At 71.6% G+C, this 57671-nt stretch carries 54 protein-coding genes (1 of these 54 running past the window's edge); 43 read left to right on the forward strand and 11 right to left on the reverse strand.

The window, feature by feature from the left end; translation table 11 throughout:
* Positions 1 to 1557: transcription termination factor Rho (rho, locus tag N798_RS15855; RefSeq protein WP_035950463.1), on the forward strand; the 1557-nt coding region annotated here is incomplete at its 5' end.
* A 115-nt stretch (positions 1558 to 1672) separates the two neighbouring features.
* On the opposite strand, the gene N798_RS15860 is transcribed toward rho, so the two are convergent.
* Positions 1673 to 3208 carry an APC family permease gene (locus N798_RS15860; protein ID WP_052117455.1) on the reverse strand — a complete coding sequence of 512 codons (1536 nt, stop codon included), beginning with the start codon at positions 3206 to 3208 and terminating at the stop codon, positions 1673 to 1675.
* 354 nt (positions 3209 to 3562) lie between these two features.
* Between N798_RS15860 and rpmE the strand changes: the two genes are divergently transcribed.
* The 5 genes from rpmE to N798_RS15885 all read left to right on the forward strand — a co-directional run bounded on the left by rpmE (position 3563) and on the right by N798_RS15885 (position 8175).
* Positions 3563 to 3778 carry a 50S ribosomal protein L31 gene (gene rpmE, locus N798_RS15865; RefSeq protein ID WP_035950466.1) on the forward strand — a complete coding sequence of 72 codons (216 nt, stop codon included), beginning with the start codon at positions 3563 to 3565 and terminating at the stop codon, positions 3776 to 3778.
* A gap of 95 nt (positions 3779 to 3873) precedes the next feature.
* On the forward strand, positions 3874 to 4956 hold the full coding sequence (gene prfA / locus N798_RS15870; protein ID WP_035950469.1) for a peptide chain release factor 1: 1083 nt from the start codon (positions 3874 to 3876) through the stop codon (positions 4954 to 4956).
* Positions 4953 to 5810 (forward strand): peptide chain release factor N(5)-glutamine methyltransferase, encoded by an 858-nt coding sequence (prmC, locus tag N798_RS15875; protein ID WP_035950472.1) that lies wholly within the window; start codon positions 4953 to 4955, stop codon positions 5808 to 5810. Before prfA ends, prmC begins: the two co-directional genes overlap by 4 nt.
* A 324-nt stretch (positions 5811 to 6134) precedes the next feature.
* Positions 6135 to 6908, forward strand: coding sequence for an L-threonylcarbamoyladenylate synthase (locus tag N798_RS15880; protein WP_035950475.1), 774 nt, complete (start codon positions 6135 to 6137; stop codon positions 6906 to 6908).
* The gene (locus N798_RS15885) at positions 6901 to 8175 is read left to right on the forward strand and encodes a serine hydroxymethyltransferase (RefSeq protein WP_035950478.1); all 1275 of its coding nucleotides are present in this window, start codon (positions 6901 to 6903) and stop codon (positions 8173 to 8175) included. The genes N798_RS15880 and N798_RS15885 overlap by 8 nt, the downstream gene beginning before the upstream one ends.
* 89 nt (positions 8176 to 8264) lie before the next feature.
* On the opposite strand, the gene N798_RS17605 is transcribed toward N798_RS15885, so the two are convergent.
* Positions 8265 to 9677, reverse strand: coding sequence for a sugar transferase (locus N798_RS17605; RefSeq protein WP_084100879.1), 1413 nt, complete (start codon positions 9675 to 9677; stop codon positions 8265 to 8267).
* Positions 9678 to 9803: 126 nt separating this feature from the next.
* Here N798_RS17605 and N798_RS15895 point away from each other — a divergent pair, with 126 nt between their 5' ends.
* The 11 genes from N798_RS15895 (at position 9804) to N798_RS15945 (ending at position 18392) form a co-directional block, all read left to right on the forward strand.
* Complete coding sequence (locus N798_RS15895; protein ID WP_156971776.1) at positions 9804 to 10238, forward strand: hypothetical protein; 435 nt, start codon at positions 9804 to 9806, stop codon at positions 10236 to 10238.
* Positions 10235 to 10531 carry an AtpZ/AtpI family protein gene (locus N798_RS18810; RefSeq protein WP_035950483.1) on the forward strand — a complete coding sequence of 99 codons (297 nt, stop codon included), beginning with the start codon at positions 10235 to 10237 and terminating at the stop codon, positions 10529 to 10531. Before N798_RS15895 ends, N798_RS18810 begins: the two co-directional genes overlap by 4 nt.
* An 85-nt stretch (positions 10532 to 10616) precedes the next feature.
* Complete coding sequence (gene atpB, locus N798_RS15905; protein ID WP_035950486.1) at positions 10617 to 11435, forward strand: F0F1 ATP synthase subunit A; 819 nt, start codon at positions 10617 to 10619, stop codon at positions 11433 to 11435.
* An 86-nt stretch (positions 11436 to 11521) separates the two neighbouring features.
* Positions 11522 to 11764: a F0F1 ATP synthase subunit C gene (locus N798_RS15910; protein WP_371870442.1), complete on the forward strand. Its 243-nt coding sequence runs from the start codon at positions 11522 to 11524 to the stop codon at positions 11762 to 11764.
* Between the two features lie 57 nt (positions 11765 to 11821).
* Positions 11822 to 12487 carry a F0F1 ATP synthase subunit B gene (locus N798_RS15915; protein ID WP_156971778.1) on the forward strand — a complete coding sequence of 222 codons (666 nt, stop codon included), beginning with the start codon at positions 11822 to 11824 and terminating at the stop codon, positions 12485 to 12487.
* The gene (locus tag N798_RS15920) at positions 12487 to 13296 is read left to right on the forward strand and encodes a F0F1 ATP synthase subunit delta (protein ID WP_035950495.1); all 810 of its coding nucleotides are present in this window, start codon (positions 12487 to 12489) and stop codon (positions 13294 to 13296) included. Before N798_RS15915 ends, N798_RS15920 begins: the two co-directional genes overlap by 1 nt.
* Positions 13297 to 13405: 109 nt before the next feature.
* Positions 13406 to 15043 carry a F0F1 ATP synthase subunit alpha gene (atpA, locus tag N798_RS15925; RefSeq protein ID WP_035950497.1) on the forward strand — a complete coding sequence of 546 codons (1638 nt, stop codon included), beginning with the start codon at positions 13406 to 13408 and terminating at the stop codon, positions 15041 to 15043.
* Positions 15044 to 15168: 125 nt separating this feature from the next.
* Positions 15169 to 16071: a F0F1 ATP synthase subunit gamma gene (locus N798_RS15930; RefSeq protein ID WP_035950500.1), complete on the forward strand. Its 903-nt coding sequence runs from the start codon at positions 15169 to 15171 to the stop codon at positions 16069 to 16071.
* Between the two features lie 11 nt (positions 16072 to 16082).
* A complete protein-coding gene (atpD, locus tag N798_RS15935) occupies positions 16083 to 17546 on the forward strand; it encodes a F0F1 ATP synthase subunit beta (RefSeq protein ID WP_035950505.1) in 1464 nt (487 codons plus the stop codon).
* Between the two features lie 125 nt (positions 17547 to 17671).
* The gene (locus tag N798_RS15940; RefSeq protein ID WP_035950507.1) at positions 17672 to 17941 is read left to right on the forward strand and encodes a F0F1 ATP synthase subunit epsilon; all 270 of its coding nucleotides are present in this window, start codon (positions 17672 to 17674) and stop codon (positions 17939 to 17941) included.
* 19 nt (positions 17942 to 17960) lie between these two features.
* Positions 17961 to 18392, forward strand: coding sequence for a DUF2550 domain-containing protein (locus tag N798_RS15945; RefSeq protein WP_035950509.1), 432 nt, complete (start codon positions 17961 to 17963; stop codon positions 18390 to 18392).
* A gap of 36 nt (positions 18393 to 18428) precedes the next feature.
* Here the strand turns inward: N798_RS15945 and N798_RS15950 are convergent, their stop codons facing one another.
* Positions 18429 to 19094: a cob(I)yrinic acid a,c-diamide adenosyltransferase gene (locus tag N798_RS15950; RefSeq protein ID WP_035950512.1), complete on the reverse strand. Its 666-nt coding sequence runs from the start codon at positions 19092 to 19094 to the stop codon at positions 18429 to 18431.
* Between the two features lie 101 nt (positions 19095 to 19195).
* Here N798_RS15950 and N798_RS15955 point away from each other — a divergent pair, with 101 nt between their 5' ends.
* The 3 genes from N798_RS15955 (at position 19196) to N798_RS15965 (ending at position 22784) form a co-directional block, all read left to right on the forward strand.
* Positions 19196 to 19558, forward strand: a complete 363-nt coding sequence (locus N798_RS15955) for an STAS domain-containing protein (protein ID WP_229708322.1) — start codon at positions 19196 to 19198, stop codon at positions 19556 to 19558.
* Positions 19559 to 19579: 21 nt separating this feature from the next.
* The gene (locus N798_RS15960) at positions 19580 to 20623 is read left to right on the forward strand and encodes an acyltransferase family protein (protein WP_035950514.1); all 1044 of its coding nucleotides are present in this window, start codon (positions 19580 to 19582) and stop codon (positions 20621 to 20623) included.
* A 142-nt stretch (positions 20624 to 20765) separates the two neighbouring features.
* Positions 20766 to 22784, forward strand: a complete 2019-nt coding sequence (locus tag N798_RS15965) for a protein meaA (RefSeq protein ID WP_035950689.1) — start codon at positions 20766 to 20768, stop codon at positions 22782 to 22784.
* 14 nt (positions 22785 to 22798) lie between these two features.
* On the opposite strand, the gene N798_RS15970 is transcribed toward N798_RS15965, so the two are convergent.
* On the reverse strand, positions 22799 to 24097 hold the full coding sequence (locus N798_RS15970; RefSeq protein WP_052117457.1) for a GNAT family N-acetyltransferase: 1299 nt from the start codon (positions 24095 to 24097) through the stop codon (positions 22799 to 22801).
* A gap of 97 nt (positions 24098 to 24194) precedes the next feature.
* On the opposite strand from N798_RS15970, the gene N798_RS17610 reads away from it, so the two are divergent.
* Positions 24195 to 24818: a histidine phosphatase family protein gene (locus N798_RS17610; RefSeq protein WP_188450357.1), complete on the forward strand. Its 624-nt coding sequence runs from the start codon at positions 24195 to 24197 to the stop codon at positions 24816 to 24818.
* A gap of 12 nt (positions 24819 to 24830) precedes the next feature.
* Here the strand turns inward: N798_RS17610 and nucS are convergent, their stop codons facing one another.
* Positions 24831 to 25526, reverse strand: coding sequence for an endonuclease NucS (gene nucS / locus N798_RS15980; protein WP_035950516.1), 696 nt, complete (start codon positions 25524 to 25526; stop codon positions 24831 to 24833).
* A gap of 74 nt (positions 25527 to 25600) precedes the next feature.
* Here nucS and N798_RS15985 point away from each other — a divergent pair, with 74 nt between their 5' ends.
* Both N798_RS15985 and N798_RS15990 read left to right on the forward strand, forming a co-directional pair.
* Positions 25601 to 26017 (forward strand): hypothetical protein, encoded by a 417-nt coding sequence (locus tag N798_RS15985; protein WP_035950518.1) that lies wholly within the window; start codon positions 25601 to 25603, stop codon positions 26015 to 26017.
* Positions 26018 to 26098: 81 nt separating this feature from the next.
* Positions 26099 to 27877, forward strand: coding sequence for a 3-hydroxyacyl-CoA dehydrogenase family protein (locus N798_RS15990; RefSeq protein ID WP_035950521.1), 1779 nt, complete (start codon positions 26099 to 26101; stop codon positions 27875 to 27877).
* Positions 27878 to 27916: 39 nt separating this feature from the next.
* On the opposite strand, the gene N798_RS17615 is transcribed toward N798_RS15990, so the two are convergent.
* Positions 27917 to 28873, reverse strand: coding sequence for a cyclic nucleotide-binding domain-containing protein (locus tag N798_RS17615; RefSeq protein WP_198030767.1), 957 nt, complete (start codon positions 28871 to 28873; stop codon positions 27917 to 27919).
* A gap of 170 nt (positions 28874 to 29043) precedes the next feature.
* Between N798_RS17615 and N798_RS16000 the strand changes: the two genes are divergently transcribed.
* The 6 genes from N798_RS16000 (at position 29044) to N798_RS16025 (ending at position 37008) form a co-directional block, all read left to right on the forward strand.
* Positions 29044 to 31764, forward strand: a complete 2721-nt coding sequence (locus N798_RS16000; protein ID WP_035950523.1) for an ATP-binding protein — start codon at positions 29044 to 29046, stop codon at positions 31762 to 31764.
* Positions 31761 to 31976, forward strand: a complete 216-nt coding sequence (locus tag N798_RS16005; protein WP_035950526.1) for a hypothetical protein — start codon at positions 31761 to 31763, stop codon at positions 31974 to 31976. Before N798_RS16000 ends, N798_RS16005 begins: the two co-directional genes overlap by 4 nt.
* 68 nt (positions 31977 to 32044) lie before the next feature.
* Positions 32045 to 34504 (forward strand): GcvT family protein, encoded by a 2460-nt coding sequence (locus tag N798_RS16010; RefSeq protein ID WP_035950529.1) that lies wholly within the window; start codon positions 32045 to 32047, stop codon positions 34502 to 34504.
* 165 nt (positions 34505 to 34669) lie between these two features.
* Positions 34670 to 35257 (forward strand): hypothetical protein, encoded by a 588-nt coding sequence (locus N798_RS16015; RefSeq protein WP_035950530.1) that lies wholly within the window; start codon positions 34670 to 34672, stop codon positions 35255 to 35257.
* Between the two features lie 88 nt (positions 35258 to 35345).
* A complete protein-coding gene (locus N798_RS16020) occupies positions 35346 to 35645 on the forward strand; it encodes a hypothetical protein (protein ID WP_035950533.1) in 300 nt (99 codons plus the stop codon).
* Positions 35646 to 35688: 43 nt separating this feature from the next.
* Positions 35689 to 37008, forward strand: a complete 1320-nt coding sequence (locus N798_RS16025) for an AI-2E family transporter (protein WP_035950536.1) — start codon at positions 35689 to 35691, stop codon at positions 37006 to 37008.
* A 93-nt stretch (positions 37009 to 37101) separates the two neighbouring features.
* Here the strand turns inward: N798_RS16025 and ccrA are convergent, their stop codons facing one another.
* Both ccrA and mce read right to left on the reverse strand, forming a co-directional pair.
* Positions 37102 to 38442 carry a crotonyl-CoA carboxylase/reductase gene (gene ccrA / locus N798_RS16030; protein ID WP_035950537.1) on the reverse strand — a complete coding sequence of 447 codons (1341 nt, stop codon included), beginning with the start codon at positions 38440 to 38442 and terminating at the stop codon, positions 37102 to 37104.
* Between the two features lie 72 nt (positions 38443 to 38514).
* The gene (gene mce / locus N798_RS16035; protein ID WP_035950540.1) at positions 38515 to 38970 is read right to left on the reverse strand and encodes a methylmalonyl-CoA epimerase; all 456 of its coding nucleotides are present in this window, start codon (positions 38968 to 38970) and stop codon (positions 38515 to 38517) included.
* Positions 38971 to 39136: 166 nt separating this feature from the next.
* Between mce and N798_RS16040 the strand changes: the two genes are divergently transcribed.
* From N798_RS16040 to N798_RS16070, 7 genes are all read left to right on the forward strand, one after another.
* Positions 39137 to 40351 (forward strand): acetyl-CoA C-acetyltransferase, encoded by a 1215-nt coding sequence (locus N798_RS16040; protein ID WP_035950541.1) that lies wholly within the window; start codon positions 39137 to 39139, stop codon positions 40349 to 40351.
* A 71-nt stretch (positions 40352 to 40422) separates the two neighbouring features.
* Positions 40423 to 41367, forward strand: a complete 945-nt coding sequence (gene meaB, locus N798_RS16045) for a methylmalonyl Co-A mutase-associated GTPase MeaB (protein WP_229708320.1) — start codon at positions 40423 to 40425, stop codon at positions 41365 to 41367.
* 10 nt (positions 41368 to 41377) lie between these two features.
* Positions 41378 to 43066 carry an NAD(P)/FAD-dependent oxidoreductase gene (locus N798_RS16050; protein ID WP_052117472.1) on the forward strand — a complete coding sequence of 563 codons (1689 nt, stop codon included), beginning with the start codon at positions 41378 to 41380 and terminating at the stop codon, positions 43064 to 43066.
* A gap of 23 nt (positions 43067 to 43089) precedes the next feature.
* Positions 43090 to 43401, forward strand: coding sequence for a thiamine-binding protein (locus tag N798_RS16055; RefSeq protein WP_035950548.1), 312 nt, complete (start codon positions 43090 to 43092; stop codon positions 43399 to 43401).
* Between the two features lie 141 nt (positions 43402 to 43542).
* Positions 43543 to 46695, forward strand: a complete 3153-nt coding sequence (locus N798_RS16060; protein WP_035950551.1) for an FtsX-like permease family protein — start codon at positions 43543 to 43545, stop codon at positions 46693 to 46695.
* Positions 46692 to 47564, forward strand: a complete 873-nt coding sequence (locus N798_RS16065) for an ABC transporter ATP-binding protein (protein ID WP_229708319.1) — start codon at positions 46692 to 46694, stop codon at positions 47562 to 47564. Before N798_RS16060 ends, N798_RS16065 begins: the two co-directional genes overlap by 4 nt.
* A complete protein-coding gene (locus N798_RS16070; protein WP_084100901.1) occupies positions 47548 to 48261 on the forward strand; it encodes an ABC transporter ATP-binding protein in 714 nt (237 codons plus the stop codon). The genes N798_RS16065 and N798_RS16070 overlap by 17 nt, the downstream gene beginning before the upstream one ends.
* A 51-nt stretch (positions 48262 to 48312) precedes the next feature.
* Here the strand turns inward: N798_RS16070 and N798_RS16075 are convergent, their stop codons facing one another.
* From N798_RS16075 to N798_RS16085, 3 genes are all read right to left on the reverse strand, one after another.
* Positions 48313 to 49398 (reverse strand): ScyD/ScyE family protein, encoded by a 1086-nt coding sequence (locus tag N798_RS16075; RefSeq protein ID WP_035950557.1) that lies wholly within the window; start codon positions 49396 to 49398, stop codon positions 48313 to 48315.
* A 105-nt stretch (positions 49399 to 49503) separates the two neighbouring features.
* Positions 49504 to 50847, reverse strand: a complete 1344-nt coding sequence (locus N798_RS16080) for a 6-phospho-beta-glucosidase (protein WP_035950560.1) — start codon at positions 50845 to 50847, stop codon at positions 49504 to 49506.
* Positions 50844 to 51602 (reverse strand): DeoR/GlpR family DNA-binding transcription regulator, encoded by a 759-nt coding sequence (locus N798_RS16085; protein WP_035950562.1) that lies wholly within the window; start codon positions 51600 to 51602, stop codon positions 50844 to 50846. The genes N798_RS16080 and N798_RS16085 overlap by 4 nt, the downstream gene beginning before the upstream one ends.
* A gap of 141 nt (positions 51603 to 51743) precedes the next feature.
* Between N798_RS16085 and N798_RS16090 the strand changes: the two genes are divergently transcribed.
* The 7 genes from N798_RS16090 to N798_RS16120 form a co-directional block, all read left to right on the forward strand.
* Positions 51744 to 53024, forward strand: a complete 1281-nt coding sequence (locus tag N798_RS16090; protein ID WP_229708317.1) for a PfkB family carbohydrate kinase — start codon at positions 51744 to 51746, stop codon at positions 53022 to 53024.
* A gap of 124 nt (positions 53025 to 53148) precedes the next feature.
* Entirely contained in the window at positions 53149 to 53685 is a 537-nt protein-coding gene (locus N798_RS16095; protein WP_035950566.1) for a MarR family winged helix-turn-helix transcriptional regulator, read from the forward strand.
* A gap of 162 nt (positions 53686 to 53847) precedes the next feature.
* The gene (locus N798_RS16100) at positions 53848 to 54501 is read left to right on the forward strand and encodes a hypothetical protein (protein WP_035950568.1); all 654 of its coding nucleotides are present in this window, start codon (positions 53848 to 53850) and stop codon (positions 54499 to 54501) included.
* A complete protein-coding gene (locus tag N798_RS16105; RefSeq protein ID WP_156971779.1) occupies positions 54498 to 55505 on the forward strand; it encodes a hypothetical protein in 1008 nt (335 codons plus the stop codon). Before N798_RS16100 ends, N798_RS16105 begins: the two co-directional genes overlap by 4 nt.
* 73 nt (positions 55506 to 55578) lie before the next feature.
* Entirely contained in the window at positions 55579 to 56580 is a 1002-nt protein-coding gene (locus N798_RS16110) for a tetratricopeptide repeat protein (RefSeq protein WP_035950573.1), read from the forward strand.
* A 1-nt stretch (position 56581) separates the two neighbouring features.
* Positions 56582 to 57634 (forward strand): alpha/beta hydrolase, encoded by a 1053-nt coding sequence (locus tag N798_RS16115; protein WP_052117461.1) that lies wholly within the window; start codon positions 56582 to 56584, stop codon positions 57632 to 57634.
* Between the two features lie 5 nt (positions 57635 to 57639).
* Positions 57640 to 57671 carry the beginning of an alpha/beta hydrolase-fold protein gene (locus tag N798_RS16120; RefSeq protein WP_035950575.1) on the forward strand. The gene runs 715 nt beyond the window's last position, so only the first 32 of its 747 coding nucleotides appear in the window; its start codon is at positions 57640 to 57642; the stop codon falls past the right edge of the window.

Below are 57671 nucleotides of genomic sequence, written 5' to 3' on the forward strand. Positions count from 1 at the left end.
CGCGCCGACCGCAACGACCGCGCCGACCGCAACGACCGCGCGGACCGCGGCGACCGCGAGGGTCGCGACGGCGGCCGCCCGGAGCAGGAGTCCCGCGACTCCCAGCGCGGGCAGCGTGAGCAGCGCGACTCCGACCGTCCCGCTCGCGAGCGTGACGACGAGCGCGGCGACCAGCGTGACCGTTCCGACCGCACGGATCGCACCGACCGCGGCACCGCCTCGCAGAACGACGGCGGCGCCCAGGACGACGACGACGAGGGTGGCCGCAGCGGTCGCCGCCGTCGCAACCGCAACCGCAACCGCGACAAGCGCCGCGGACCGGTCCAGGGCGGCAGCGAGCCGAGCACCGAGAACGAGCCGCAGATCACCGAGGACGACGTCCTCGTGCCCGTGGCCGGCATCCTCGACATCCTCGACAACTACGCGTTCGTCCGGACCTCGGGCTACCTCCCCGGCACCAACGACGTCTACGTGCCGCTCGGCATGGTCAAGCGCAACGGCCTGCGCAAGGGCGACGCCGTCGTCGGCGCGACCAAGGCCCCGCGCGAGGGCGAGGAGGCGCAGCAGCAGAGCGTCGGCTCGCGCAACAACCGCCAGAAGTACACCCCGCTGGCGCGCCTCGACACGATCAACGGCATGAGCTCGGACGACGCCCGCAAGCGCGCCGAGTTCGGCAAGCTCACGCCGCTCTACCCGCAGGACCGCCTGCGGCTCGAGACCGACCCGACCAACCTCACGACGCGGATCATCGACCTCGTCGCGCCGATCGGCAAGGGCCAGCGTGGCCTCATCGTCGCCCCGGCCAAGGCGGGCAAGACGATGGTCATGCAGGCCATCGCCAACGCAATCACGACGAACAACCCCGAGGTCCACCTCATGGTCGTGCTCGTCGACGAGCGCCCGGAGGAGGTCACCGACATGCAGCGCGCGGTCAAGGGTGAGGTCATCGCCTCTACCTTCGACCGTCCGGCCGAGGATCACACGACGGTCGCCGAGCTCTCGATCGAGCGCGCCAAGCGCCTCGTCGAGATGGGTCACGACGTCGTCGTGCTCCTCGACTCGATCACCAAGCTCGGTCGCGCCTACAACCTCGCCGCCCCGGCGAGCGGTCGCATCCTCTCCGGCGGTGTCGACTCGGCCGCGCTCTACCCGCCGAAGAAGTTCTTCGGCGCCGCGCGCAACATCGAGAACGGCGGCTCGCTCACCATCCTCGCCACCGCGCTCGTCGAGACCGGCTCGCGCATGGACGAGGTGATCTTCGAGGAGTTCAAGGGCACCGGCAACATGGAGCTCAAGCTCGACCGTGGCCTGTCCAACCGCCGCATCTTCCCGGCCGTGGACATCAACAACTCGGGCACCCGCCGCGAGGAGATCCTCCTCGCGCCGGAGGAGCTCAAGATCATGTGGAAGCTCCGCCGCGTCCTCGCCGCGCTCGACAGCCAGCAGGGCATCGAGCTCCTGCTCGACCGGCTGCGCAAGACGAAGACGAACTACGAGTTCCTCAAGCAGGTCCAGCAGACCAGCTCGAACAAGCTCGAGGACGAGAGCGACGACTGAGTCGTCCCGGTCCACCGCGAGGCGGTCTCCCACGACGGGAGGCCGCCTCGCGGCATACGGGGCAGGAAAAAGGACGACGGCGTACGCCGGCCCGCTCAGAGCATGGAACCCGCGCTCAGCGCGGTCCCGGCTCCTCCGCCGTCTCGGTGCGGCGGCCGTAGCCGGTCGCGACGAGGTTGCCGGGGGCGAGGTGGGAGTGGCTGCGGCCGTAGCCGAAGTAGACGACGAGCCCGAGCGCGAGCCAGGCGAGGAAGCGCAGCCACGTGCCGACCGCCAGGCTCGCCATGAGGCCGACGCAGCTGAGCGCCGAGACGATGGGCAGGAGCGGCACGGCGGGGGTGCGGAACGGCCGGTGCATCCGGGGCTTCGTGCGCCGCAGGACGGCGACGGCGATCGAGACGACGAGGAAGGCGAAGAGCGTCCCGATGCTCACCATCTCGGCCAGCGTGTGGAGCGGCACGAAGGCGGCGAGGACGCACACGACGGCGGTCGTCACGACCGTGATCCGCAGCGGCGTGCGGAAGCGTGGCGAGATCGTACCCACCGACGGGGGGAGGAGCCCGTCGCGGCACAGGGCGAAGCCGATCCGGCCCATGGCGACGATGTCGACGAGGATGACCGAGCTGAGGCCGGCCACCGCGGCGATCCCGATGAGGATGGACGCCCAGCCCATGCCGACCTGGTCGAAGGCGTCCGAGATGGGCGCGCCCTCACTGAGGCCGGAGTACTTCACCATGCCGGTGATGACGAGGCAGACGGCGAGGTAGAGGAAGGTACAGATGAGCAGTGTGCCGATGAGTCCTCGCGGCATGTCCTTGGCCGGGTCCTTGGTCTCCTCGCCGAGGTTGGCCACGGCCTCGAAGCCGCTGTAGGCGAAGAAGACGATCGCGGCGGCGACGAAGACCCCGGTGACGCCGAAGGCGGTCGGCGTCGCACCCGTGACCCACTGCCAGAAGGGCTGCTCGAGCCCCGTGGTCCGCAGGTCCTCCGACATCGGCTGCGACGGCGGGATGAAGGGGGAGAGGTTGGCGACCTTGACGAAGAAGATGCCGACGACGATGACGAAGACGCAGACCGACACCTTGATGGCGACGAGGGCGTTGGTCACCCACTTCGACTCACGGATGCCCACGGCGGCGACGACCCCGAGGACGAGGGCGATCCCGAGGGCGCCCAGGTTGACGGTCGACTCCTCGCCGAAGAACGCCGTCGGCAGGTCGAACGCCTCCTGGAGGTAGCCCGACCATCCCCGCGCCACCACAGCCGCACCGAGCGCGAACTCGAGGACGAGGTCCCACGCGATGATCCACGCGAAGATCTCGCCGATCGTCGTGTAGGCGTAGGTGTAGGAGCTGCCCGCCGTCGGGACGGCTGCCGCGAGCTCGGCGTAGCAGAGCGCGGCGAGCAGGCTGACGACACCGGCGATGACGAAGGACAGGACGATGCCGGGTCCGGCGTAGTTCTTCGCGCCCGTGCCGGTGAGCGTGAAGATGCCGGTGCCGATGACGATGCCGATGCCGAACCCCATGAGGTCCTTGGCGGTGAGGCTCTTGCGCAGGCCGGTGTGCCCCTCGGGCGAGTCGTCACCCTGGCGCAGGACGGTCTCGACGTCCTTGGTCCGAACGATGCTCGTGTCGCCGGTCTCACCCATCCCGTCACCGTACGACCGTCGCGCCCTGTCCGCGCGTCGGCGGACGGGCATCCTGCGACGGAGGCCGACATCTCCTCGGCACCTGACGCGGATGTCTCGCATCTTCCCGGTTGCAACCGGGCGCACCCGAGATTTCCGCGTCACCGACGCTCCGGCTCGCGCGGGGAATGCGTGTAGCGCTCCCGCCGTTTAGGGGAACGTGTGCCTGCTCTGGCACACTTGTTCGCTGGACCGGTTCACGGCACGAACGCGTTTCCTGAGCATCGCCCTCACGAGCGGATGCAGGCGGGGCGCTCCAGGGTTTGCACCATCGTGGTGGGCCCGCCGACCCGGAGACATCCAAGGAGAAGCATCGTGAAGAAGGACATCCACCCCAGCTACGGCGAGACGACCGTCACCTGCACCTGTGGCGCGACGTTCACGACCCGCAGCACGGCCCCCAACGGCCAGATCCACGCCGAGGTCTGCAGCCAGTGCCACCCGTTCTACACGGGCAAGCAGAAGATCCTCGACACCGGTGGTCGCGTGGCCCGCTTCCAGGCGCGCTACGGCAAGAAGGCCGACGCGTAGCACCCCCGATGCGCCGACCCGTCGATCCAGCACTGGATCCGGGTCGGCGCATTCGTGTCTGCACCACCTGACCCCGCCGCCCGAGAGGTACCCCGATGTTCGAGTCCGCCGCCGCCCTCGCCCAGGAGCACGCCGATCTCGAACGGCAGATGGGCGACCCGGCCGTCGCCTCGGACCCGGACCGCCTGCGTGAGGTCAACAAGAGGTATGCCGCGCTGGGACCGACCGTGACGGCATACGGGGAGTGGGTCTCGGCGACCGACGACCTCGAGGCGGCGCGCGAGCTCGCCAGCGAGGACCCCGGCTTCGCGGCCGAGGTGCCGGCCCTCGAGACCGCCGCCGACGAGGCCGCCGACCGGTTGCGCCGTCTGCTCGTCCCGCGCGACCCGGACGACGACCGTGACGTCATCCTCGAGGTCAAGGCGGGGGAGGGCGGCGACGAGTCCGCGCTCTTCGCCGGCGACCTGCTGCGGATGTACCTCCGCTACGCCGAGCAGCGCGGGTGGCGCACCGAGGTCATCGACGCGACGGAGACCGACCTCGGCGGCTACAAGGACGTCCAGGTGAGCGTCAAGGCGCGCGGCAACCCACAGCCCGGCGAGGGACCGTGGGCCCGCCTCAAGTACGAAGGCGGCGTCCACCGCGTCCAGCGCGTGCCCGTGACCGAGACCCAGGGCCGCATCCACACGAGTGCCGCGGGCGTCTGGGTCATGCCGGAGGCCGAGGAGGTCGAGGTGACGATCGACCCCAATGACCTGAGGATCGACGTCTTCCGCTCGTCCGGCCCGGGCGGCCAGAGCGTCAACACGACGGACTCCGCGGTGCGCATCACGCACCTGCCCACCGGCACCGTCGTCTCGTGCCAGAACGAGAAGTCGCAGCTCCAGAACCGCGAGGCCGCGATGCGCGTCCTGCGCGCGCGCCTGCACCAGATGGCCGTCGACGAGGCCAACGCCGCGAGCGCCGACATCCGCGCGAGCCAGGTGCGCACCGTCGACCGCAGCGAGCGGATCCGCACCTACAACTTCCCGGAGAACCGGGTGAGCGACCACCGCACCGGCTTCAAGGCCTACAACCTCGACACCGTCCTGGGCGGCGAGCTCGACGCGGTCGTCGAGTCGGCGATGTCGGCGGACGAGGCCGCACGCCTCGCGGCACTGGGGGAAGGCACCGCGTGAGAGACCTGCGCGACGCCGTCCGCGCCGCCGCCCGCACCCTCGCCGACGCCGGCGTCGGCTCTCCCGACCACGACGCGGTCGCCCTCGCGGCGCACGCCCTCGGCGTCGATCCCGGCGAGGTGAGACGGCGCATGGTCCTCGGCGGAGACGTCCCTGAGTCGTATGCCGGCCTCGTCGCCGAGCGCGCCCGTCGTGTCCCGCTCCAGCACCTCACCGGCCGGAGCTGGTTCCGCGGGCTCGAGCTCGAGGTGGGCCCGGGGGTCTTCGTGCCCCGGCCCGAGACCGAGGTCGTCGCCGGCTGGGCGATCGACGCGGTCCTCGAACGGGTCGCTTCCGGCGTCGTGAGTCCCGTCGTCGTCGACCTCTGCACCGGCTCGGGTGCCATCGCCCTCGCCGTGAAGTCCGAGGTTCCCGAGGCCCGGGTGCTCGCGGTCGAGGTGAGCGACCTCGCCGTGGCGTGGGCGCAGCGCAACCGCGACCGGCTCGCGCTCGACGTCGAGGTCGAGCACGCCGACGCCGTCACCGCGCTGCCCGACCTCCACGACGTCGACGTCGTCGTGTCGAACCCGCCCTACATCCCCACCACCGCTGAGCCGGTCGACCCCGAGGTGCGCGACCACGACCCGCACGTCGCGCTCTACGGCGGCAGCGAGGACGGGCTCGCGATCCCGCGGCTCGTCGCCGCCCGCGCGGCAGGCCTGCTGCGCCCCGGCGGGGTGCTCGTCATGGAGCACGCCGACAGCCAGGGCGAGTCGTTGCCCGCCGCGCTCCGGGCGAGCGGGTCCTGGTCGCACATCGAGGACCGGGCGGACCTCACGGGCCGACCCCGAGCCACCGTCGCGACGCGCGCCTGAACGCACCGACGAGGCGAGGCCCTCACAGCACTGTGGCCCCCACCCGAACCGGGAGGGGGCCACAGCATTTGCTCGACCTCGTCAGAGGATGTACATCAGCAGAACGATGATCAGAAGAACACCGACGATCGTCCAGATGAGTCCGGAACCACGCATGCGTTGCACCTCACTTGGATAGACAGGGACGAAACGGTCCGACCCTACGCACACGCGGACCCCCACGACGATTCCGACGCTGACCAATTTCGGTCCGTCCTCGCAGGTCAGCCCGCAGCCGGGGTGCCCGCGGTCCCCGGCGAAGTGAGGCGGTCCTAGGCTGCTCCCATGAGTCCGGTCTTCGACTGCACGACACCCGAGGGTCGGCAGGACGGCATCGCCAAGGCGAGTGCCGGCATCCGCCTCGGCGACCTCGTCGTCCTGCCCACCGACACGCTCTACGGCATCGGCGCCGACGCCTTCTCGCCCGACGCCGTCCAGCGCCTCCTCGACGCCAAGGGGCGGGGCCGCGAGATGCCGCCGCCGGTGCTCGTCGCGGACGTCCGGACGATCGACGGTCTCGCGACCGATGTCCCGGACTACGCGCGCGCCCTCATCGAGCGCTACTGGCCCGGCCCCCTGACGCTCGTCCTCAAGGCGCAGCCGTCCCTCATGTGGGACCTCGGCGACACCGGTGGCACCGTCGCGGTCCGGATGCCGGACCACGAGGTCGCCCTCGACCTTCTCAAGGAGGTCGGCCCGATGGCGGTGAGCAGTGCCAACCGCACGGGCCATCCGGCCTCGCGCACCGTCGTCGACGCCGCGACCCAGCTCGGCGCCTCGGTCGAGTTCTACCTCGACGGAGGACCGGTGACGGGCGGGCTGGCGTCGACGATCGTCGACTGCACCCACGACGAGCCGACCATCCTGCGCCGCGGGGCGATCGACGCGGACGAGATCCTGGCCCTCGCGGCCCAGCACCTAGAGTCGCCGGCAGACCCGTCGGCCGACACCCCGGCGGACACGTCGGACGACACCCCGGCGGACACGTCGGACGACACCCCGGCGGACACGTCGGACGACACGGCACCAGCACCCGAGGAGAGCAGCAGCGATGAGTGAGACGTTCTACGGTTCCGACTTCGGGGCCCTCGAGGCCTTCGACCCCGAGATCGCCGGGGTCCTCGTCTCCGAGCTCGACCGGCTGCGCGGCGGCCTCCAGCTCATCGCCAGCGAGAACATGTCATCGCCGGCCGTCCTCACCTCGCTCGGTTCGACGCTGTCGAACAAGTACGCCGAGGGCTACCCGGGCCGCCGCTACTACGGCGGCTGCTCCGAGGTCGACAAGGCCGAGTCGCTCGCCATCGAGCGGGCGAAGGCGCTCTTCGAGGCCGACCACGCCAATGTCCAGCCGCACTCCGGCGCCAGCGCCAACCAGGCGGTCTACGGCGCGTTCATGTCGCCCGGCGACACGATCCTCGCGATGAGCCTGCCGCACGGCGGGCACCTCACCCACGGCACGAAGATGTCGTTCTCGGGCAAGTGGTTCAACGCGGTCCACTACGGCGTCGACAAGGACACCGAGGACATCGACTACGACGAGGTCGAGCGCCTCGCCAAGGAGCACAGGCCCAAGGTCATCCTCGCCGGCGGCTCGGCCATCCCGCGCCTCATCGACTTCGAGTTCTTCCGCCGCGTCGCCGACGAGGTCGGGGCGATCTTCTGGGTCGACGCCGCCCACTTCATCGGGCTCGTCGCCGGCAAGGCGATCCCGAGCCCGGTGCCGCACGCCGACGTCGTGAGCTTCACGACGCACAAGGTGTTGCGCGGCCCGCGCTCCGGCGCGATCGTGTGCAAGGAGGAGCACCGCGCGGCGATCGACAAGGCCGTCTTCCCGATGATGCAGGGCGGTCCGCAGATGCACACGATCGCTGCGAAGGCCACGAACTTCAAGGAGTGCGCCACCCCCGAGTACCAGGCCTACGCCAAGCAGGTCATCGCCAACGCGCGCGTCCTGGCCGAGACGCTGGGGGAGAAGGGCATCCGCCCGACCACCGGCGGCACCGACACCCACCTGTCGCTGCACGACCTCCAGCAGGTGCTCGTCACCGGCGCCGACGCCGAGGCGCGCTGCGACGCGGCCGGCATCACCCTCAACAAGAACGCGATCCCGTTCGACCCGCAGAAGCCCAACATCGCCAGCGGCATCCGCGTGGGCACGCCGTGCGTGACGACACAGGGGATGGGCGAGGACGAGATGCGCACCATCGGCGGGCTCATCGCCCGAGCGGTCGTCGACGGCGACGCCGACCCCGAGCACGCCGTCTCCAAGGAGGTGCGCGCGGAGGTGACCGACCTCGTGACGCGCTTCCCGGCATACGCCCGCTGACCTTCGACTGATTGCCCGTTCCAGCGCTCCCGACGCCGGCACACGTCGGCGGTGGCGCTGGAACGGGCAATCAGTCGGTTTCTGGTCGGTCAGCTGGCGGCGCGGCCGCGACGACCGCGGCGCTCGTCGTCGGCTCGCTGATCGGCGGCGTCCTCGGCGGCCTCCCGGGCGAGCGCCGCGGCCTCCTCGGCCGACGGGTGCTGCGACGTGGGCTTGGTCCCCGACGCCGAGAGCACGGTGAGGACGCTGCGACCGAGGACCTCGAGGTCGAGCAGCGGCGACATGTGCTTGAGGTAGTAGAAGTCGTAGGAGAGCTTCTCGATCGTCTCCTTCTCCGACGCGGCGTAGCCGTGACGCACCTGCGCCCAGCCCGTGATGCCGGGCCGGACGAGGTGGCGCTGGTCGTAGAAGGGGATCGCCTCGCGGTACTTCTCGACGAAGCTCACCTGCTCCGGACGCGGGCCGATGAGCGAGAGCTCGCCGCGCAGGACGTTGAAGAACTGGGGCAGCTCGTCGAGGCGGACGCTTCGCAGGAAGTGGCCCAGGCGGGTGATGCGCGGGTCGTCGCCGGTGGCCTGCCGGGCGCCGTGGGCCTCGGCGTCGTTGCGCATCGTGCGGAACTTGAAGAGCTCGACCATCTCGCCGCGGCGCCCGACCCGGACCTGGCGGAAGATCACGGGGGAGCCGTCGACGACCCGCACGAGCAGCGCGACGATGGCCACGACCGGCATCCAGAGCGGGCTCGTCACGACGACGAGCACGAGGTCGACCGCGTGCTTGACGGGAAGGAACGGCAGCTTGCGCAGGAGGGAGGTCTCGATCTCCCAGCCCTCGGAGAGGTGCCCGAGGGGGACCCGGCCGGTGTGCTCCTCGTAGACCTCGTTGAGCGGGCGGACCTCGCGACCCGCGACCGAGGTGGCCGAGACGTAGGCGGTGACCTCGCGCGACCAGCGGTCGCTGAGGTCGACGGTGAGGACCGTGTCGGGTGGCGGCGCGGGCAGCGGGCCGTGGGCCTCGGGGTCGATGACGCCGACGACGCTGATGTGGGGCGACTCGTCGAGCTCACGCACGATCGCGTCGGCTGACGAGATGACGACGAGCCGCTCGGTCCACGGCCGCAGTCGGAGCACGAGCCGCATGAGGAGCACGAAGGCGAACCAGATCGCGAGCGTCGTGAAGAGGTGGGGCCGCGAGTAGTAGGGCCGGAGCAGGACGATCATGGCCGTGATGGCGAGGAAGGCGAAGAGCGCGCCGAGCGCGCCGCGCGAGTAGGTCGGCCGCGGCGGTCCCTGCGGCATGACCGCCGCGACGAGCGCATCGCCGAGGACGGCGCCGACGACGGCGATGACGAAGATCTGGCCGAGGCCGCGTCCCTGCGTCTGCGCGAGGACGGACTCGCTGAAGGGGTGGTCGTCGAAGCGCAGGAACGCCGCGACGACGAACGCGACGGCGAGGAGTGCGGCGTCGGCGCAGACCATGCCGACCAGGAGCCGCTGTCTCATGGCGGGAAGTGTATTCGGAGCGCGGGGGAGACTCCGGGACGCCCCGCGCGACAGGGCGTTTGGTCCCGCTCCCGCGCTTGTGATAGTTTTCACAAGCCCCGGAACGACCTCGATGGAGAGCTCCCAGTGACTTCGAACCCCGCGCCCCGGACCCCGGTCCGGATGATGCTGCGAGGTGCTCTCGTCCCCGGGATGATCGCCCTTCCCGTCCTCGCCGGAACCGTCTGGGCGTATGCCGGTGAGCGGGCCGCGCTGTCGGCCCTCGCGGGTGCCGCGCTCGTCTTCGTCGTCCTCACCGTGGGCCTGCTCGGCATCACCGCCGTGGTCCTCGGCCCGGCCGCCACGTCGATGGCGGGCGCCGGCGTCGTCTACCTCGGGCAGCTCATCCTCGTCGTCGCCGCGGTGCTCGCGCTGCGTGGCGCCGACTGGCTCGACGGCCGCCCGTTCGCGCTCTCGGCGATCGCCCAGACGCTCGTCATGCAGGTCGGCCAGGTGGTCGGCTACGTCCGCGCGCGCCACGAGGTCGCGCCCGGGTCGCTCGACCGCGGAGGTGCCTCGTGACCGAGGACCGTGAGCGCCCCGAGGGCGCCGACCGCAGGCTCCCCAAGGGCGTCGAGGGCCACGAGCCCTTCGCCACGTGGCATGACGACCCCGAGCTCCCCAGCGCCACCGCACGGGCCGACGCGCTCGGTGCGACCGTCATCGCGTACCTCATCACCGGGCCTGCTGTCTTCGGTGCGATCGGGTGGGGAATCGACCGCCTCCTCGGCACCGGATTCGTCGTCGTGCTCGGGATCCTGGCAGGGATGGCCCTGTCGCTGTACACCATCTGGCTCCGGTACGGTACGACGTGACGCCCCTGACCATCGGCCGCCGGCGACTCGCGTTCGAGCCGCGCACGCAGGGTGCCGCCATCACCATGAACGAGGAGAACCACCTGTGATCCTGACTGCGCTCGCTGCAGGGACCACGACCGCCGTCGTCGCCGCCGATGAGGGCGGTGGTGAGTTCCACACCCCGACGCCCGACATCTTCTGGCTCCCGATCGTCGGTGAGGGCGACTGGGCCATCACCGAGCAGATGGTCTGGGGCGGCGTCTCGGTCCTCCTGCTCAGCGTCGTCATGGTGGCCCTGTCGAAGAACGCCGCGGTCGTCCCGTCCAAGGGCCAGTGGTTCATGGAGGGTTTCTACAACTTCGCGCGCAACGGCGTCGCCCGCGACATGATCGGCACCAAGCACTTCCTCAAGTTCGTGCCGCTGCTCTTCAGCCTCTTCTCGCTCATCCTCGTCAACAACTGGTTCGGCATCATCCCGCCGGTCATGAACCCGACGATGGGCCGGATCGGCTTCCCGATCGCGCTCGTCATCGTCGTCTACGTGGTCTACCACTGGATCGGCATCAAGAAGATGGGCCTCGGCGGCTACTTCGCGCACATGGTCCCGGACGGGCTGCCCGGCTGGATCAAGCCGTTCATCATGCTGCTCGAGATCATCACGTACTTCATCACCCGGCCGCTCACGCTGGCCCTGCGACTCTTCGGCAACATGTTCGCCGGCCACATGCTCATCGTGCTCTTCGTGAGCGCCGGCGCGTTCTTCCTCACGCAGGGTGTCGTCTTCAAGCTGCTCTCGGTGCCGACCTTCATCATGGCCGCCGTGATGTTCCTCTTCGAGGCGCTCGTGCAGTTCCTGCAGGCCTACGTCTTCACGCTGCTCTCGGCGAGCTACATCGCCGGCGCGCTCGCCGACGACCACTGACGGTCGCCCGGCCCCCCGACTGCTCCACCACAACTTCATAGAACCGAACGCAACACCCCCGATACCTCCGCCCGGCACACCGCCGGATGGACCCCCAGAAACACGAAAGAGGAATCATCGTGGAAGGCAACCTCTCGCTCGTCGGTTACGGCCTCGCGACCATCGGCCCGGCCATCGCCGTCGGCCTGATCTTCGCCGCCTACATCAACGGTGTGGCCCGTCAGCCCGAGGCCCGCAACCTCCTGCAGCCGATCGCCATCCTCGGCTTCGCGCTCGCCGAGGCGCTCGCGATCTTCGGCCTGGTGCTCTACTTCGTCCCCGGCGCCTGACCGACGCCCTAGCGGCGCACCCATCCTGAGATCCGGCACGAAGCACTAGGAGTACCCGTGCAGTTCACCGCCACCGCATCGTCGGTTGTTTCCTTGGCCACGGCCGAGGGCGCCAAGATGCCGCTCATCCCGCACATCCCCGAGCTGATCTTCGGCCTCGTGATGATCGGGATCCTCTACTGGGTGGTGTCGACCAAGGTCGTCCCCAACCTGGAGAAGGCCTACGAGGAGCGCCGCGCCGCCATCGAGGGCGGCATGGAGCAGGCCGAGGAGGCCCAGGCCCAGGCCCAGGCAGCGAAGCAGCAGTACGAAGCCCAGCTGCACGAGGCCCGCACCGAGGCCAACGCCATCCGTGAGGAGGCGCGCGCCGAGGGTGCCTCGATCGTCACCGAGATGCGCGAGAAGGCCCAGGCGGAGGCGAGCCGGATCACCGAGTCGGCCAAGCGTCAGATCGAGGCCGAGCGCCAGCAGGCCGTGGTCTCGCTCCGCTCCGAGGTCGGCGCTCTCTCGACGACCCTCGCCAGCCGCATCGTCGGCGAGTCCCTCGAGGACGAGGTCCGCCAGAAGGGCATGATCGACCGCTTCCTCGCGGAGCTCGAGAGCGGCTCGGTCCGCCCCGAGAAGGTCGGCGCCACCGCCCCGGCCGCCGCTCCCGCGGCGGACCAGCCCGCGCAGGGCGAGCTCGACCTCGGCGCCGACGGCCCTGCAGGGCGGGACGCCTGATGGCTGGCTCGTCCCGCGCGGCGCGGGCGGCCGCCGACAAGGCGCTCGCCGGTGCCCTCGAGGGCGTCGACCGCGCCGCCCTGGCCGAGGAGCTCTTCTCGATCGCGGCAGCGATCGACGGCAACATCAGCCTGCGTCGTGCGTTCGCCGACCCGTCGCGGGAGGGGTCGGCCAAGCGCGACCTGGCCGAGCGCCTCTTCGGCGGCAAGGTGAGCGAGTCGGCCAACGGCGTCATCGGCGAGGTCGTCGCGCAGCGCTGGTCGTCCGAGGGCGACCTCGCCGACGCCGTCGAGGCCCTGGCCGTCCGAGCGCTCCTCGCGAGCGCCGAGAGGGCCGGTCGCATCGACGACGTCGAGAACCAGCTGTTCCGGTTCGAGCGGATCGTCGCGGCGAACACCGGTCTGCGCGACACCCTCTCGAGCCGCAACACCGACAGCGAGGGCAAGGCCGGGGTGGTGCGCCGCCTGCTCGAGGGCAAGGTCGCGCCCGAGACCCTGCGTCTCGCGGAGCAGGCCGTGCGCGTGGATCGGGGCCGTCGCCTCGACCGCGCGCTCGAGTCCTACCTCACGATGGCGGCCGACCGCCGCGAGGAGCTCACCGCCCTCGTCACCGTCGCCGTCGCGCTCGACGAGCGTCAGCAGCAGCGCCTCAAGTCGGCGCTGCGCTCGATCTACGGCAAGCCCGTGACCCTGCAGACGGTGCTCGACAAGAGCGTCGTCGGCGGCATCCGGGTCCAGATCGGCGACGAGGTCGTCGACGGCACGGTCGTGCGCCGTCTCGACACGGTGCGTCGCGACCTCGCCGGCTGACCGGACCCCACGGCATACCGCCGTACTGCTCGACCACACCTGAAAAGCACGACGACAGACCACACACTTCGGCCCCACCGGGGGCTGTCAACCGAGGAGAAGAGATCACATGACGGAGCTCTCGATCCGTCCGGAGGAGATCCGGGACGCGCTGGACACCTACGTCCAGTCCTACGAGCCCGGCGCGGCCTCCCGCGAAGAGGTCGGCCGCGTCAGCGACGCCGGCGACGGCATCGCCCACGTCGAGGGCCTGCCCTCGTGCATGACCAACGAGCTGCTCGAGTTCGAGGACGGCACGCTGGGCCTGGCGCTCAACCTCGACGTCCACAACATCGGTGTCGTCATCCTCGGTGACTTCTCCAAGATCGAGGAGGGCCAGCAGGTCAAGCGCACCGGAGAGGTCCTCTCCGTTCCCGTCGGTGACGCCTACCTCGGCCGCGTCGTCGACCCGCTCGGCAACCCGATCGACGGCATGGGCGACATCGCCAGCGACGAGCGCCGTGCGCTCGAGCTCCAGGCCCCCTCGGTCGTCCAGCGCAAGTCGGTCCACGAGCCGCTGCAGACCGGCCTCAAGGCCGTCGACGCCATGACGCCGATCGGCCGTGGCCAGCGCCAGCTCATCATCGGTGACCGCCAGACCGGCAAGACCACGGTCGCGGTCGACACGATCATCAACCAGAAGGAGTTCTGGGAGACCGGCGACCCCGAGAAGCAGGTCCGCTGCATCTACGTCGCCATCGGCCAGAAGGGCTCGACCATCGCGTCGGTCCGCGGCACCCTCGAGGAGGCCGGCGCGATGGAGTACACCACCATCGTCGCCGCCCCGGCCTCGGACAGCGCCGGCTTCAAGTACCTCGCCCCCTACACCGGCTCGGCCATCGGCCAGCACTGGATGTACCAGGGCAAGCACGTCCTCATCGTCTTCGACGACCTGTCGAAGCAGGCCGAGGCCTACCGCGCCGTGTCCCTGCTCCTGCGCCGTCCGCCGGGCCGCGAGGCCTACCCGGGTGACGTCTTCTACCTGCACTCCCGCCTGCTCGAGCGTTGCGCGAAGCTCAACGACGAGCTCGGCGCGGGCTCGATGACCGGCCTGCCGATCATCGAGACCAAGGCCGGCGACGTCTCGGCCTACATCCCGACCAACGTCATCTCCATCACCGACGGCCAGATCTACCTCCAGGCCGACCTCTTCAACTCCAACGTCCGCCCCGCGGTCGACGTGGGTGTCTCGGTCTCCCGAGTCGGTGGTGCCGCGCAGACGAAGGCGATGAAGTCGGTCTCCGGTCGTCTCAAGCTCGACCTCGCCCAGTTCCGTGCGCTCGAGGCCTTCGCGATGTTCGCGTCCGACCTCGACCCGGCCTCCAAGGCCCAGCTCGCCAAGGGTGCTCGCCTCGTCGAGCTGCTCAAGCAGTCGCAGTCGGCGCCGTTCCCGGTCGAGGAGCAGGTCGTCTCGGTGTGGGCCGGCACGACCGGTCAGCTCGACGACGTCGAGGTGGAGGACATCCGCCGCTTCGAGGGCGAGTTCCTCGACCACCTGCGTCGCAGCAAGGCCGACCTCCTCGCCGCGATCCGCGAGACGGGCAAGTTCGAGGAGTCCACCGAGGAGGCCCTCAAGGCCGAGATCGACTCCTTCAAGAAGGGCTTCGAGCCCTCCAACAAGGAGATCGTCCCCGTCGGCGACGAGACCGAGAGCGGCGACGACGCCCTCGACTCCGCCCAGGAGCAGATCGTCAAGCAGAAGCGCTGACCCGTATGCCGGGTGGTCACCTCGCGTGACCGCCCGGCACGGCAGGCGCGGTCGCTCGACGGGCGGCCGGACGGCATACGAACTTTTCGCAGAGCAGCACCAGAAACCAAGGAAGGCGGAAACCTATGGGAGCGCAGATCCGGGAGTACCGGCAGCGCATCCGCTCCGTCAGCGCGACGAAGAAGATCACGCGGGCCATGGAGCTCATGGCCGCGGCGCGCGTCGTCAAGGCCCAGCAGGCCGTGCGCGAGTCGACCCCCTACGCGCGGGCGATCACCCGTGCGGTGTCGGCGGTCGCCACGTTCTCCAACGAGGAGCACGTCCTCACGACCGAGAAGGAGAAGGTGACCCGCGCGGCGGTCGTCATCATCACCTCCGACCGTGGCCTCGCCGGCGCCTACAGCTCGTCGGTGCTCAAGGAGTCCGAGCGCCTCATCGCCCGTCTGCGCGACGAGGGCAAGGAGGCCGTTCCCTACCTCCTCGGCCGCAAGGCCGTCGGCTACTACAGCTTCCGTGGCCGTGAGTTCGCCGCCGACTGGACCGGCGACTCGGAGAAACCGGCGTTCGAGCGGGCCCGCGAGATCGGGATCCGACTCGTCGACGACTTCCTCAAGGACACCGAGGCCGAGGGCGGCGTCGACGAGGTGCACATCGTCTACTCGCGCTTCGTCTCCATGGTCACCCAGGAGCCCGAGGTCATCCGCCTCCTGCCGCTCGAGATCGTCGAGGGCACCGAGCCCCCCGCCGAGGGTGAGCTCTTCCCGCTCTACGAGTTCGAGCCCAACGTCGAGGAGGTCCTCGACGCCCTGCTCCCGAAGTACGTCAACTCGCGCCTGTTCAACGCGATGCTCCAGGCCGCGGCCTCCGAGCTCGCCGCGCGCCAGCGCGCGATGAAGTCCGCGACGGACAACGCCGAGGAGCTCGTCAAGAAGTACACCCGGCTGGCCAATCAGGCCCGTCAGGCCGAGATCACCCAAGAGATCAGCGAAATCGTCGGTGGCGCGAGCGCCCTGGCCGAGAGCAAGTGAGAGAGATACCCATGACTGCCACTGTCAGTGAGAACACGGCGTACGTCGCACCGGAGCCCGGCGGCATCGGCCGGATCTCCCGCATCATCGGCCCGGTCGTCGACATCGAGTTCCCCGTCGGCCAGATGCCGGAGCAGTACAACCTGCTGACGACGAACGTCGAGCTCGGCGGCGAGAACAAGAACATCAACCTCGAGGTCGCCCAGCACATCGGCGACAACATGGTCCGCGCCATCTCCCTCCAGCCGACCGACGGCCTCGTCCGCGGCTCGAAGGTCCAGGACACCGGCGGCCCGATCACCGTGCCCGTCGGCGACGCGACCCTCGGCCACGTCTTCAACGCCACCGGTGACGTCCTCGACCTCGCCGAGGGCGAGACCCTCGAGGTCACCGAGCGCTGGGGCATCCACCGCAAGGCGCCCGCCTTCGACCAGCTCGAGTCCAAGACCCAGATGTTCGAGACGGGCATCAAGGTCATCGACCTGCTCACCCCCTACGTCCAGGGTGGCAAGATCGGCCTCTTCGGTGGTGCCGGCGTCGGCAAGACCGTGCTCATCCAGGAGATGATCGCCCGCGTCGCCCGCGACCACGGTGGTGTCTCGACGTTCGCCGGTGTCGGTGAGCGCACCCGTGAGGGCAACGACCTCATGGCGGAGATGGAGGAGGCCGGCGTCCTCGGCCAGACCGCCCTCGTCTTCGGCCAGATGGACGAGCCGCCGGGCACGCGTCTGCGCGTCGCCCTCTCGGCCCTGACGATGGCCGAGTACTTCCGCGACGTCCAGAAGCAGGACGTGCTCCTCTTCATCGACAACATCTTCCGCTTCACGCAGGCCGGTTCCGAGGTCTCCACCCTCCTCGGCCGTATGCCGTCCGCGGTGGGCTACCAGCCCACCCTCGCCGACGAGATGGGCGTCCTCCAGGAGCGCATCACCTCGACGCGTGGCCACTCGATCACCTCGATGCAGGCGATCTACGTGCCGGCCGACGACTACACCGACCCGGCCCCGGCCACGACGTTCGCGCACCTCGACGCGACGACCGAGCTCTCCCGTGAGATCGCGTCGCTCGGCATCTACCCCGCCGTGGACCCGCTGACCTCGACGTCGCGCATCCTCGACCGTCGCTACATCAGCAACGAGCACTACGACACCGCGGTCCGCGTCAAGCAGATCCTCCAGCGCAACAAGGAGCTGCAGGACATCATCGCGATCCTCGGCATCGACGAGCTGTCCGAGGAGGACAAGATCCTCGTCAACCGCGCCCGTCGCATCCAGCGGTTCCTGTCGCAGAACACCTATGTCGCCAAGCAGTTCACCGGCATCGAGGGCTCGACGGTCCCGCTGGCCGACACGATCGAGGCCTTCACCAAGATCGCCGACGGCGAGTACGACCACGTCGCCGAGCAGGCGTTCTTCATGTGCGGTGGCCTCGACGACGTCGAGCGCCAGTGGGCAGAGATCCAGAAGAACCTCTGACCTTTCGTCGTGCACGATTCGCAGGGCCGATGCCGCGCGCGGTGTCGGCCCTGCGGCACACCGCGTCGGAGGCACTCCTCCGCCGCCGGTAGACTCCATCTCCACACCACTTCCCGGAGGAACACGTGAGCCAGCTGCAGGTCGAACTCGTCGCCGCGGACCGCAAGGTCTGGGAGGGCGAGGCGAGCCAGGTCAGTGCCCGTTCCATCGAGGGCGAGCTCGGCATCATGCCCGGCCACACCCCCATCCTCGGCGTGCTCGTCGAGGGCGAGGTCAAGATCCACGGTGAGGGTGGTGTCCGCTCGGCGAAGATCGACGGTGGGTTCCTCTCCGTCGACCACGACCGCGTGACGATCCTCGCCGAGGCCGTCGACGCCTCGGGCCTCAAGAGCTGACGCAGGGTCTGGTCACGACATGACGCCGATCGTCGCCGTCGAGCTGGTGCTCGCGGTGACGCTCGCCCTCATGGTGGCGTTCATCGTCTACGTCTGGCTGCGCCGGCGGTGGATCGCCGGTGGCAAGCCGCTGCTGCTCTGCGCGATCAGCGCCGGACAGCACAGCCGGTGGCGCCTCGGTCTGGCCCGGATCTCGGGCGACCGGCTCGACTGGTTCTCGGTGGTCGGTCCGTCCCCCCGGCCGGCGCACTCGTGGGTGCGCCACGAGCTCGACCTCGGCGCGCCGCAGCGGCTCGGTGACGCCGTGCCGGGCCTGCCGCCGGACGCCGTGAGCGTCACCGGTCGCTCGTCCTCGCACGACTGGGAGCTCGCCATGAGCCCAGCCGCCTACACCGCCGTGCGGGCCTGGCTCGAGAGCTCGCCGCCGGGCTACAACGTCAACGTCGCCTGAGCGAGGCGGCCCCGCGCCGCGCCGCCCGACCGCTCGTCAGTCGTCGTCGTCCATCGGGTCGTCGTCGGCCGGGACGGCCGGGCGCTTGACCGGTGCCTCGGCACGGCCGCCGCCGGGCTGCCAGAGCACGTCGCCACCGGCCCCGAGGTTGGCGACTCGGGCGAGGATGAAGAGCAGGTCCGACAGGCGGTTGAGGTAGGCCGCGGCTGTCGGGTTGACGCCGCCCTCGCCCTTGGCCGTCCCGACGTCGGTGCCGTGGGTCTCGATGGCCGCCCACGTCGCGCGCTCGGCGCGACGGACGACGGTCGTCGCCTGGTGGAGGTGGGCTGCGGCGACGGTGCCGCCGGGGAGGATGAACGACCGCAGCTTCTCGAGCCTGGCGTTCTGGGTGTCGCAGTCGGCCTCGAGCTCGTCGACCCACTCACGCCGGACCCGCAGCGGCGGGTACTCGGGATTCTCGACGAGCGGGGTCGAGAGGTCGGCGCCGACGTCGAAGAGGTCGTTCTGCACCCGCCCGAGGATGGCCCGGACGTCGTCGTCGAGGGAGCCGGTCGCGAGGACGACGCCGATGACCGCGTTGGCCTCGTTGACGTCGGCGTAGGCGGCGAGGCGCGGGTCGGTCTTGCGGGTGCGGCTGAAGTCCCCGAGCCCGGTGGTGCCGTCGTCGCCGGTCCGGGTGTAGATGCGGGTGAGGTTGACCATGGCCCGAGCCTGCCAGATACCTTGACCGACTCTTTACCGGTGGCATGCCCGGGGTGTGGGGAGGGCCGCGTTCAATGGACGCCAGAGGAAAGGGGGGCAACGTGGCCCACCGTCGACACCAGATCGTCACGCTCGACGAGCACCGTGACGCGTCCGGTCACCATGTCTCGCTGCGCGGGCGCCTCGACGTCCACTCTGTCCCCGACCTGCGGATGGTCCTGCACCGGATCGTCGACGACGGCACGGACGACCTCCTGCTCGACCTCGCCGAGTGCGAGATCGGCGACGCCACCGGGTTCGGCGTCATCGTCGAGTGCCTGCGGCGGGCCCGTCGCGGCTCGCGCGCCTTCTGCATCGTCGACGCCGACGACCGCACCCACCGCCTGCTCCGCCGCGCTCGGATGAGCCACGTCGTCGGACACGTCGACCCCGCCCACGCGGCGGTCGCTCCCGCCGCCGGCTGACCCGTCTGCCACGCTGTCGGGGTGACGACACCACCGGCGCCGCCGCCCGCCAGGCTGCTCGGGCTCGACGCCGCCCGTGGCCTCGCCGTCGTCGCGATGGTGGTCGCCCACGCCCTGCCCTTCGTCAGCGACCGCCTCTCCGAGGGGGCGACGTTCCTGCTCCTCCAGGTCAACGACCTCGCCTCGCCGCTCTTCGCCCTCGTCATGGGTGCCGCGGCGGGTCTCGTCCTCCCGGGGCCGTCGGTCGCGCGGGGGCTCGCCCGGGCCGCTGTCCGCGGCGTTGCGCTCATCGCCCTCGGCGTCGGGCTGGAGCAGCTCGACCACTGGGTCGCGGTCGTCCTCCACATCCTCGGGCTGCTCGTCATCGTCGGAACGCCGCTGCTCCTGCTCGGCTCGCGCTGGCTCCTCGGCATCGCGGTCGTCCTGCTCCTCGTCGCCCCGTCGGTCATCGAGGCCGTGACGAGGGCGGCCGGTGGCGAGGCTGGTGGCGCGGCGCCGACGGCCACGTGGGCCGGCAACCCGGTGGTCGAGTGGCTCGTCCTCAACACCCACTACCGGGTGCTGTCCCTGCTCCCGCTCTTCCTCGTCGGCGCGGTGCTCGCCCGCCGCGGGCTGCGCGACGAGCGGACGTCGTGGTGGTGCCTCATGGGCGGTCTCGCGCTCGTCTGGGCGAGCTTCGCGGCGGACCTGCTCGGCCACCCCGTCGTCTTCTCCGGCGACCACACGGACCAGCTCCAGGAGAACGGCCTCGCGCTCGCGGCATACGGGCTCGTCATGGCGGTGTGGATCGGTGGCGAGGCGCGGGGAGTGCGGCACGTCGTCCTCGGTCCGCTCGCGGCCGTGGGCACGGTCGCGCTCTCGCTCTACGTGGCGCACGTGGCGCTGCTCGTGCCGGTCATCCCCGCGTTCCCGGACGGCGGCTGGCTGCCGTTCGTCCTCTTCGTCACGGTCAGCGTGGCCGCCGCGTTGGCATGGGCGCGGTTCGTCGGACGAGGTCCGCTGGAGGTGCTCCTCGACGCCATCTCGCCCTCCCGGCGGCCCCTCGTGACGGCCGACACTGCGTGAGCACTCTCACCGCCTGAGACCCTGTCTCGTCTGCTGGCCCGCGGGTAGCGTCGCCGACATGGCCGACGACCGCCCTGCAGCCCCCGACGCCGCTCCCGACGCTGCCGCTCCCGCTCGCCCCGAGCGCGACCGTCCTTGGGTCATGCGCACGTATGCCGGCCACTCCAGCGCCGCGGCGTCGAACGCGCTCTACCGCCGCAACCTCGAGAAGGGTCAGACCGGGCTCTCCGTCGCCTTCGACCTGCCGACGCAGACCGGCTACGACCCCGACCACGTGCTGGCGCGCGGCGAGGTCGGCAAGGTCGGTGTGCCGATCTCGCACATCGGTGACATGCGGGCGCTCTTCGACCAGATCCCGCTCGGCCAGATGAACACCTCGATGACGATCAACGCCACGGCGATGTGGCTGCTCGCGATGTACCAGGTTGCCGCAGAGGAGCAGGCCGAAGCCGCGGGCGAGGACCCGGCCACCGTCGTCAAGGCGCTCGCGGGGACGACCCAGAACGACATCATCAAGGAGTACCTCTCGCGCGGGACCTATGTCTTCGCGCCGGCGCCGTCGTTGCGGCTCATCACCGACATGGTGAGCTACACCGTCGCCGAGATCCCCAAGTGGAACCCGATCAACATCTGCAGCTACCACCTGCAGGAGGCCGGCGCGACGCCCGTGCAGGAGATCGCCTACGCGATGTCGACGGCGATCGCCGTCCTCGACGCGGTGCGCGACGCAGGGCAGGTGCCTCAGGAGCGGTTCGGCGAGGTCGTCGCCCGCATCTCGTTCTTCGTCAACGCGGGGGTGCGCTTCGTCGAGGAGATGTGCAAGATGCGCGCCTTCGTCGAGCTCTGGGACGAGCTGACCCGTGAGCGCTACGGCGTCACCGACGCCAAGCAGCGCCGCTTCCGCTACGGCGTGCAGGTCAACTCGCTCGGGCTGACCGAGGCCCAGCCCGAGAACAACGTCCAGCGCATCGTTCTCGAGATGCTCGCCGTCACGCTCTCGAAGGACGCCCGGGCACGGGCGGTCCAGCTGCCGGCGTGGAACGAGGCGCTCGGCCTCCCGCGCCCGTGGGACCAGCAGTGGTCTCTCCGCATGCAGCAGGTCCTCGCCTTCGAGTCCGACCTGCTCGAGTACGACGACCTCTTCACCGGGTCGACCGTCGTCGAGGCCAAGGTCGCCGAGCTCGTCGCCGGTGCCAAGGCCGAGATCGACCGCGTGCAGCAGATGGGCGGCGCGGTCGCCGCCGTCGAGAGCGGCTACATGAAGTCGGCCCTCGTCGCCTCGCACGCCCTGCGCCGCCAGCGCATCGAGGCGGGTGAGGACGTCATCGTCGGCGTCAACAGGTTCGAGACGACCGAGCCCAACCCGCTCACCGCCGACCTCGACACGGCCATCCAGACCGTCGATGCCGGCGTCGAGTCGGCGGCGGCTTCGGCGGTGCGCGAGTGGCGCGAGCAGCGCGACGCCGACCCCGCCCGCCGCGACCGCGCGGCCGCGGCACTCACCCGGCTGCGCGAGGTCGCGGCCACCGACGAGAACCTCATGGAGGCCTCGCTCGAGTGCGCCCGCGCCGAGGTGACGACGGGGGAGTGGGCCCAGGCCCTGCGTGACGTGTTCGGCGAGTTCCGGGCGCCGACCGGGGTCACCGGCTCGGTCGGTCTCACCGGCGGTGCGGCCGGGACCGAGCTCGCCGCGGTCCGGACGCGCGTCGCCGAGCTGCGCGACGAGCTCGGCGAGACCCTGCGCGTCCTCGTCGGCAAGCCCGGTCTCGACGGCCACTCCAACGGCGCCGAGCAGATCGCGGTGCGGGCGCGCGACGCCGGCTTCGAGGTGATCTACCAGGGCATCCGGCTCACGCCCGAGCAGATCGTGGCCGCCGCCGTGTCCGAGGACGTCCACCTCGTCGGCATCTCGATCCTGTCGGGTTCGCACATGGAGCTCGTCCCCGAGGTGCTCGAACGCCTCCGCGAGGCCGGCGCCGGCGACATCCCGGTCATCGTCGGAGGCATCATCCCCGAGTCCGACGCCACCCGGCTCAAGGCCCTCGGGGTGGCCGAGGTCTTCACCCCGAAGGACTTCGGGCTCAACGACATTATGAGCAGGTTCGTCGACGTCATCCGCGAGTCACGGCATACGGAGACGGCGGAGCCGACCCCGGTCTGACGCCTGCGCGGGGGTCAGAAGTGGGTCGCGCAGCGAGGCATCGGACCCCCGTCGGCCATGGCCGCGAACCGCTCGAGCGCGTCGGGTGAGCCGGTGACCCGCCCGGCGTCGACGAGGCCCTGGACCCGGACGCCGCCGAGGTAGAGCGCGCCCAGCGTCTCGACGTCGAGCTCGACGTCGGCCACGGTGTCCTCGGCCGCAGTCACGTCGGCGCGGCCGTCGGCGACCCCGACGGTGAAGAGCCCGTCGGCGTGCCGGAGCGGGTCGCGCACCCGCACCACGAGCACGTCGTCGGCGAACCACGGTCGCGCGGCGAGCGCCGCCGGAACGTCGAGCACCCGGACCCAGACGTGGTCGGGTCGCTGGCGCACCCGCACAACCCGGTGGTCCACGAGCGCGAGCGGGAGCGGGTCGAGGTTCGGGGTGTTGGCCACGGCGACCTCGGCGAGGTCGATGTCGGCGACGAACTGCCAGAGCGCCAGGCGCGCCTGCGGGGTGACGCCGATGAGGTCGCGCACGCCCACCTCGTAGGCGTCGTCGACCTCCTTGACGGCCCAGACGACGAAGCCGTCCGGCTGGCCGTCGGCGTCGAGCCGGACCGCGATGCGCTGGGCGCGGTTCTCGCTCTGGTCCTCCCAGTCGTAGCCGCGCAGCCACGTCTCGTAGTAGCCGGGCCGTTCGAGGCTGCCCCGGGTCGCCTCGTGGAAGCGCCCGTATGCCGTCCGCATCGAGTCCCAGCCCGAGCTCGCCTCGACGAGGACGACCCGGCCACCGTCGTCAACCGGACGCCGCAGCCGGAACTTCGCGGAGGTGTCGATGCGCACCGACTGCTCGCTCGTGGCCACGCCGAAGCCGAAGCGCTGGTAGATCGAGCCCTCCGACGCCGTGAGGACGGCGACGGCGAGGCCGTCGCGCGCCGCCTCGTCGAGGTGCTCGGTCATGAGCCGGCGCATGAGGCCGCGACGACGGTGGGTCGGTGAGACCGTGACGTCGGTGACCATCCGCACGAGGAGCATCGAGGCACCGGTGTTGAGGTGCTTGTCGAAGTAGCCGAACGTCGCGACCGGGATCGGCCCGGCGAGCGGGAGGTCCGGCTGCTCCCAGATCCCGCGCAGGACCGCGCCCTCGCCTCGCTGGACCCCGAGCCACTTCTCGAGGTGCTCCTCGCTCGGGGTCTGCTCGTGGAACGAGCGGTGGACCGCCTCCACCCACCCGCGCACGCGGGCGCGGGTGTCCTCGGACTCGTCGTGCAGGTCGAGGGTGACGACGTCGAGGTCGCCGTTGCCGGTGTCGGTGTTGGTGTCGGAGCTCACGCCGTCAGCCAACCAGCCGCGTCGCGGCGCTGTCGACCGGATTCGTGGGCGGACGGCATACGGGCTCGTGGTCGGGGCGACGTGGGAAGGTGGGCGGGTGAGCGACCTGCACTGCCCGGCGACCCTGCTCGTGGCGCGGCACGGCGACGCCGGCTACCCGCACCCGGCCGTGCTCTCCGACGACGGCGGCTGGCTCACCGACACTGGCCGCGCCCAGGTGCTCGAGCTGGCCGACTCGCTGCGCTCGCGCAACGTCGCGGCCGTCTACACGAGCCGGCTGCAGCGGGCGGTGGAGTCCGGGGTCGTCGCCGCCGAGGCGCTCGGTGTCGGGTCGCGCGTCGTCGACGGTCTGGAGGAGTTCTCCGTCGGTGCGCTCGCGGGCCGCGAGCACGACGACGCCGAGCTGCTCGGGGTCTTCGAGGCCTGGAAGGCCGGCCACCTCGGCACCGTCGTCCCCGGCGGGGAGAGCGGCCGGGCCGTCCTCGACCGCTACCGTTCCGCCCTCGAGGAGATCGCCGACCTCCACCGCGGCGAGACGGTGCTCGTCTTCACGCACGGCGGGGTGATGTCCTTCGCGGTCCCGCGGATGGGGCGCAACGTGCGCAGCGACCTCGCCGAGCAGCTCTACCTGCCCAACTGCGCGGTCGCCGAGGTCCTCGTCGACGCGGACGACGTCACCGTCGTCTCGTGGCCGGGCAGCACCGACCGTTCGGTGGTCTGACGAGCGGGTGCGTCAGAAGAGCCGGTGCTCGCTGTTGTCGATGCCCTTGAGGTCGTCGTAGTCGAGCACGACGCACCGGATCCCGCGGTCCTCGGCGAGGGTGCGCGCCTGCGGCTTGATCTGCTGGGCAGCGAAGATGCCGGTCACGGGTGCGAGATGGGGGTCGCGGTTCATGAGCTCGAGGTAGCGGGTGAGCTGCTCGACGCCGTCGATCTCGCCGCGTCGCTTGATCTCGACCGCGACGGTGGCACCCGAGGCGTCCTTGCAGAGGATGTCGACGGGGCCGATCGGGGTCATGTACTCGCGGCGGGTCAGGGTCCAGCCGTCGCCGAGCGTGGTGATGTGCTCGGCGAGGAGCTTCTGCAGGTGGGCCTCGACGCCGTCCTTGACGAGCCCCGGGTCGACGCCGAGGTCGTGGCTCGTGTCGCTGTGGACCTCGTGCAGGCGCACCCGGAGGCGGTCCTCGGACTTGGCGTGCTGGACGACCCAGACGGCCGTGACCCCGTCGGCGACCTCGGACTCGTCGGGGTCGACCTCGGCCATCGCGCAGGGCGGCGACATCCAGTTGAGCGGCTTGTAGGAGCCGCCGTCGGAGTGGATGAGCACCGAGCCGTCGGCCTTGACCATGAGCAACCGGGTCGCGAGGGGGAGGTGGGCCGTCAGCCGCCCGTCGTAGTCGACACTGCACGTCGCAATCACCACTCGCACCGGGTCACCCTAACGGTCTGCCCTTGCCCCGACCGCCGGGCCGGGCGCAGACTCGTGGTGGAGAGGGAAGTCCCGTGAGCTACCTGCCGCTCTACGTCGCAGCCACTGCCGGCGTCGTCGTCGCCTTCGACGCCGCGTATGCCGTGCTGCGCTACGCGACGACCGGTCACGCCCCGCGCCCCTACGACGCGCTCTCCGACCGGTGGGAGGCGTGGCGCGACTCGCGTCTGCCGGCCCCCGAGCCGGTGGAGCCCGACGTCCTCGCCGCCCACCTGCGCCGGCTCTCCGAGCAGCTGCGCACCGTCACCGAGAGCGCGCGACCGGCCAAGGCCCTGCACCAGCGGGCGGCGCTGCTCGCCTACGACGACGGGCTGCTGCGCGCCTGTCGCGAGCTCGGGGTGCCCGTGGCCGAGGGCGTGTCGAGCGGGATGAGCGCCCGCGAGCGGTTCGAGACCGAGTCCGCGCTCATGGGGTCCGGCTTCACCTGGTGAGCGGCGGCCCCCACTCACGGTGAGGACTCTCACCCCGGGAGGCGGTCCACACGGCATACGGGGTCTGGGAGGATTCCGACCATGTCACGCGAGTTCACCAGGGTAGGCGTCATCGGACTGGGCACCATGGGTGCCGGAATCGTGGAGGTGTTCGCGCGCAACGGGATCGACGTCGTCGCGGTCGACGCCGACGATGCGTCCGTCGAGCGTGGGCGCTCGTTCCTCGCGAAGTCGACCGGTCGCGCGCTCGAGCGCGGCAAGATCGACCAGGCCTCCCACGACGCCCTCCACGGGCACGTGACCTATGCAACGAGCTTCGAGGCGCTCGCCGACTGCCAGCTCGTCGTCGAGGCCGTGCCGGAGCACCTCGACCTCAAGAAGGAGATCTTCGCCGAGCTCGACGGCATCGTCGCCAAGGACGCGATCCTCGCGACGAACACCTCGTCGTTGCCGGTCACCGAGATCGCGGCCTCGACGAGCACCCCGATGCGCGTCGTCGGCATGCACTTCTTCAACCCGGCGCCGGTCCTCCAGTTCGTCGAGGTCATCCGCACCGTCATCACCGCCGACGACGTCTTCGAGGACGTCAAGGCGCTCGCCGAGCGGCTCGGCAAGAAGCCGGTCATCGTCGGCGACAAGGCCGGGTTCATCGCCAACGCGCTGCTCTTCGGCTACCTCAACCACGCGGTCTCGATGTTCGAGAGCCGCTACGCCACGCGCGAGGACATCGACGCCGCGATGAAGCTCGGCTGCGGCTACCCGATGGGTCCGCTCGCGCTGCTCGACCTCATCGGCCTCGACACGGCATACGAGATCCTCGACACGATGTACAAGCAGGGGCGCGACCGGCTCCACGCACCGAGCCCGATCATCAAGCAGATGGTCTCCGCGGGGCTCAAGGGTCGCAAGACGGGACGCGGCTTCTACACCTATGCCGCTGCCGGCTCGCCCGAGGTCATCGCCGACGCGCAGACACCGGTCACCGGCCACGCCGAGGGCGTGACGCTGCGCGAGGTGAGCTCGGTCGGCGTCGTCGGCTCCGGCACGATGGCGACCGGCATCATCGAGGTGTTCGCCAGGGCCGGCAAGCAGGTCACCTACGTCGCGCGCACCGAGGAGCGGCTCACCGGCGTCCGCACCGCGATCGAGAAGTCGCAGGCGCGCGCCGTCGAGAAGGGGCGGGCCACCCGGGAGGAGGCCGACGCACTCCTCTCGCGTCTCCACCCGTCCACCTCGCGCTCCGACCTCGCCGAGGTCGACCTCGTCGTCGAGGCCATCGCCGAGGACCTCGACCTCAAGCAGGAGCTCTTCGCCGAGCTCGACAAGATCTGCAAGCCCGGCGCCATCCTCGCCACGACGACCTCGTCGCTGCCGATCATCGACTGCGCCAAGGTGACCTCGCGTCCCGAGGACGTCGTCGGGATGCACTTCTTCAACCCCGCCCAGGTCATGAAGCTCGTCGAGGTCGTGCACACCGTGTCGACCGGCGAGGACGTCGTCGCGACGATCCAGGAGCTGTGCCGCGAGATCGGCAAGCACCCGGTGACGTGCGGCGACCGCTCGGGCTTCATCGTCAACGCACTGCTCTTCCCCTACCTCAACGACGCCATCAAGATGCTGTCGGCGAACTACGCGAGCGCCGACGACATCGACACGGCCATGAAGACGGGCTGTGGCCTGCCGATGGGTCCGTTCGAGCTGCTCGACGTCGTCGGGCTCGACGTCTCGCTCGCCATCGAGCGCGAGCTCTACACCGAGTTCCGCGAGCCGGGCTACGCACCGGCGCCGCTGCTCGAGCACCTCGTCACCGCCGGCTACCTCGGCCGCAAGACGGGCCGCGGGTTCCGCACCTACGCCTGACGCCCCGCACGCCCCGCACGCTCGGCGCGACCGGACGCCTCACCCTTCGGGTGGGGCGTCCTCGCGTCGGTGGCCCGCCGAGAGCTCCCGGAGCGCGTCGACGTCGATCGCGTCGCGCGCGGCGACCGCGACCCGGCACGCGGTGAGGGCGGTGAGCGAGGCGGTCCGGCGGCCGGACTCGAGGACGGCCCGCTCGCCGAGGACGGCACCGGGCCCGATCTCGGCCAGGGTCTCGCCGTCGACGTCGACCGCGAGCATGCCGTCGAGGAGGAGGTAGAGCTCGTCCGCGGCCTCGCCCTGGGTGGTGAGGCGCTCCCCCGCCTCGAGCCGGCGCGACTGCGGCGTGGTGCCGGAGCGCATGATCCGCACCGACAGCTCGCGCTCGAGGGCGCTCTCCACCTCGCTGACGAACGCGGGGGAGTCGGTGTCACCCCACGGCGTATGCCGTCCGAACGCCTCGGTGCTCCACCGCGGGTAGTCGATCGTCGCAGACTTCGACGTGAGCCGGCCCTCGGCGTCGTAGACCCAGTGCCGGGGGAAGGGGCTCGCGCCGACGAGCTCCATCTCGCGGCGGCCGTCGGCGTGGAGGGTGAGGGCGAGGGTCGTCCACGCGGTGGGGGCGAGGTACTGGAGGTAGGGCGGGTGGCTCACCCGCCGGGGAGCGGGCACTCCGGTGCGCCCGCCGGCAGTCTGCTCGAAACGCACCGCCGTGTCGCCGATGGGCTCGGCACGCCGGCGATCGGGCAGGGCCATCGCGGCGAACGTGAGGTCCTTGGGCCCGAGCCGCACCGTCGTCGATCCGATCGCGCCGGAGCCGTCGTGGCCGTGGTCGACGACCCGCCCGTCCTCGACCTCGATCCAGGCGCTCAGCCGGTTGCAGAAGCGGGCCCGGTCGGCGGCGAGCAGCGAGTCGACGTCGTCGAGGTGGTCCGGCGGTGGGGCGTCGTAGTGCGCGAAGCCCACTTCGAAGGGGACGCGGTAGACCGATCCGGTCACGGACTCGCTCGGAATCCACGACACCGATGTGACGGCTCCCTCGAGTCGCATCCGGCCTCCACGTCTCACGGACATCGCCTGTCCGCCCACGATACAAAGACCCGGTCGGGCTGTCCGGAGGTCACGGAAATCCGGCAGACAGCGCCCTGACCAGCGGACATACTGGCGTCATGCCTTCCCTGCCGGGCGGGACCCTCACCCTGCTCTTCAGCGACATCGAGGGGTCGACCTCGATGCTCCAGCGTCTCGGCGCGCGCTGGGGCGAGGCCCTCACGGCACACCGCGAGATCCTGCGGGCGACCTTCGCCGAGCACGACGGCCGCGAGATGGGCACCGAGGGAGACAGCTTCTTCGTCGTCTTCACCTCGGCCCAGCACGCCGTGCTCGCGGCGGTGCAGGGCCAGCGGCGGCTGCTCGAGCACCGGTGGCCCGACGACTCGCCCCTCCGGGTCCGGATGGGCCTGCACACCGGCGAGCCGGAGCGCCACGGTGAGGGCTACATCGGCATCGACGTCCACCAGGCGGCCCGCATCGCCGCCACCGCCAGCGGCGGACAGGTCGTCCTATCGGCGGCGACCCAGGCGCTGGCCGCGAACGCCGCCGAGGACATCACGACGAGGGACCTCGGCCTCCACCGGCTCAAGGACCTGCCGGAGCCGGTGCACCTCTACGAGCTGTCGGCCCCCGGCCTGCCCGGCGACCACCCTCCCCTGCGGAGCCTCGGCACCCAGGCCAACCTGCCGGCATACGCGAACGAGATCATCGGCCGCGAGCGGGAGGTGGACGACGTCACCGGGCTGCTCGAGGACACCCGCGCCCGGCTCGTCACCCTCACCGGCACCGGTGGCACGGGCAAGACCCGGCTCGCGGTGGCGGTCGCGCGGGACCTCCAGGACCGGTTCCCGCACGAGATCATCTTCGTCCCGCTCCACACGGCCGACCGGGCCGCGCTCATGTGGTCGGGCATCTCCGAGGCCGTCGGCGCGCCGGTCGACGCCGAGGTCCTGCCGCACGAGCGGGTGAGCCGCTTCCTCGCCGAGCGCACCGCGCTGCTCGTCCTCGACAACCTCGAGCAGATCCCCGAGGCAGCGCAGGTCGTCGCGGACCTCCTCGCCGCGGCACCCGGGGTGTCCGTGCTCGCGACGTCGCGGCGGCCGCTCCACCTCGTCGACGAGCACCTCTACCCGGTCGCCGTCCTCGAGGTGCCCACGCCCATCTCCGGGAACGACGTCGACTCCGCCCGGACCGGCGCGGTCGAGCTCTTCGAGCAGCGCGCCCGGATGGTGCGGCCGAGCTTCCGGCTCACACCCGACAACCTCGACACCGTCGTCACCCTCTGCCGGCGCCTCGACGGCCTCCCGCTCGCGATCGAGCTCGCCGCGGCGCGGTCGCAGCTCCTCAGCCCACGCGCGCTGCTCGCGCGGATCGACGACCGCCTCGGCGACCGGCTCACCGCCGGGCACCGGTCCTCGCGGCAGCAGACGCTCGCCGCGACGATCGCGTGGAGCTGGGACCTCCTCGACGACGACAGCCAGCGGGCCCTGCGCCGGCTCGGTGTCTTCGCCGGACGCGTCGGGCTCGACGCGGTGCAGGTGGTCGTCGCGGACGAGGGGGAGGACCCCCTCGACCTCGTCGCACACCTCGTCGACGTGAGCCTCGCCGAGATCGTCGAGGGACCCGACGGGGAGCCGATGGTGCTCCTCCTCGAGACGATCCGGCGCTTCGCGAGAGACCGCCTCGGCGACTCCGGCGAGCGTGACGAGGTCCGTCTCCGCCACGCGCGGTGGTGCCTGCACGTCGCCACGGGTATCAGCGCCCTGCTCACCGGTCCCCGCCAGATGACCGCCCTCGACCGGATGGAGGCCGTCGAGGAGGACATCCGGTCGGCGCTCGGCTGGTGCCTGGCGCCGGGACGGGTGACGACCCCGGAACGCCGCGACGTCGGGCTCGCGCTGCTGGAGCCGATGGACGCCTACTGGTACCGCTTCGGATACATCGCCGAGGGACGAGGGTGGCACGACCGCGCCCTCGTCGTCCTCGAGCAGGACGACGACGCCGACCCCGGACGACTCGTCGACGCCCTCCACGGCAAGGGGATCCTCGCGGTCCAGCAGAACGACCTGTCCACGGGCTCGCAGGCGCTCGAGAGGGCACTCGAGCTCGCGCACCGCATCGGTGACCGCTTCCGCGAGTCGAGGGAGTCCAACAGCCTCGGGGTGGCCCGTCGCGAGGCCGGCGACACCGAGGGTGCGCGCGAGCTCATCCTGCGCAGCGCTGCCCTCGCGCGCGAGATCGGCGACACCCACCGCGAGGCCATCGCCCTGAGCAACGTCGTCCAGATCCACCTCGACTCCGGCGAGTACGCCGACGCCGTCGTGGCGGCCCGGCGCGCGGTCGAGGCAGACCGCGCCCTCGGCGACCCCTGGGGTGTGGCCATCAACCAGTGCAACCTCATCCCGGCCCTGCTCAACGCGGAAGGGCCCGAGGCCGCGAGGGAGCAGTTCGTCGCCGTCGCGCACGAGGCCGTGGCCCTCGGCGACGTCGAGCTGTCGCTCGACGTCCTCGACTCGGGCGCGTCCGTGTGGGCCGCCCTGGGCGAGGGGGCGCTCGCGGCCACCCTCCTCGGAGCCTCGGACCGGCAGCGCGAGGTCGCCGGCATTCCGCGCGCCGAGCCCGACCAGCGTCACCTCGACCGCTTCGTCGCGCCCGCCCGCGAGGCGCTCGGGCCGGTCGAGTGGGACCGGGCACACGCCCGTGGTGCCACGCTGGGCATCGAGGACGCAGTAGCCCGGGGAGTGGCCCACACGGGGGGTTTCCGCTCGTTCGCCGGACGTTCGGACCGTTCGTCAATAACGTTCGGCTCCCGACCAGTCGATGGGAGATCCTCATGACGAACGACGACGCGATGCTCGCCCAGTGGTGGAACGCGCTGAGCGCCGAGGAGCAGCAGGAGGCCTTCGAGGCCGAGCGCACCGGCCAGCTCACGCCGCACCTGCAGGGTTCGCTCATGGGCGCCGGCATGTTCGGCTTCACGAGCGAGGTCAAGGAGAAGCCCGAGAAGGTGCCCCGCGCGCTGCACGACTTCCTCAAGATGCGGCACTGAGCACTCCTCCGGTCGCCCACCGGCCACGCCACCCGGACGGCCATGGCCGCTCTGGGTAGCCTCCGCGTGTGAGTGCAGCGCAGCGGCTCCCGGACCGGGCCCGTGTCGTCATCGTCGGTGGCGGCGTCATCGGCACCTCGATCGCCTACCACCTGGCGCACGAGGGGGTGACCGACGTCGTCCTCGTCGAGCGCGACCGCCTCACGAGCGGCACGACGTGGCACGCCGCCGGCCTCATGACATGCTTCGGCACGACGAGCGAGACGCTGACGAACATCCGGCTCCACTCGCGCGAGCTCTTCGCGCGGCTCGAGGCCGAGACGGGTCTGTCGACGGGCTTCCGGCCCGTCGGCGTCATCGAGGCGGTGGGCGACACCGACCGCCTCGAGGAGTACCGGCGCGTCGCGACCTTCCAGCGGCGCCTCGGGCTGGAGGTCGACGAGATCGGCCCGAGCGAGATGGCCGCGCTCTTCCCGCACGCCGACATGGACGGGCTCGTCGCGGGCTTCCACGTGCCCGGCGACGGACGGGTCAACCCGGTCGACCTCACGATGTCGCTCGCCCGTGGCGCACGCAACCTCGGGGTGCGCATCGTCGAGGGCGTGAGCGTCGGCGACGTCGTCACCCGTGACGACGGCGCGCTGCCGCGCGTCACGGGCGTGCGCACGAGCGCGGGGGACATCGAGTGCGAGGTCGTCGTCAACTGCACCGGCATGTGGGCCCGCCAGCTGGGTGAGCGGCACGGCGTCGTCATCCCCAACCAGGCCGCCGAGCACTACTACCTCATCACCGACACGATCCCCGGCCTCGACCCCGACGGGCCGATCTTCGAGGACCCCGCCCGCTACGGCTACTACCGCGAGGAGGGCGGCGGCATGATGGTCGGCCTCTTCGAGCCCGAAGCGGCCCCGTGGCGTCTCGACGGCATCCCCGAGAACTTCTCGTTCGGGACCCTGCCACCGGACTGGGAGCGCGTGGCGCCGGCGCTCGAGACCGCGATGTCACGCGTACCCGTCACGCTCGACGCGGGCGTCCGCACGTTCTTCTGCGGTCCGGAGTCGTTCACCCCCGACCGGCTGCCGGCCGTCGGCGAGGCGCCGGAGCTGCTTGGCTACTTCGTCGCTGCGGGGCTCAACTCGGTCGGGATCCTCAGCAGCGGTGGCCTCGGACGCGTTGTCGCACAGTGGATCTCGAGTGGCCGCCCCGACGTCGACGTCACCGCGATCGACGTCGCGCGCTTCCGGCCCCACCAGCTCCAGCGCGACTACCGCCGCGACCGCGTCACCGAGGTGCTCGGCAAGACGTATGCCGCCCACACGCCGGGCGTCGAGCTGATCGCCGGACGCGGCACCTTCGTCTCGCCCGTCCACGACGAGATGGTCGCCGCCGGTGCGAGGCTCAAGGACGTCTCCGGCTGGGAGAGCGCCGACTGGTATGCCGGTGACGGCCGCACGCCGCACCTCACCCCCTCGTGGGGTCGCCAGCCGTGGTTCGAGCGGTGGGAGGCCGAGCACCGGGCCGTGCGCGAGGCGGTCGGGGTCATCGACATGTCGTTCATGGCGACGTTCCGGGTGACCGGCGCCGACGCGGGTGCCGTGCTCGAGCGGGTGAGCGCCGGCCACGTCGACGGCGAGGTCGACCGGATCACCTACACCCAGTGGCTCGGTCCGGACGGCGGCATCGAGGCCGACCTCACCGTGACGAAGCGGGGGGAGGGGCACTTCCTCGTCGTCGCGTCCGACACCGCTCACGGGCGCACCCTCGCGTGGCTGCGCCGACAGGTCGGGGATGCCGACGTGAGCATCGAGGACGTCACCGAGGCCACCGGGCAGCTCAACGTCCAGGGACCCCGGTCGCGCGACCTCCTCGCCACGCTCACGGACGCCGACCTGTCGACCGAGGCGTTCCCCTTCCGGACCGCTCGGACCATCACGGTCGCCGGCGTCGAGGTGCTCTGCGTCCGCATCACCTACGTCGGCGAGCTCGGCTACGAGCTCTATCTCCCGCGCCAGCACGCGGCCACGGTCTGGAGGGCACTGCGCGAGGAGGGCACGGCATACGGGCTCCTGCCGGTCGGGTTGCGGGCGCTCGGTTCGCTTCGCCTCGAGAAGGCCTACCGCGACTACGGGCACGACATCGCCAACACCGACACGGTCGGCATGGCCGGGCTCGGGTTCGCCGTCGACCTCGACACCGACTTCTTCGGGCGCGACGCCGTCGTCGCCGAGCGCGAGCACCCGCGCCACGACAGGCTCGTCCAGGTGCTGCTCACCGACCCCGAGCCGCTGATGTTCGGCGCGGAAGTGTTGCTGCGCAACGGTTCTGCGGTCGGCGACGTGCGCTCGGCGTCCTACGGCTGGACCCTCGGCGGCGCGGTGGGGATCGCGTCCGTCACCGGTGACGGGCCGGTGACGAAGGGGTGGCTCGAGGAGGGGACGTGGGAGGTCGACGTCGCCGGGACGCGCGTGCCGGCGACGGTCTCACTGCGTCCGCTCTACGACCCGACGAGCGCGCGCGTGAGGGCCTAAGACGATGCGCCGGCCGGCGGCCCTGAGGGTGTGACCCGGATCTCATTGAACGGTCCAGTAGTCGGGACCTATGTCCCTGAAGCGGGACCCCTCGCCCACGCGACAGTGGTGGTGCCGGAAAAGGCACCCACCACACCGGGCACCAGCCCAGAAGGAAGTACCGCCATGCGACGTCGCACCTTGGATGCACTGCTCACGACGGGCGGCCTCATCGTCGCCATCGTCCTCCTCGTCGCAGGCGGACTCCTCTCGTGGGCCAACAACTTCGTCGACGACAACGTCCGGACGCAGCTCGCCGCGCAGAACATCTACTTCCCCGACAAGGGCAGCGAGCAGCTCGAGGACCCGGCCGTCAAGCCCTACCTCGAGAAGTACGCCGGTCAGCAGCTCCTCACCGGTGAGCAGGCCAAGGCCTACGCCGACCACTACATCAAGGTCCACCTCGACGCCTCGACCGGTGGCAAGACCTACTCGGAGCTGAGCACCATCTCGCGCGCCAACCCTGACGACGAGAAGGCTGCCGGCCTCGTCCAGCTCGCCTTCCGCGGCGAGACCCTCCGCGGGCTCCTGCTCAACGCCTACGCCTTCGGGACCATGGGCAAGATCGCGATGTACGCCGCCTGGGCCAGCTTCGTCGGCGCCGCCGCGATGATCGTCCTCAGCCTCCTGGGCTTCCTCCACCTCCGCCGGGTCCCGGTCGAGGAGGAGGTGGGCGCCAAGGTCCGCCGGACCCCGGTGACCGCCACCGCCTGACCACGGCACGCACGACAGGGACGGTCCCGCAGCCCCAGCTGCGGGACCGTCCTCGTGCGTGCGGGCACCGGGGCGCGACACTGGTGCCATGCCCCGCGCCAACCGCCGTCGCCGCGACGACGTGCCCCTCGCCCTCGGCCGCCTGGGTCGTGGCACGACCACGACCGAGTCGTATGCCGGCCAGCGCTGGGCCGTGCGCCGGGTCACCGGGGAGTCGTCCGACCGGACCTACCTGTGCCCCGGGTGCGAGCAGGGCATCCCGCCCGGGGTGCCGCACGTCGTGGCCTGGCCGGAGGAGGGCGTCGGTGGTGTGGGGGACCGCCGCCACTGGCACTCGTCGTGCTGGACGGCGCGCGAGCGTCGCAGGCCGCCCGGCGCGTATCGCTGAGCACCCCCTCGGTGCCGTCTAGGCTGCCGGACGTGGAGGCGACGTGAACCTGAGCTGGGGCAAGAACTCGGTCCGCTCGTGGCGGGAGTACCGGCTGCGCCAGCGGGCCGCCCTGCGTGAGAGCAACCGGATCCACCACGAGGACGAGCACCTCGAGCGCCGGCTGCTCGCCGACCTCCTCGGGAGCGACGACCGTGACGAGGCCGACACGACGGCCGACGAGACGGAGGCGTCGTCCTCCGGTGGCGCGGCTCCGGCTCCGGCCACCGCGTCGTCCACGGCGTCGTCCACGGGCACGACCCAGTTCGGCGAGATGGGCCGGCCGATGAACAGGCAGTCGCCCTTCTACCTCGGCTTCGTCGGAGCGCTCGGCGCCCTCATCGCGATCGGCCTCTGGCACTCGCTCGGCCGCCTGGCCACGACGATCACCATCCTCGTCGTCGCGCTCTTCCTCACGCTGGCGCTCAACCCGATCGTCGAGTGGCTCGGTCGTCGTGGTCTGCGCCGCTCGCTCTCGGTCGCCATCGTCTTCGTCGGCGTCATCGTGGTCTTCGTGCTGCTCGGGCTGCTCGTCTTCCCGCCGGTCATCACTCAGGGCACCCAGCTCGTGCAGGAGGCCCCGAGCTACGTCGACCGCATCCTCAACGCGCGGTGGGTCCAGGAGCTCGACAAGAACTACGACGTCGTCGACAAGATCAGCGAGGAGTTCAACAAGCGCCTCACCGACGAGAACTTCATCGGCTCGGTGCTCGGCGGCGTCCTCGGCGCCGGCCGCGCCGTCGTCAACGGCGTCTTCCAGACGTTCACCATCCTCATCCTCACGCTCTACTTCCTCGCGTCGCTGCCGAAGATGAAGCGCGTCGCCTACTCGATGGTCCCCGCCAGCCGCCGCAACCGCGTCGCGCAGCTGAGCGAGGAGATCATGCGCCGTACCGGCTCCTACGCCATCGGCCAGGTCGCCATCGCGACGGTCAACGCCGTCCTCAGCTACGTCATGATGAGCATTCTCGGCATCCCGTATGCCGCGGTGCTGGCCGTGCTCGTCGGCTTCCTCGGTCTCGTCCCCATGGTCGGCGCCACGCTCGGTGCCGCGCTCGTCTGCCTCGTGGCCTTCTTCGACGAGCCGCGGACCGCGCTCATCGCCGGCATCTACTACCTGATCTACCAGCAGGTCGAGAACTACGTCATCGCGCCGCGCATCATGCAGCGCACGGTGTCGGTGCCGGGTGCGGTGACCGTCGTCGCGGCCCTGGCCGGTGGGACGCTGCTCGGCGTGCTCGGTGCGCTGCTCGCCATCCCCGTGGCGGCGGCGTTCCTGCTGCTCGTCGACGAGGTCCTCGTCCCGCGCCAGCGCCACCAGTAGCCGAACGACTTCTTGCCCATTCGCGCCGGTCCAGCTCGACGGTGACCCGTCGTGGGTTGGCGCGAATGGGCAAGAAGTCGGGGTGGGTCGGTGTCAGTGGTCGCGGAAGCGGTTGATCTCCTTCTCGAAGCGGGCGCGCTTCTCGGGGTCGGAGACGCCGAGGCCCTCCTCGGGGGAGAGGGTGAGGACGCCGACCTTGCCTTGGTGGGCGTTCTGGTGGACGTCGAGGGCGGCCTGGCCGACCTCCTCCATCGTGTAGGTCTTCGACAGCGTCGGGTGGATGAGCCCGCGGTCGATGAGGGCGTTGGCCTCCCACGCCTCGCGGTAGTTGGCGAAGTGGGAGGAGAGGATGTTCTTGAGGTTCATCCAGAGGTAGCGGTTGTCGTACTCGTGCATGTAGCCCGAGGTCGAGGCGCAGGTGACGATGGTGCCGCCCTTGCGCGCGACGTAGACCGAGGCGCCGAAGGTCTCGCGGCCCGGGTGCTCGAAGACGATGTCGACGTCGTGGCCGCCGGTGAGCTCGCGGATCTTCTTGCCGAGCCGCTGCCACTCGCGCGGGTCCTGCTGAGTGTTGTCGTCGTTCCAGAACCGGTAGCCCTCGGCGTTGCGGTCGATGATGAGCTCGGCGCCCATGTCGCGGCAGATCTGCGCCTTCTCGGGCGAGGAGACGACGCAGATCGGCGTCGCGCCGGCGGCGAGCGCCATCTGGGTCGCGTAGGAGCCGAGGCCGCCGGAGGCGCCCCAGATGAGCACGCGGTCACCGAGCTTGAGGGCGGCACCGTTCTTGGAGATGAGCTGCCTGTATGCCGTGCTGTTGACGAGGCCGGGCGAGGCCGCCTCCTCCCACGAGAGGTGGGTGGGCTTGGGCATGAGCTGGTTGGCCTTGACGATGGCGAGCTCGGCGAGACCGCCGAAGTTGGTCTCGAAGCCCCAGATGCGCTGCTGCGGGTCGAGCATCGTGTCGTTGTGCCCGTCGGCGTCCTCGAGCTCGACGCTGAGGCAGTGCGCGACGACCTCCTGGCCGGGCTTCCACTTGCCGACGCCGGGGCCGGTGCGCAGCACGACGCCGGCGAGGTCGGAGCCGACGACGTGGTAGGGCAGGTCGTGGCGCTTGGCGTACTCGGACGTGCGACCGTAGCGCTCGAGGAAGCCGAACGTGGAGACCGGCTCGAAGATCGAGGTCCAGACGGTGTTGTAGTTGATCGCGCTCGCCATGACCGCGACGAGGGCCTCGCCGGGGGCGAGCTCGGGGACGGGGACGTCGTCGACGTGGAGCGACTTGCGCGGGTCCTTGTCGCGCGAGGCGAGCCCCTCGAACATGTCCACCTCGTCCTTGTGGACCGTGACGGCCCGGTAGGTCTGCGGGATGGAGAGGTTCGCGTAGGTCTCCTCGGTGCGGTCCCCGCTGAGGATGGCGTCGCGGATCTGGTCCATGGGTCGTCGTGCTCCTTGAGGTCGGCTCTGCCAACGGGCAATGAAGTCGGGAACTGGCGCTGGAACTGGCAATCAGTGGGCGGTGGAGGCGGGCTCGACGAGCTCGACGAGGATGCCTCCGGCGTCCTTGGGGTGGACGAAGTTGACGCGGCTGTCGGAGGTGCCGCGCTTGGGCTCGTCGTAGAGGAGGCGCAGGCCGCGGTCGCGCAGGGTGGTGCTCACCGCGTCGATGTCCTCGACCCGGTAGGCGACCTGTTGGACGCCGGGGCCGGAGCGGTCGAGGAACTTCGCGATCGTCGACTCGGGGGACAGGGGAGCGAGGAGCTGCACGTGCGAGCCGGAGTCACCGACGGCCATCATCGCCTCGCGGACGCCCTGCTCCTCGTTGACCTCCTCGTGCGCGAGGGTCATCCCGTAGGTGTCGCGGTAGAACGCGATCGCCTCGTCGAGGTCCCGCACCGCGACGCCGACGTGGTCGATCGCCGTGAAGAGCCCGGCGACCGCCGCCTGCCCGTGTGTCTCGCTCATGGAGGGGAGCCTAGGGAGGGGAGCGCACGGCATACAGGTGTTGCGGGTGTGGTGATGGACACCTACGGGACATCGGTCACAGCGGGGGTGGGGCGCCGATGCGGCAGGAACTAGCATCGGAGACGAACTGGGCGACCGGCCCGACACCGACGTTGGAGGATCCGCAGTGAGCACCGCCTCGACCCCGAACACCGACCCCACTGTCATCGTCGCGGGAGCCCGCACCCCGATGGGACGGATGAGCGGGAGCCTCAAGGGCTTCAGCGGCTCGGACCTCGGCGGCTTCGCCATCAAGGGCGCTCTCGAGAAGTCCGGCGTCAGCCCCGAGGACGTCGACTACGTCATCATGGGCCAGGTCCTCACGGCCGGTGAGGGCCAGATCCCCGCCCGCCAGGCCGCCGTCAAGGCCGGCATCCCGATGAGCGTCCCCGCCCTCACCGTCAACAAGGTCTGCCTCTCCGGTCTCGACGCCATCGCGCTCGCCGACCAGCTCGTGCGCGCGGGCGAGTTCGAGATCGTCGTCGCCGGCGGCCAGGAGTCGATGACCAACGCCCCGCACCTGCTGCCCAAGAGCCGCGACGGGTTCAAGTACGGCGACGTCACCCTCCAGGACTCGATGGCCTACGACGGCCTCTACGACATCCTCACCAACCAGGCGATGGGCTCGCTCACCGAGGCCAACAACGTCGACGCGAGCGCGTTCACCCGCGAGGAGCAGGACGCCTTCGCCGCGCGCAGCCACCAGAACGCCGCCAAGGCGTGGAAGGACGGGTTCTTCGACGACGAGGTCGTCCCGGTCTCCATCCCGCAGCGCAAGGGCGACCCGGTCGAGTTCAAGGACGACGAGGGCATCCGCGCCGACACGACGGTCGAGTCGCTCGCCCGCCTCCGCCCGGCCTTCGCCAAGGACGGCACGATCACCGCCGGCTCGGCGTCGCAGATCTCCGACGGCGCCTGCGCGGTCGTCGTCATGAAGAAGAGCAAGGCCGAGGAGCTCGGTCTCGAGTGGCTCGCCGAGATCGGCGCCCACGGCGTCGTCGCCGGCCCCGACTCCAGCCTGCAGAGCCAGCCGGCCAACGCCATCCGCAAGGCGTGCGAGCGCGCCGGCATCGACCCGACCTCGCTCGACGTCGTCGAGATCAACGAGGCGTTCGCCGCCGTCGGCCTCGCCTCCGCCAAGGAGCTCGGCCTCGACGCCGACCGGGTCAACCCCAACGGCGGCGCCATCGCCATGGGCCACCCGCTCGGCATGTCGGGTGCCCGCGTCGTCCTCACCCTGGCCCTCGAGCTCAAGCGCCGCGGAGGCGGCACCGGTGCCGCGGCCCTCTGCGGCGGCGGTGGCCAGGGCGACGCCCTCCTCCTCACCGTCCCGGCGAGCTGACCCGCCGAGCGAGCCCGGCTGCCCGGGGCCGAGCCATCGCGACGCCTCGCACCGTCGACGTCCCCTCCCTCGTGTCCGACGCGAGGGAGGGGCGCTCGCGTGCGGTGGCCCGCCTCATCTCGCTCGTCGAGGACGGGCACCCCGCGCTGCCCGAGGTCATGGCGGCGCTGGCACCGCACACCGGCCACGCGCACGTCGTCGGCCTCACCGGGTCGCCCGGCGTCGGCAAGTCGACGACGACCGCCGCGCTCATCGCGGCGCTGCGAGCGCAGGGCAAGCGAGTGGCGGTCCTGGCCGTCGACCCGTCGTCGCCCTTCTCGGGTGGGGCGCTCCTCGGTGACCGCATCCGGATGGAGCAGCACGCCACCGACCCCGACGTCTTCATCCGCTCGGTCGCGTCGCGGGGACACCTCGGCGGGCTGTCGTTCGCGACACCGCAGGCATTGCGCGTCCTCGACGCCGCCGGCTTCGACGTCGTCCTTCTCGAGACCGTCGGCGTCGGGCAGTCCGAGGTCGAGGTCGCCGCACGCGCCGACACGACCGTCGTCATCGTCGCCCCGGGCATGGGCGACGGCATCCAGGCCGCCAAGGCCGGCATCCTCGAGATCGGCGACGTCTTCGTCGTCAACAAGGCCGACCGCGACGGCGCCGACGACACCGTCCGCGACCTCAGGCACATGATCCAGCTCGGCAACCGCGAGCGCTCCGTCGACTGGCGGACCCCGGTGGTGAGGACCGTCGCGAGCCGGGCGGACGGCATACCGGATCTCGTGGAAGCGCTTGACGCACACCGCCGCTGGCTCGACGAGTCGGGCACGCTCGCGGCGCGGCGCAGCGAGCGGGCGCGGTCCGAGATCGAGGCCATCGCGCTCGCCGAGCTGCGCCGGCGGCTCGGGGGAGAGGGCGGTCTCGTCCCCGACGACCTCGCCTCCGCCGTCGCCTCCGGCGAGACCGACGTGTATGCCGCCGCGGAGCGCGTGGTCGGACGGGTCACCGGGGAGCCCCCGCCCGCGTAGCGTGGTGCGGGTGACACCTCCCGGCACGCGACCGACCCCCGTCATCCTCGTCCTCGGTGCGGAGTACCGGCAGGCGATGGTCGACGTCCTCACGATGCGCTACTCGGCGGAGTACGAGATCGTCGCGCCGGCCTCGATGGAGGAGGCGATCGAGGTCCTCACCGAGCTCAAGACCGGCAGCCGGCCAGTGGCCCTGGCCGCGTGCGAGTTCTTCGCCGGGGGCGAGAAGGCGACCCACCTGCTCGCGAAGTTCCAGAAGTTCATGCCGACCGCGCGGCGGCTCGTCTACGTGCCGGTCGAACGCTTCCGCGGGTCGGTGGCCCAGCTGCGCGAGAGCCTCGCCGAGGGGCGGCTCGACCTCTACCTCATGCTGCCGCAGGGTGCCCGCGACGAGGAGTTCCACACGGCGATCTCGGAGACCCTCTCGGACTGGGCGCAGTCGGTGAACTACTCCGAGATCGACGGGACGCGGATCATCGCCGACGGGCCGTCGCCGGACCTCAGCCGGATCCGCGACTTCCTCGACCGGATGGGGCTGCCCAACACCGTGCACGCGCCGGACAGCCCCGCGGGCGTCGCCGCGCTCGCCGCGGCCGGTCCCGACGCCGTCATGCCGCTGCTCCAGGCGTCGAACAGCGACGAGATCATCTCGAACCCGTCGAACGCCGACCTCGGCGCCGTGCTCTACGGGCGGCCCACGGACATCGGCGAGGACGCCGTCTGCGACCTCGTCGTCGTGGGCGCGGGTCCCGCGGGCCTCGGTGCCGCGGTCTACGCCGCGTCGGAAGGGCTCGACACGCTCGTCATCGACCAGGGACCGATCGGCGGCCAGGCGGGGACGAGCTCGATGATCCGCAACTACCTCGGCTTCCCGCGCGGCATCTCGGGGATGCGGCTCGCCCAGCGGGCGCGCTCGCAGGCGGTGCGCTTCGGCGCCCGCTTCCTCGCCGGGCACCAGGTGACCGGGCTGCGGATCGGCGAGGGCCCGGACGGCTCGCACGTCGTCGAGCTCGGCGACGACACCGTGCGCGGGCGGACCGTGCTCATCGCGACGGGGGTGGAGTACAGGCGGCTCGGGATCGACGCGCTCGAGGACCTCGTCGGCCGGGGCGTCAACTACGGCGCGGCGGCGAGCACCTCGCGCGAGGTCAAGCACAAGGACGTCTACGTCGTCGGCGGCGGCAACAGTGCCGGTCAGGCGGCCGTGCACCTCTCGCGCTTCGCCCGCAGCGTGACGATCCTCGTCCGGCGCGAAGGGCTGGCGGCGACGATGTCGAGCTACCTCATCCGCGAGATCGAGGGGAACCCGCGGATCACCGTGCGGCCGCGCACCGTCGTCACCGACGGCGGTGGCGAGGGGCGCCTCGAGTGGCTCACCCTCCACGACGTCGACGCCGGGACCGACGAGCGGGTCGAGGCGGCGGGTCTCTACCTGCTCATCGGCGCCGCGCCCATGTGCTCGTGGCTCCCCAACGACGTCGCCCGCGACGACCTCGGCTTCGTCCTCGCGGGGGCCGACACCCCGTGGCAGTCGTGGCAGGGTGGCCGGCCGCCGGAGCCCTTCGCGACGACCGTCCCCGGGATCTTCGTCGCCGGTGACATCCGCTGCGGCTCGATGAAGCGGGTCGCGTCGGCCAGCGGCGAGGGCGCGGGTGTCGTGCCGCTCGTGCACGCCCACCTGGCGCCGGACGCGGGCTGAGCCGGACGGCATACGGTGGGGTCATGCTCGTCGCCTTCTCCGTGTCCCCGTCCGTCTCCGACGACCAGGGCGGGGTGACCGGACCGGTCGCCGAAGCCGTCCGTATCGTGCGCGAGAGCGGCCTCCCGCACCGCACCGACGCGATGTTCACGACGATCGAGGGGGAGTGGGACGAGTGCATGGCCGTCGTCAAGGCCTGCGTCGACGCCCTCGCCGCGCGCGGCCCGCGCGTCGGTCTCGTCCTCAAGGCCGACATCCGTCCCGGCCGGACCGGTGAGCTCGAGGGCAAGCTCGAGCGCCTCGAGGCGACGATCGCCGAGCAGTCCGGGGCCTGACCGCTCCTCGCACGCGCCACCCGCGCCAAGAAGTTTCGAAACCGTCACGGTCGACGGGACTCCCTCGTCGGCACCGACCTGCGCGACTAGCGTGACCGGGTTGGCGTGAGGAACGGGGACGACGCAGGAGGAGCACCGGGCATGTGGAAGGCGATCCGCTACCGCGGCGGCCAGTCCCTCGTCCTCGTCCTCATCTCCGCACTCGTCGCCACCTGCGCCGCCTTCGCGCCGCTCTTCTCGCGCTCGATCGACCAGGCCCTGCTGCGCGCCACGCTCGGGCGCCTCGAGCCGGCCGACCTCAAGCTCGGCGTCCTCGCGAGCCGCACCTCCGACCCCGAGCTCGCCGCGAGCGCGGTCGAAGCCGAGATCCCTCGGACGCTCGACGCGTGGTACGAGCCCGGCATCGCGATGACGACGGCCAACACCGACGTCGTGCCCATCAAGGGCAAGAAGCCCTCGCCGGTGCGGCTCGTCGCGCGTGATGAGGTCTGTGACCACCTCACTCTGAGCGAGGGCGCGTGCCCGGGCGGCGCCGAGGACCTGCTCGTGTCGGCCGCGGACGCGAAGGCCTGGGGCTGGAGGCTGGGGACGACCCTCGTCGTCCGCAACAGCGAGTCGCAGCCGCAGCCCTTCGTCGTCTCGGGCATCTACACCGCCAAGCCGGACCCGGACTACTGGCTGCGCACCGAGCTCCAGGGCAAGTCGGGCAAGCTCGTCGACTACGGCGACCTCGTCGACGCGGTGGACGACTTCGTCGTGGCGCCGGAAGGCCTCGAACGTGGCTGGACGGGAGCGCAGCTGTCGGTCGACTACCGGTTGCGGACGTCGACGATCACCCTCGACTCGCTCGCGGCTGCCGGTCGCGCGGTCGACGCCGTGCGCCCGCCGAGCCTCGCGACGGTCGACAGCCCACTGCCGCGGATCGCGCAGCAGGTCGACGACGGCAAGGGCCTCGTCCGCCAGCTCGTGCCGCTGCTCATCGCGCAGCTCGTCGCCGTCGCGCTCGCCGTCCTCGTCCTCGTGGCGGGAGCCGCTGTCGCACAGCGCCGTCCGGAGATCGCGGTCGCGCGGCTGCGGGGACGCAGCCGGGACGCGAGCCGTCGCCTCGTCATCGCCGAGCTCGGTCTCACCGTCCTGCTCGGCCTGCCGCTCGGGGTGCTCCTCGCCGTCGGGCTGAGCGAGCTCGTGCGCCGGTTCGTCCTCCCGCCGGGCGTGCCCTTCGAGCTCGGCTGGCAGGTGCCGCTCGCCGCCGCCGTCGCCGGGCTCGCCTCGCTCGCGGTCGTGTATGCCGCCGCGCGGCCGGTCCTGCGCGAACCCATCGCCTCGCTCCTGCGCAGCGTCCCTCCGGCGACGACCTCGCGGCACCTGCGCGTCGGCGACACCATCCTCGTGGTCCTCGCCGCGGTCGGGGTCCTCGGCATCGTCACGGGCCAGATCACCGGACCGATGGCGATCCTCACGCCGACGCTGCTCGCGCTCGCCGCGGGCGCGCTCCTCGGGGTCGCGGTCGTCGTCCTCGCCACTCGCCTCGGCCGGCGAGCCCTCGGGCGCGGGCGCCTCGGGTCCGGTCTCGCCGGTCTCGCCATGGGGCGTCGTCCCACGACCCGTCACGTGCTGCTCGTCGTCACGGCGGTCTCGGCGCTCGTCGTCTTCGCCGCGAACGCCGTCGCCGTGGCCGATCGCAACCGCGAGAACCGGGCCAAGGTCACGGTCGGCGCGTTCGCCGCGCTGCGCACCGGCTCCAAGGACCCGACCGCCGTCGCCCGGGTCGTCGACCAGCTACCGGCGGGACAGCGGGAGCACGCCATGCCGGTCGGCTTCGTCCAGCTCCGCGACCCCGACGCGACGACGACCCTCGCTGCCCGGCCCGACCAGCTGCGACGCATCGCCTGGGCGCCGCCGGCGCAGGTCGCACTCGACCTCGACGCGCTCTCGCTGCCCGACCAGGACCCCGTCCTGCTCGACGGCGACCGGCTCACCGCCCGGATCGCCTACGACCTCTCACCTTCCGGGTTCGGCTTCGGGCCGGCGCCGCAGGGGATCGACCCGAAGACGTGGGTGCCCGGCGCCGTCGACGCCACGCCGCTCCGGGTCGGGATCACCGTGACGACCCCCGCCGGTGACGTGCTCACCCGGGACATCGCGACCCTCCCGTATGCCGGCCGCGGCACGGGAGCGGTCGACGCACCGATCCTGTGCCCCAACGGTTGCCGGCTCCAGTCGGTGTGGGTCCAGCTGGCGCAGGGCCAACCGCTCGACGCGGTGTCGGGTTCGGTCGACCTCTCCGGCTTCGCGCTCGACGGCCGGTCGCTCGGCATCGACGACCCGTCCGGCTGGCTCAGGCCGCGGGGAGCCGCCGAGTCACCCAGCGGCGGAGGCGGCACGGTGATCGACCCCGCCACCGGGATGCCGATGGAGGTCGAGGGGCCTGCCGCGGACTCGATCTCGCTCGAGAAGGCGCCCGCGGGTGGGCTCCGCCTCACCTTCAGCAACACCGGGCGCAACGCGGCGGTGAGCCGGGCGGACGCCCCCGAGGTCGTCCCCGCGCTCCTGTCCGGCCGCATCCCCACGGGCGGGACCGCCGAAAGGTTCGAGATCCAGAGCCTCGCCGGCCGCACGACGCCCGCGACGGCGTCCCAGCGTGTCCCTGCCCTGCCCTTCGTCGGCAACCGTGGCGCGCTCGTCAACCTCGACCTCATGCTGCGACTCGGCGGCAGGCTGCCGGCCTCCGGCTCGATGGAGGTCTGGATCGACGACGCCTTCCCGGGTGGGGTCGCTGGCGCCGAGCGCGCCCTGCGCGACCGGGGTGTCGAGGTCCTCTCGACTCGCTCGCTGCCCGAGAGCAAGCGCCTGCTCGACGAGTCGGCCACGGGGTGGGGGCTCCTGCTCGGTCTCTTCACGGCCCTGCTGTCGCTGCTGCTCGCCGCGGTCATGCTCGTCGTCGTCGCGATGACGACTGGCCGGGTCGTCACCCGCGACATCGCGGCATTGCGCGTGGCCGGTGTCCCGGGACGCGACCTGCGCAGGGCCACGGTGCGTGAGGCCGTCGTGCCTGTGGGACTGGCGGCGGTCGTCGGTGGTGCCTGCGGTGTGGCAGGCGCGGTGCTCGCGATGCCGCTCATCCCGCTCTTCGACACCCCCGCGCCGGTGCCCGCCCTCGACCTCGCGCCGTCGTGGCTCGTCATGGGTGCCTCGTGGGCCGTGACGGTCGCGGTCCTCGGCGCCGTGGCCGCGCTCCTCGCGCTCCGGGCGTCGAGCCGCGGGGACATCGACCGACTGAGGGAGGCGTGGTGACAGGGCTCCCCGTGCTCACCGCCGGCCTGGTGCACATCTACCGGGCCGAGCACCACGACGTCGCCGCCCTCGCCGGGGTCGACCTCTCCGTGCAGGCGGGGGAGATGCTCGCGCTCCTCGGGCCCTCCGGGGCCGGCAAGTCGACCCTCCTCACGCTCTTCGGCGGGCTGCTGCGCCCCAGCGCCGGACGGATACGAATCGGGGACCACGAGCTGTCGCGCATGTCCGAGCCCGACCTCGACGCCCTGCGCGGGCGAGAGGTGGGCATCGTCCTCCAGGGCGCCTCGCGCAACCTCATCCCGCACAAGACGATGCGCGAGAACGTCGCCTTCGCCCAGGGGTCGCGACGCTCGCGCGGCGACGTCGTGCCGGTGGACGAGGTGCTCGACCTCGTGCGGCTCGGGGAGCGCGCCGACCTGCCGCTGTCGTCGCTCACTCCGGGCGAGCTCCAGCGCGGCGCGCTCGCGGTCGCCGTCTCGACGAAGCCCGGCCTGCTCCTCGGCGACGAGCCCACGAGCCAGCTCGACCACGACGCCCGAGACCAGGTCCTCCAGACCCTCGCCGACATCAACGCGACCTGGGGCACGACGGTCATCGTCGTCACCCACGACCCCGAGGTCGCGGCCCGTATGCCGCGCACCGTCACCATCCGCGACGGCCGGGTCGGCGCCGAGGGGCGCGAGGGCGAGGAGTTCGCGGTCGTCTCGGCCGACGGCTCCGTCCCGCTGCCGCCGCACGTGCTCGCCACCCTCACGCCCGGCACGCTCGTGCGGCTCGTCGAGTCGGACGCCGGCTGGACACTGGTGCGCGACGAGCTCGACGACATCGACGACATCGACGGGGAGGTGCCCGATGGGTCGGCACTCTGAGCAGCACCGGACGTTCGGGCGTCGCAGCACGGCCGAGGCGTCCGGGACGTCACGCGCTCCCGAGGGGTTCGTCGACGTGCGCGGTGTCGGGGTGGCCTACGGCGACGTCACCGCCCTCGAGGAGGTGTCGCTGTCGGCGCGCCCGGGCGACTTCCTCGCCGTCACGGGTCACTCCGGAGCCGGCAAGACGAGCCTCATCAACGCCATCGCCGGCATTGTCCCGCTCGCCTCCGGCGAGGTCGACCTCGGCCGAGGCGCCACCCAGCGTCGCGACCCGAGCGCCGTCGCGATCATCCCGCAGGGCAACGGTCTCGCGAGCGTGCTCACGGCATACGAGAACGTCCTCGCCCCGCTCCGCGCGCGAGGTCTCGCGCCCGACGAGGCGGCCACGCGCGCGACGGAGGCGCTCGCTGCCGTCGGTCTCGGGGAGTCGGGCACGCACCTCGTCGAGGAGCTGAGCGGTGGTCAGCAGCAGCGGGCCGCGGTCGCGCGCGGGCTGGCCATCGACGCCCCGGTGCTCCTCGCCGACGAGCCGACGAGCGAGCTCGACCACGACAACCGCGAGCGCGTCCTCGACCTCATGCGGGCCCGGGCGGACGCCGGTGCGGTCGTCATCATGGCGACGCACGACCCTGAGGCGGCAGCCCGCGCGGACGTCGTCATCGAGCTCGACGACGGCCGCGTCGTCGGAGGCTGACCGTGCCTGCCGGACGTGGCTGGCGGCCACGTCCGGCAGGAGGTGCGGTGCTCAGCCGAGCGCGATCCTCACGACCTGACCGCCGCCGGGCAGCACGCTGCCGGTGGTGACGAAGGCGTTCGATCCGCGGATCGCCACGCCGTAGGGGGCGAAGAGGCCGGCGGCCACCGTGGCGTGGCTCGAGCCACCCTTCGTGACCTTGGCCAGGCGTCCGATCGGGCCGCCCAGGAGGCCGTTCTCGGCGATCTCGACGGCATACAGGCTTCCGTCACCGGCGAAGGCGAGCGAGGTCACGTTGGTGAGGCCGGTGGCCCACTTCGTGGGCGTCGAGCCGGGGACGACCCGCCAGACCGACGACGACCCTTTCTCGAACGGGTAGCCGACGAGCTGGCTCACGTACCACGCGCCGTCGGGACCGCGGACGACGTCCGTCGGCACTGCGTCGGCCGGGAAGCCCGGGAACGGTGCGGCGGGCGCGAAGGCCGGGACCGGCGGGAGCGTCGCGACGGTGGTGTCGTTGGTGCGCACGACCGCGTTGGCGCCGGCGTCGGCCACCACGTAGGTGTTGCCCCAGCGGGCCAGACCGACCGGGTTGCTGTCGAGGTCGGTGCCGTCGGGGTTCTCCGAGGTCTCGTAGGCGACGAGGTCAGCCTCGCTCCGGAGGGTCGTGGAGCGCAGGTCGCCGGTGAGCACGTGGCCCAGCCAGGCGCCGGCCAAGCCGAGCGCGTCACGGAACTCCGGTGGAGCGCCGAGACCGATGGTGACGGCGAAGCGCGAGTTGCCGGTGAAGGCGATGTCGGACGGACCGGTCGCGTCCTGCTCGTTGGCGACGGAGGGCAGGCCCGTGACGACGCGGCTCACCGAGCCGTTGCCGTTGACCCGGGCGATGCTGCCGGAGGGCCCCACGCAGGACTCCCCGAACTCGGGGTGCTCGGCGCACGCGCCGTCACCACCGACACCCGCCTCGGCGACATAGAGCTGGCCGCCGGGCGAGAAGGTGAGCTGGCGTGGGCTGTTGAGGCCGGAGGCCACGGGGACGGGGGCGCCGTTCGCGTGGGCCGCCGCGGGGGCGAGGAGGGCGACGGAGGTCGCGAGTGCGGTCCCGATGGCCGCGAAGCCGAGTGTCCTGGACGTCATGGAGGTCTCCGCTCGGATGGGGGGGATTGCGGACCCCAGCCAGCATCCTCTCGGCCCCGCACCCCGATCGGCGATCGACGCAAAACCGCCCACCTGGGCCACTCCTCAGCGCCGGGCGAGGAGCGCCTCGATCTCGGGGTGCGCGCGGCGGTAGCCCTCGAGCAGAGCCCGCGCGGTCGACACCGAGTCGACGAGCGGGTGCAGCGCGAAGGCCTTGAGCGCCGCGTTCGGCGAGCCGGTCGCTGCCGCCTCGATGACGAGGCGCTCGACGGCCTTGACCTCCTGCATGAGGCCGAGCATGTGTCCCTCGACCGGCGCGAGCCGCTGGGGCGTGGGTCCGTCGCGGTCGACGACGCACGGGATCTCGACAACCGAGTCGGACGGCATACCGGGGACCGCGTCCCTCGCGCGCACGTTGAGGATCATCGACGAACGCTCACCGCGGCTGATGGCGGCCATGATCGCGAGGGCGACGCCCTCGTAGCCGCCGCCGGCGACGTCGGCCTCGTCGCGCGACTCGTCCTCGGCGCGGGCCTCCTGCATGTAGGTCGCGTCCCGCTGCTCGCGCACCCGGTGCCACTCGGCGGCGGCGCCCTCGGGGTCGGTCCCCACGCTGGCGTAGAAGGCGTCCTGCTGGTCGCGCAGGAACTCGCCGCGGGTCTGCGGCGCCGCGGTGATCGCGGACCGGGCCTCGCGCGAGTAGTAGTAGTAGTAGAGGTACTCGTTGGGGATCGAGCCGAGGGCGGCGACCCACTCGGGACCGAAGAGCCGTCCCTCCTCGAGCGTCGCGAGCGCCGAGGGGTCCGCGAGGAGGCGGGGGAGGTGGTCGGTGCCGCCGACGCGCAGCGCCCGCAGCCAGCCGAGGTGGTTGAGCCCGACGTAGTCGATGTCGGTCGTGGCCGGATCCAGGCCGAGCGCCCCGATCGCCCTGCGCGCCAACGCGATCGGCGAGTCGCAGATGCCGATGACGCGGTCACCGAGGACGGACTGCATGGCCTCGGTGACGATGCCCGCGGGGTTGGTGAAGTTGATGAACCACGCGTCCGGCGCGACCTCACGGGTGCGCCGGGCGATGTCGAGGGCGACGGGGACGGTGCGCAGCGCGTAGGCGAGGCCACCGGGTCCGGTCGTCTCCTGGCCGATGACTCCGAGGTCCAGGGCGACCCGCTCGTCGCGGGTGCGGCCCTCGAGCCCGCCGACCCGGATCGCGGAGAAGACGAAGTCGGCCCCGCGCAGGGCGTCGTCGAGGGCGGTCGTGCTCGTGACCCGCGGCGCGTCCGGGTGGCCGGAGCCGAGCTGGTCGAGGACGAGGGTCATCGCGCGCAGCCGCGCCTCGTCGCGGTCGTGGAGCACGACCTCGGTGACCCGCCGGTCCGACTCGTCGCGGAGCAGGGCTCGGTGCACGAGCGGGACGCGGAAGCCGCCCCCGCCGAGGATCGTCAGCCTCACGCGACCTCCACCTCCACACCGCGGTCGCGGCACTCGTCGAGAATGAGCGGGTCGGCGCCGGCCGAGGTGACGAGCACGTCGACCTGGTCCACGCGGCACACGCGCAGCGTCCCCGACCCCGGGATCTTGTGTCCGTCGGCGACGACGACGACCTCGCGGGCGGCGGCGATGAATGCCCGCTTCACCGTCACCTCGACGAGGGTCGAGTCCATCACCTGACCGCCGCTCGCGATGCCGCTCGTGCCGATGAAGGCGCGGTCGACGCCGATCTGGTGCACGGCGTCCTCGGTGAGCACGCCGACGAGCGAGTGGTAGGACCGGCGGAGCATGCCGCCGAGAAGGATGAGCTCGACGGACTCGTCGTCGCGCAGCGCGTCGAGGACGGCGAGGCTGTTGGTGACGACGGTGATCGCGCGCCCGCGCAGCTCTCGGGCGAGTCGGGCCGTCGTCGTGCCGATGTCGAGGGCGACGACCTCGCCGTCCCGCACGCGTGCCGCGGCTGCGACGGCGACGCGGGCCTTGGCCTCGGCGTGGGCGCGTGCGACGTCGTCGAAGGGGTGGAGCCGGTCGGGGTCGCCGGTCGTCACGGCGGCGCCGCCGTGCACGCGGGTGAGGACGCCGGCGCGGTCGAGCTGCTGCAGGTCCCGGCGGATCGTTGAGGGACTCACGTCGAGCGCGCTCGACAGCTCGCTCACCGAGACGGTGCCGACGTCGCGCACCCGGGCGACGATCTCGCTGTGCCGCTGCACCCTCACACCGGGCAAGGTACCAAAAGTGAGCATTTTCGACCACGCCTGCGCACGTCGCCGGCAGCCACGCACATGTGGCGCAGAGAAACGCGCAAGAACGCGCAAGCCGGTCTTGCGGAGACGGCGGTGACGGGCCACGATGACGAGGTGCCGGTGGACCAGACGTTTGACCCGCTCGCCTCGCTGAGGCGTGCTGGCGACCCCGAGGTCGACGTCTTCGTCCAGGGCACCGTCTTCCTCGACATCATCTTCACCGGGCTCGCGGCGATGCCCAAGAGCGGCACCGAGGTGTGGGCCGACGGCATGGGATCGTGCCCGGGGGGGATCGCCAACCTCGGCGTCGCCGCGGCACGGCTCGGACTCAACACCTCGATCGGGGCGGCGTTCGGCGACGACGACTACGGCGAGTTCTGCTGGCGCTCCCTCGAGGAGCAGGAGGGGATCGACCTCTCCCGCTCGCGGCGCTACCCGCACTGGCACACCCCGGTCACGGTGTCGGTCTCGGTGCACGGAGACCGGCGGATGATCACCCACGGGCATGCGGCGCCGGAGTCGGCCACCGACATGATCGGCGCCGTGCCGCGGGCCCGCTCGGTGCTGCTCGACCTCGACGCCGAGCGTCCGCTGGGCCAGGGCCACCCCGAGCGCGAGTGGGCCGATGTCGCCGCAGCCGGTGGAGCGCTGCTCTTCGCCGACGTCGGCTGGGACCCGACGGGGGTGTGGTCGCCGCTGCTGCTCACCCAGCTCGAGGAGTGCCACGCCTTCATGCCCAACTCGGTCGAGGCGATGGCCTACACGCGCACCGACTCCGCCCACGACGCGCTCTATGCGCTCGCCGACCTCGTGCCGCTCGCCGTCGTCACCAACGGGCGCGAGGGGGCGGTGGCGATCGACTCCGGGACGGGCGAGGAGGCCGTCGTGCCGGCGCTGCGCGTCGAGGCGATCGACCCGACCGGCGCCGGCGACGTCTTCGACGCCGGGATGCTGGTCGGCACCCTCGCCGGCTGGCCGCTCCTCGACCGGATGAACTTCGCGACCCTCTGCTCGAGCCTGGCCGTCCAGGAGTTCGGCGGGTCGCTCGCCGCGCCGGGCTGGGGCGACATCGCGGACTGGTGGCACAGGGTCCGCCGCCAGCCGACGTCGAACGCCGCGGCCCGATCGGTGCAGCGCCGCTTCTCCTTCCTCGACGACCTCGTCGCCGACGTCCCCTGCGGAGCGGTGCGTCGAGCGGCCGCGACGATCGCCAAGCTCTCCGACGCCCAGGTCGCCAAGCTCTCGGACGCCCAGGCCGCCTCGGACGCGGCCGGCCAGGGTGCCGGGGCTCCTGCCGCCGCGGAGCCGCTGCCCGCGGACCCGGAGCAGCACGTCCCGCGGACACCCGCCGCAGGAGCACCCGTCACCACCCTGCCTCTCAACGAGACCCCGTGAACCGCGCCGCACCGCGCGGGTCGCACTCCTCGCCGGCGCCGGCCTCGCCCATCGGGTCGGAGCGGGAGGGACGTTCTCCCGGTCGCGACGTCGGCGTGCGGTGACGGGCGGCTAGTTTGCTCCTGTGCCCAAGGACCTCAGGCTGCCCTTCGACCCGATCGCCCGTGCCGGTGACCTCTGGCGCGCTCGGTGGGGCGAGGGCAGCCGCTCGCGCCCCATGGTCACGGCGACGTCGATCATGCGCGTCCAGCAGCTGCTCATCACCGAGTTCGACGCCATCGCCGGGCGCCACGGCCTGACCTTCGCCCGCTACGAGGCGCTCGTGCTCCTTGCCTTCAGCCGCGAGGGCCGGCTCTCGATGGGCCGCATCGGCGAGCGGCTCATGGTGCACCCGACGAGCGCGACGAACACGATCCAGCGCCTCGTCGCCCAGGGATTCGTCGAACGGGTCCCCAACCCGCAGGACCGGCGCGGCGCCATCGCTGTGATCACCGACACCGGGCGGGCCGCGATGGAGGCGACGACCGCCGACCTCGAGTCGGCGGACTTCGGGCTCGGGATGCTGTCGCCGGAGGAGCAGGACGCGCTGTTCTCGCTGCTCAGGGGTGTGCGCGTGGCCGCCGGAGACTTCGTCGAGGGGTCGGAGGAGCACACGTCCTGACCGGTCGCGGGGGCGTCGTCGAGGGCCGGAGGAGGCCGTGGCCGCTCCTTCCGAGGCCCTCGGGGATTTGGCCCCGGCGTCCGTCGTTTGTCATGGTTGAGGGAAGCCCGTGACCGAAATGAGACATTTCGGTCCGTCCCTGATGCAACCAAAGGACCACGCATGCCCACGCTCGCCAAGCGGGTCGCCGGTGGCCTCCTCGCCCTCCTGGGCGTGGTGCTCACCGCCGTCGGCCTCTGGTACGCCCTCCACCTCGGAGGAAGCGGAACCGCGACCTTCAGCTCGCCGGCCTCCGGCACGACGCCGGTGCTCGTCCCCCAGACCGTGCTCAACCGCGTCGACGGCGACGTCACCGTGACCGCCACGCCGCGCAGCGGGGGGACCGTGTGGCTCGCCGCAGCCGCACCCTCGGACGCGAAGGCCGTACTGGGCACGACCGCCCACACGACGGTCACCGGGGTGAGCACGCGCCCGTGGCAGCTCCGGACCGAGAACACCGGCACCGGCGCCGCACCGGCGCTCGCCGGCACCGACGTGTGGCGCAACACCGAGACCGGCAACGGCGCGGTGACGATGACCATCGAGCAGGAGAACGCCCCCGAGACCGTCATCGCGCAGGCCACGAAGGGCCAGATCGAGCGCGTCGACGTCACGTGGGAGCGCAAGTCCTGGTTCGTCCAGTCCGTCATCGCTGCCCTCGTCGGCCTCTTCCTCCTCCTCAGCGGTCTCAGCCTGCTGTGGAGCACCCGCCGTCGCCGCAACGCGACGCCGACCACCGACACCCTGCCCGCAACGCGCGTGGAGGAGAACGCATGAGAATCCCGACGACCCGCCGCGCGATGACCACCCCCGTCGTCGCCCTCCTGTCCGCCCTCGCGCTCACCGGCTGCGGCGTCGGCAACGCCGTCGTCGGCGTCCACGACGCCCCCGCGGAGCGCACCGACGTCGCGCCGCTCAACGTCGACGGCGCCACGAAGGTCGCGAGCCGCGTCCTCGACGCCGCTGTCGCGGCCCGTGCCGCCAAGGGCGCCGAGGCCGGCAAGGCCCAGGGCGCCATCCTCGCGGGCGCAGCCCTGGCGCAGGCGCAGGCCGCGACCAAGCTGGGCACCGTGGCCGCCTCCGACCCCTTGCAGAAGGCCACCGACCCGCAGGTCGTCGCGGTCTCGAAGGGCAAGGCGTGGCCGCGCGCGATCCTCGTCGGCACCCTCGACGAGGCGAGCAAGACCCAGACGCTGCACGTCCTCCTGTCGAAGGCGCCCGCCGACCCCTTCAAGATCCATGCCTCGGTCCCGATGCTCGCCGGCACGAGCGTTCCGGCCATGGGCGACCTCGCCTCGGGCGCGCCACTCGTCGGTGCGGACGACAAGGCCGGCGCACCGATCGCTCCCTCCCAGGCCCTCGCGGCGTATGCCGGTGGGCTGGCCTACCCGAAGCCCGTCGCCAACCCGGCGGTCGGCACCAAGGACGCCTACGCGAACGCGCTGCGCACCTCCGCCGCAGCGCAGGTGAAGTCGCTCGGCAAGCTCGCATACTTCAGCCAGGTGCACACGCCGTCCGAGGCGTTCACCCTCGCGTTCCGCCTCGCGGACGGTGGCACGGTGACCTTCGGCCAGCTGGCACGACGTGACGTCATCTCGACGAGCAAGGCCGCGAAGGAGCTCGTCATCCCCGCGCCCTACAGCAAGCTCGTCGGCAAGACGAAGGCCAGCAGGAGCCTGACGATCACGAGCCTCGAGAGCGTCGTCATGGTCGTGCCCGCCAAGGGAGCCGCGACGACCGTCGGGGCGGACGAGCAGATGGTCTCCGCGACGGCCCAGTGACCACGGCGTCGCTTCCGACCCGACCTCTCGCCCCGGGCGCGAGGTCGGGTCGGCCTTTGACAGAATCACTTCCATGAGCAGCACCCCCACCCCTCCCTCGGGCGCGCGAGGCGCCATCGACCTCTCGGCCCTCGGCCGTGGCGCCGCCACTGCGGGCCAGGCCGGACCCGCCGGCTCGCCGACCGGTGCGGCCGGCGCGACTGGTGCCCCGGGACCGACAGGCCTTCCCGACGGGGTGCTCGTCGACGTCACCGACGCGACGTTCTCCGAGGTGATGAACCGGACCCTCAAGGTCCCCGCCGTCCTCGTCCTGTGGTCCTCTGCCCACGAGCAGACCGTCGGTCTCGCCGAGCGGGTCGCCGCCGCCGCGGCCCGCCTCGAGGGACGCGTCTTCGTCGTGTCGGCCGACGTGCAGACCTCGCCGGGGATCCTCCAGGCCTTCCAGCAGGTCATCGTCCAGGCCTTCGGCCAGCTCACCGTCCCGGTGACGTTCGGCCTCCTCCAGGGCCAGCCGGTGCCCCTCTTCCCGGGCATCCCGCCGGACGAGGAGATCGGTCTCGTGCTCGACCAGCTCGTCCAGGCCGCGGTCCAGAACGGCATCACCGGCCGCGTCGACCTCGGTCCGGCCGCCGGCGCCGACCTCGACGACGAGTTGCCGCCCCTGCCGCCCCTCATCCAGGAGGCCTACGACGCGATCGACCGCGGTGACCTCGAGGCCGCTGCCACGGCATACGAAAAGGCGCTTGCCGCCGACCCGAAGGACCACGAGGCAGAGCTCGGTCTCGCGCAGGTGCGGCTCATGCAGCGGACCGACGGCATCGACGCCCAAGCGGTCCGCGCCGCGGCCGCGGCCTCGCCGGAGGACGTCGACGCGCAGATCGCGGTCGCCGACCTCGACGTCCTCGGTGGTCACGTCGCCGACGCGTTCACCCGCCTCATCGACACCGTCAAGGCGACGGAGGGCGACGAGCGCGACCGGGCCCGCACCCATCTCCTCGAGCTGTTCAACGTCGTGGGCAACCACGACGAGCGCGTGCGCAAGGGCCGCACCGCGCTCATGAACGCGCTCTTCTGAGGTGCCGCCCAAGCTCCTCGACGACCACGTCCGCTTCCGCTACCCCGCGAGCGACGACGTGGTCGCCGTGATGCTCGACTGCGATCCGGTCATCCGGGGGTCGCGCGAGCTCGCCCTCGTCGGCGACCAGTGGGAGCTCGCGCTGCCGCGCCCGGACCTCCAGCGCATGGAGTACCGCTTCACCGTCACCCGCACGCTCCCCACCGGCCTCGGCATGGAGACGGTGCTCGACCCGGACAACCCGGTGACCGTCGAGACCGCCTTCGGCTCGCGCTCGGTCATGGAGATGCCGGGGTATGCCGTCCCGTCCTGGCTGTCGGCCCCTGCCGTCGCGGGGACCCTCACCCCGATGGCACTCGAGGGCGAGACCGCCGACGACGTGCCGGTGACAGTGTGGGCGCCGGAGGGGACGGACGGGCAGCCGCTGCCGCTGCTCCTCGTCCACGACGGACCGGAGTACGACCAGCTCGCGTCGATCATCCAGTTCAGCGCCGCCAAGATCGCGGCCGCCGAGCTGCCGCCGCACAGGGTCGCCCTGGCACACCCGGTCCTGCGCGACGCGTGGTACTCCGGCTCGCCGAAGTACCTCCGGACCATCGCGGGGCAGGGCATCGCGCGCCTGCACGAGCACGGGCCGATCGACGGGCCGGTCGTCGTCATGGGCGCGAGCCTCGGCGGGCTCACCGCGCTACTCGTCGGGCTGCTCGACGTCCCCGAGATCGGTGGTGTCTTCAGCCAGTCCGGCTCGTTCTTCCAGGCGCGGCACGACGGGCAGGAGAGCGACTACAAGTACTTCGGCCGCATCTCGCGGCGCGTGCAGGAGGTCATCGACACCCGTGAGACCGCACGGCCGCTGCGGATCGGCATGACGTGCGGGGCGCTCGAGGAGAACGCGGCCAACAACCGCGACATGGCCGCAGCGCTGCGCAGGGCAGGTCACGACGTCACGCACGTCGAGGTCGCGGACCTGCACAACTACACCGCGTGGCGGGACGCGCTCGACCCACATCTCACGCAGGTGTTGCGCGACCTGTGGGGGGACGCGCAAGGATAGGGCCCATGCCCCAGGCCGAGGTGTTCCTCCCCGTGCC

This window comes from Knoellia flava TL1 (genome assembly GCF_000768675.1).
Taxonomy (GTDB): Bacteria; Actinomycetota; Actinomycetes; order Actinomycetales; family Dermatophilaceae; genus Knoellia; species Knoellia flava.

Excerpts from the sequence above, each read along its gene's own strand:
- N798_RS15860 (WP_052117455.1), bottom strand. The coding sequence starts at position 3,208 with ATGGGTGAGACCGGCGACACGAGCATCGTTCGGACCAAGGACGTCGAG.
- prfA (WP_035950469.1), top strand. The coding sequence starts at position 3,874 with ATGTTCGAGTCCGCCGCCGCCCTCGCCCAGGAGCACGCCGATCTCGAA.
- N798_RS15880 (WP_035950475.1), top strand. The coding sequence starts at position 6,135 with ATGAGTCCGGTCTTCGACTGCACGACACCCGAGGGTCGGCAGGACGGC.
- N798_RS15885 (WP_035950478.1), top strand. The coding sequence starts at position 6,901 with ATGAGTGAGACGTTCTACGGTTCCGACTTCGGGGCCCTCGAGGCCTTC.
- N798_RS17605 (WP_084100879.1), bottom strand. The coding sequence starts at position 9,677 with ATGAGACAGCGGCTCCTGGTCGGCATGGTCTGCGCCGACGCCGCACTC.
- N798_RS15910 (WP_371870442.1), top strand. The coding sequence starts at position 11,522 with ATGGACCCCCAGAAACACGAAAGAGGAATCATCGTGGAAGGCAACCTC.
- N798_RS15920 (WP_035950495.1), top strand. The coding sequence starts at position 12,487 with ATGGCTGGCTCGTCCCGCGCGGCGCGGGCGGCCGCCGACAAGGCGCTC.
- atpA (WP_035950497.1), top strand. The coding sequence starts at position 13,406 with ATGACGGAGCTCTCGATCCGTCCGGAGGAGATCCGGGACGCGCTGGAC.
- N798_RS15930 (WP_035950500.1), top strand. The coding sequence starts at position 15,169 with ATGGGAGCGCAGATCCGGGAGTACCGGCAGCGCATCCGCTCCGTCAGC.
- atpD (WP_035950505.1), top strand. The coding sequence starts at position 16,083 with ATGACTGCCACTGTCAGTGAGAACACGGCGTACGTCGCACCGGAGCCC.
- N798_RS15945 (WP_035950509.1), top strand. The coding sequence starts at position 17,961 with ATGACGCCGATCGTCGCCGTCGAGCTGGTGCTCGCGGTGACGCTCGCC.
- N798_RS15950 (WP_035950512.1), bottom strand. The coding sequence starts at position 19,094 with ATGGTCAACCTCACCCGCATCTACACCCGGACCGGCGACGACGGCACC.
- N798_RS15965 (WP_035950689.1), top strand. The coding sequence starts at position 20,766 with ATGCGCACGTATGCCGGCCACTCCAGCGCCGCGGCGTCGAACGCGCTC.
- N798_RS15990 (WP_035950521.1), top strand. The coding sequence starts at position 26,099 with ATGTCACGCGAGTTCACCAGGGTAGGCGTCATCGGACTGGGCACCATG.
- N798_RS16000 (WP_035950523.1), top strand. The coding sequence starts at position 29,044 with ATGCCTTCCCTGCCGGGCGGGACCCTCACCCTGCTCTTCAGCGACATC.
- N798_RS16005 (WP_035950526.1), top strand. The coding sequence starts at position 31,761 with ATGACGAACGACGACGCGATGCTCGCCCAGTGGTGGAACGCGCTGAGC.
- N798_RS16015 (WP_035950530.1), top strand. The coding sequence starts at position 34,670 with ATGCGACGTCGCACCTTGGATGCACTGCTCACGACGGGCGGCCTCATC.
- N798_RS16020 (WP_035950533.1), top strand. The coding sequence starts at position 35,346 with ATGCCCCGCGCCAACCGCCGTCGCCGCGACGACGTGCCCCTCGCCCTC.
- ccrA (WP_035950537.1), bottom strand. The coding sequence starts at position 38,442 with ATGGACCAGATCCGCGACGCCATCCTCAGCGGGGACCGCACCGAGGAG.
- mce (WP_035950540.1), bottom strand. The coding sequence starts at position 38,970 with ATGAGCGAGACACACGGGCAGGCGGCGGTCGCCGGGCTCTTCACGGCG.
- N798_RS16055 (WP_035950548.1), top strand. The coding sequence starts at position 43,090 with ATGCTCGTCGCCTTCTCCGTGTCCCCGTCCGTCTCCGACGACCAGGGC.
- N798_RS16060 (WP_035950551.1), top strand. The coding sequence starts at position 43,543 with ATGTGGAAGGCGATCCGCTACCGCGGCGGCCAGTCCCTCGTCCTCGTC.
- N798_RS16070 (WP_084100901.1), top strand. The coding sequence starts at position 47,548 with ATGGGTCGGCACTCTGAGCAGCACCGGACGTTCGGGCGTCGCAGCACG.
- N798_RS16075 (WP_035950557.1), bottom strand. The coding sequence starts at position 49,398 with ATGACGTCCAGGACACTCGGCTTCGCGGCCATCGGGACCGCACTCGCG.
- N798_RS16100 (WP_035950568.1), top strand. The coding sequence starts at position 53,848 with ATGCCCACGCTCGCCAAGCGGGTCGCCGGTGGCCTCCTCGCCCTCCTG.
- N798_RS16105 (WP_156971779.1), top strand. The coding sequence starts at position 54,498 with ATGAGAATCCCGACGACCCGCCGCGCGATGACCACCCCCGTCGTCGCC.
- N798_RS16110 (WP_035950573.1), top strand. The coding sequence starts at position 55,579 with ATGAGCAGCACCCCCACCCCTCCCTCGGGCGCGCGAGGCGCCATCGAC.